The following is a 46971-nucleotide window of genomic DNA, read 5'->3' as shown; positions in this document are numbered from 1 at the left end:
TGAATCGCCGCTCTTCTCAGATAAGATGGCATCTTAGGGAAATGACGGTCAAACAGAAATCTGGCATGATTCTTTTTTGTCTCATGTACCAGATGTTCCGCTTCATTAAAGCGTTTTTGTGGATTTCTGATTTCTGAAAGTTCTTCCCAGGTCTCTGCATACACCGGAATCAGATAGGAAACTGCCTTCCGAAAAATATCCAGCGTAGAGCGGAGCGGTATATTCTTTTTTTTAATTTCTACTCCATAGCTGGATACAATCTGCATAAAATTTCCTACTTTCTTTTTTCCTTCTCTTTTTGTCCCTCAATGTATGCCACTACCTGATCCCTGCTTCGGTCACTTACGGTGACTGCACAATACGATGGATTCCACAAATGTCCTCCCCACAGCTCCTGTTTTAATTCCGGATGCGAAAGAAACAACTGACGTGCCAGATTCCCCTTCATAATCTTTATCATGTCTGATATAAAAAATTGTGGTTTGCAATCCAGAAGTAAATGAATATAATCTGGCATAACCTCCATCGCCAGAATCTTAAATTTGTATTCCTCCGCAAGCCCATACAACATTTTTTTACATTCTGCGTCTATCCCATTTTTCAGGACCTGTTTTCGATATTTCGTGCACCAGACAAGATGATATTGCAAAGAATACACATATCCTCTACCATATGAAAGTGTATTTCTCTTAATAGTAAATATATCTTTTTCTATGTTTATATTATACCATATGCCTCCGCATTTAGCAAACACTAGTTCTGTATCTTGATAAAAAATTTGGCACACCTAACTCATCACTACTACAATATACTTATGGGTAATCCCCTTACATCCAGTAAGGATTTATCCTCACTCGGTGCTGGTTTGAAAACCTCCGTAAAGAATGAATTTGACATTGTTTACGGAGGTTTTTGTTTTATCCCTTCGCTTTCACTTTATCAAACTCTGGGTTAAACGTATAGAAATTACGACTGCTCAGGTGATCCTGTACATTTCTTAAAGCTTCACCAAACCGCTGAAAATGTACAATCTCCCGCTCGCGCAGAAAACGGATCGGATCGCATACTTCTGGATCTTTGACCACGCGGAGAATATTGTCGTAGGTTGTGCGGGCTTTCTGCTCTGCTGCCATATCCTCATATAAATCCGTGATCGCATCGCCCTTCGACTGGAACTCGCACGCATTGAACGGGATTCCGCCTGCTGCCTGCGGCCAGATTGCCGTGGTGTGGTCGATATAGTATGGTCCGAACCCGGATGACTCGATCTGTGCCGGAGTAAGGTTGCGCGTGAGCTGCTGGACAATGGCGGCAATCATCTCCATATGGGCTAGTTCCTCGGTTCCGATGTCGGTCAGAAGTCCTTTCTGCATCTTATAAGGCATCGTATACCGCTGGGACAGGTAGCGCATAGAGGCTCCGATTTCGCCGTCAGGACCGCCGTACTGGCTCATTATATATTGCGCGATCTTCGGATTCGGCGTCTTGATATTGACTGGATATTGTAATCTTTTTTCATATCTCCACATACGCTACACCTCCCCTTCCCACGGCCAGCGCTCTGTAAGCCAGGACCATGTGCATGCATCGTCCGCATCCTCGATCGTGAGCGGTCCAAACGATGCCTCATACGCTTTAACAGCTTCTTTCCGAAGTGCCACCACATACCGGTAATAATTCAGCGCATTCCTGTCATCCGGGTGGGTGTCCAGATAGAGAATCACATCATCCATTGCAAAGCTGGCATCATCAATCCGTTTCATCAATTTTCTGGCAGTCTCATTCATCAGCAGGCACCTCCCATCATAAACGGCAGATCCAGATCCGGAAAAATAGTTCCCCGCCTGAATGCGGTTTCCAGCGCATACGGCTGCTGCCAGGACTGAATCGGTACATATCCCATGCCGACCGGATAATTTCCGCCTCCCAGAAATGTCTGCGGCGGCCTGTTTCCTCCTGTCTGCGGATACGGGCGGGCAGGTCGGATTTCTGGCCCCTGCGGGCAAAATGCCCCATTTTCCGAAACAGGATGCACCGAACCAGCACAAGGTATTTCCGGCGGGCAGGTTGGCGGTGCGGTATTTATGCAGCGATTGCCAGAAATGCCTGCCACCGGGCATGACATAAGAGGCATTCCCGAACGGCAGGCATTTTTCCGGCTGGAGTTATCCTGATAACCATTCATATTTCATTCTCCTACAAAAGCAGTTATACTTTATCTTATGCAGGAAATATATAAATGCGATCGCCGCTGAAAAACAGAGCGATCATTATGTACTATTTTTTACAAAGGTAACTGATAACATCTTTTCTGGTAATAATACCGATAAAATTTTTCTGATCATCCAGCACCGGCACGAAATTCTGGTTCATGATCTTTCCCAGAAGATCTTCCATATCCGCATTGACAAGTACCGGCTGATTATCCGAACGGCGTGGAATCTCAGTGATCCGCACTTTTTCTAGTCCTTTCTGCACCAGATCTGTCTTATTTTTGAGTCCCCACAGCAGGTCGCCCTCGGTTAATGTTCCTGCGTAACGCCCTGCCTTCGTGATGATCGGCACCGCAGAATACTTGTACTTTTCCATCGTATCCATTGCCTGCCCAACCGTGTCCTCCTCATTCACATAAATGACTTCACTTTTCGGTGTCAGAAAAAATAATATATTCATGGTTTACCTGTTCTCCTTTCATCTTTCCCCATACGTCCCCCATACGTATCTGTAGATTTTGTATATTTTCGTTCAAATCTGCCTTCGTTCTTCTTGATTATACCAAATCCGTCCAAAAAAGATATAAAGAAATCCTTATTTTTCCATCAAATTTTTCTGTAATCGGTACTGTTCATACCCGTGACCAGTAACTATATTCCGCTCCTAATAACCCATCTCCTCATCCACAAACACAACCTCTACTTCCATCCCATTGCTCGGACGCTCCAGGATCACGATCGAATGGCAAATCCGTGCCGGGCTGTTGCAGTCTACGCAGACGCCCGTTTTCGCACACGGGGTCTGGACCTGCAGACGGGCTGCGTTCTTCGGTGCTGCGATCTGTTTTGCACGTTCCATCGCAGATGTCAAATCCGGACAGACCTTATTGGTTCCAATGACAAAATATACTTTTTCCGGTCCGAATAAGGTCTGCGACACGCGGTTTCCGGTTCCATCGATATTGACCAGTTCTCCGGTTTTGGAAACACCATTGGCGCTGGTTATGTACACCTCGGCACTTCTCGCTTCCATAAGCGTCTCGCGCCCTGCCTTTTTCCAGTGCCAGATCACCTCATTTTTCTCGGAAAGTGCTTCATAAAGTCCCATCTCCTGTGCCGTCACGCTTCCGCCTATCGCAACTTTTTTCCCGGAAATCTGATCTTTCAGATAGTCCAACGCAGCCTCCTTTGTATCAAAGAAACTTGTTTTAAATCCGTGACGTTCAAAATTATTCTTCAACAATTCCTGTTCCATCTTTGTCCTCCTTATTAAATCGTTCAATTTATAGTAACTTTTATTTATAACCTACATTGACAGCCTTTGATCTTTGAAAATATTCGTACTTTACCTATAGTATATCAAATATTGGCAGAAAAACAAGGCAGAGCAAATTAGCTGCCCGCCTTGCTTCAAGTCAAGTTACTGTTCACGCACGCGTGCCCAGTAACGGAATTTGCCGTGGCTTCGCATTCAAATACGGCAAATTCCTGCTACCACCACGTTTTCTTACGGCACTTTCGGTTCCAAAAGTGCCTACCCGTAAACAGTATCAAGTCAACAAAATTCCCTGTCTTCATGTTTTCATACAGCAGCTTTCTGTTTCAAAACCACCTGTCACAAAACACAAACTTATCCCTTCATTTCCAATTTCTGCCACAGCCAGAACCAGACTGCAAGGCGCATCATAAACAGCATTTCAGCCTGTCATTCCAGATAATCCAGCGCATCCACCGGTTCTCCGTCGTGCATCAGCTCGAAATATACGTTATTTCCCTCAATCGAATAGTATTTGGTCGGCTCTGCCACATATCCGAGTATCGTATCTTTTGCCACATACTGCTTCTGCGCCACCTGAACGTCTTTGAGCTGTCCACAGACCGCCGTGTAGCCGCTTCCCAGATCCAGCACAACATAATTGCCGATCTCCTCATTAGAACCGACTTCGGTTACCTGCGCCTCGGCGGGTGCGGCGACCGGCTCACTCACATCGCCCTGGATAATGAGCGCCGGATTGCATTTGTATTGATCGAGCGTCGGAAAATAGATGGTCGAATCCATGCTGTAATCGAGAATTACATTGCCCTGGACCGGCCAGCTTAAGCGATCGGTTCCATTGTAGGAAAGTGCGCGTGCGGCAGCTGCTCCGGCTCCCAGACTGCTCTCTTTTTCCTCCTCCATCGGCTTCTGATCGGCTTCATCCCGGTTATTGACCGAATACGAGGCATCCGAACTTCCTGCCACCTGTGCGCGTGTTTCCGCCTGTCCGTCGTTTTCTTCTAAACGGTTCTGCGGCATCTCTTCCGCCAGGATTCCCTCCGTCTGCGGCACATCCAGATACGGATTTCTTCCATCCTGCGCATTATCTTTTCGAATTTTTACGGTTCCTGCTGCGGCTACGATTGTCAGCAGACCAAGCACTGTCATTACCAGAACAAGTTTGTCCCTGAATAACTGTCTTACTTTATTTTTCACGTTTATCACCTCGGTATTAGTCTTGCCGAAGTGAATCGTTTTATTCAGAAACGATTTGAATATTTTTAAAATAATGCTTTAAAATTTCTTCCGCGCTGCTCCCATTCTCCGCCATGAGTCCCGCCCCGTACTGCGACAACCCGTAACCATGCCCGCGCCCATAAGTAACACAGCGGATTTCGTCCCCGTCTTCCTCGAGGGAAAAAGCTGGCGACGGCACGCCTAACGCATAGCGCACCGCGTCCCCGCTGTATGTCTCCGCCCCAATCTGCACGGTTTCCACATAACCGGCGCTGTCCCGTTTCACGATCTGAATCTCCTCCAGAATCCGATCTTCTTCCAGATTTTCCAGATCCGGGTGTTCTCCCAATGCATTCAGTCCTTCTTCCAGACGTTTTTTCAGTTCTTCCCGTGTCATGCCCTGCCGCGTCAGGTAGCCACCAGCGCCCTCATCCTCCTTTGCCGCAACCGATGCCAGATACGGATGCGCTTCATCCCCTTCGCGCGTCCGCCCCGCGCTCACTGCATGAAACAGCGGCTCAATATAATCCCCATCCCAGATCGCCGTCTGTCCTGCGCTCTCCCGCACTGCCCCACAGATCGTCTGGTAATATTCCGGCATTCCAGCCGCCTCAAACTTGCTCTCGATCTGCTCCGGCTCCAGATAATCCATATCTAGCGCCGATTCCTCGATCGAATCTGCCCCGTCCATCTCCCGGTACAGCGCTGTCCGCGCCAGAATTGCCTGTGCCTTGACTGCCTCCTTCGGATAGCCGTCCGGAATCTGCACTGCAGTCAGACCGATCAGATATTCTTCCAGCGGGACAGCATATCCGGTTCCGTTGTTGCGGCCGCCATCCTCCCGATCCAGAAGGATGTGCCGATCATCCGTCTGACTTCCCCCTCCAGATGTTCTATCTGAATTTCCTCCGATTTTTCCTCCATCCGCCCCCTGCACACGCCCGGAAACTGCCAGTGTTGTGATATATGGGATCAAAAAAGCCGCCAGTACGGCGGCAGTTCTCTTCTTCATTTCGGTTCTCCTGTTTTGACTGTTCCAGTACGGTTTCACACATTTTCTGTTTTGCCATACCAGTAAACTTATAGTTTCAATGCCTTACAAACCTGCTTCTTTTCTCTGCCTTCCTTATCTTATGACAGGCACTCAAAAAATATCACTAGTCTACGCTCCGGCTTCTCCTCCGCCGCCCTTTGCAGTCTCTTCCAGTTTCCCCTCTATCATTCTTTTACTCCCCCAGCGTCACACCATCCAGCAGCCAGCGGAACCATCCCTTTTTCTTCATCACCACAGTTCCATGAAAGTCCATCGTCTTCTCCGGTGCCAGCACCTCATCGCCTTTTTCCAGGCAGAAACGCACCGAAACCGTGTAGTCATACGTCCGCGCCTTCTTCTCCCGCCCCGTCTCGCTCAGCTGACAGTTCGTCACATACACGCGTTCCACCGGTGCGGAAAACTGCGATAATAAAAGGACATACGGAAGCCCCGTCTGCTCCAGCGCCTCGCATCCAGCCTCGGTTGCCGTCTTTCCATACTCTTTCGCGTAGATCGCCGTAAGACCGTCCTGATACACCTCATCCAGATCAAACGCCCGGTTCGCCGTATAAAGCGAATAGATTTCCTTTTTCGCCTGCTGATAGGCGCTGTTTTTATAAGAAGCAAACAAAAACAGCGAAATGATAAAAAAGAGGGAAGCACCCACAAGAGGAACCGAAAATCCTTGTGTCCCCGGTCTTTTTCTGTATCCTCTCATAGTGTGTCCTCCCTCTTTTTACTCCTTTTACAGTGCCTTTACATCATCGTCGTCCACATGGATCTTCTCCAGATGCCAGATGTCGCGCACATACTCCTCGATGGTACGGTCAGAGGAGAATTTACCAGCGCTTGCTGTGTTGAGCATGGCTGCTCTCGCCCACCAGTTCTCGTCACGGTAAGCTGCCTCGACGCGTTTCTGTGCTTCCGCATAGGAACGGAAATCTTTCAGGATGAAGTAGGTATCTGCCTTGGCACTGTTCTTTGTATTTAACAGAGAATTGTAAATATCGCGGAACAGCTCCGGATCCTGCGGTGAATAGTAGCCGTTGATGAGCTGCATCAGCACGCGGCGGATATCCTGGTCGGTGTTGAAGATCTCCTCCGGGTTGTAACCGCCGTTGTTCTCATAATTGATAACCTCGTCAGCGCTCAGACCGAAGATAAATGCGTTCTCCTTGCCTACCTCCTCGACGATCTCCACGTTCGCACCATCCATCGTGCCCAGCGTCAGCGCACCGTTCAGCATGAACTTCATGTTGCCGGTACCGGACGCCTCCTTGCTGGCGGTGGAAATCTGCTCGCTGACATCCGCTGCCGCAAAAATCAATTCTGCGTTGGAAACGCGGTAATCTTCGATAAACACAACTTTCAGCTTACCATTGATGGATTTATCATTGTTGATAACATCTGCTACGGAGTTAATCAGTTTGATCGTCTTCTTGGCAATCTGGTAACCTGCCGCTGCTTTCGCACCAAAGATAAAGGTTCTCGGAACCATATCCATGTTTGGATTGTCTTTGAGCTGGTTATACAGGTACATTACATGAAGGATATTTAAAAGCTGTCTCTTGTACTCATGGAGACGTTTTACCTGTACATCGAAAATGGAACGCGGATCAATGTCGATGCCGTTGTGCTCCTTGATGTATTTTGCCAGGCGCAGTTTATTCTGGTACTTGATGTTCATAAATTCCTGCTGGAATTTCGGATCATCGACGTATACTTTTAATTTTGCCAGGTGCGGAAGATCGGTAATCCACTCGTCGCCAATCTGCTCCGTGATCCAGTCTGCCAGAAGCGGGTTGCCATGCAGCAGGAAACGACGCTGGGTGATACCGTTTGTCTTATTGTTAAATTTCTCCGGCATCATCTCGTAGAAATCTTTCAGCTCCTGATTTTTCAGAATCTCGGTGTGAAGTTTTGCCACACCGTTGACGGAATATCCGGCTACGATCGCCAGATGCGCCATTTTGACCTGACCGTCAAAGATGATCGCCATCTTTTTAACTTTCTCATAGTTATCCGGGTACTTATTCTGTACCTCGATCAGGAAACGGCGGTTGATCTCTTCCACAATCTGGTATACACGCGGAAGCAGGCGGGAGAACAGCTCGATCGGCCATTTTTCCAGCGCCTCTGCCATGATAGTGTGGTTGGTGTATGCACAACATTTTGTTGTGATACCCCACGCCTCATCCCAGTTTAAGCCTTCCTGATCCAAGAGCAGGCGCATCAGCTCAGCAACTGCCACGGTCGGATGCGTATCGTTCATCTGGAATACGATCTTCTCCGGCAGTTTGTGAATATCATCGTTTGTCTCTTTGAATTTCTTCAGAGCAACCTGTAAGCTGGCAGAAATGAAGAAATACTGCTGTTTAAGACGCAGCTCTTTACCCGCATAGTGGTTGTCGTTCGGATAAAGGACCTCAACCAGGTTCTTCGCCAGATTCTCCTGCTCGACCGCCTTCTGGTAATCACCCTTGTCAAATGCAGAAAGGCTGAACGTGTCGATCGGCTGTGCATCCCAAATACGCAGGGTGTTGACTACGTTGTTGCCGTAGCCGACAATCGGCATATCATACGGAACTGCCAGAACAGACTGATAACCTTCCTGTACAAAATGGTTGCGCTCACCGTCCCACTCGGTCTTGACATAACCGCCAAATTTAACCTCGGTCGCATACTCCGGGCGGCGAAGCTCGAACGGATAACCGTTTTTCAGCCACTCATCCGGCACCTCCATCTGGTAGCCGTCTTTAATTTTCTGCTTGAACATACCGTAATGGTAACGGATGCCGCAGCCGTAAGCCGGATAACCAAGAGTTGCCAGGGAATCCAGAAAACATGCTGCCAGACGCCCCAAACCGCCGTTTCCAAGTGCCGGATCCGGCTCCTGATCCTCAATCGCATTGAGGTCAAAACCCAGCTCTTCCAGTGCTTCCTTCACTGCTTTTTTCGCACCCAGGTTGATGATATTGTTACCAAGCGCACGTCCCATCAGAAACTCCATAGAAAGGTAATATACCTTCTTTGCGCCTGTCTCGTCAAACTGCTTCTGAGTTGCAATCCAGTCGTCGATAATCACATCCTTGATCGCATAGGACACAGCCTGGAATATCTGCTGCGGTGTCGCCTCGTCGATCGTTCTGCGGTACTGGTTCTTTACATTTTCGATAATACTCTTTTTAAACTCTTCTTTGCTGATCTCGCGCATCCTGTCCTCCTAATATTCGTAGTATCACGGTTTCCCGCCAGGCACATCAGTCAGTCGTTTTCTCAACACCAAACATACCTTTTTCGCCATTGATATCCCACTCTTTTGTGTGTCCGCCCATGGTGCCAATCAGGATATTATCAGCCAGAACCTCTTTCTTGATTTCCTCTGTATGGTTCTTTAAAATTTCTGCAAGTTTATCATTTCCGTCCTGGAAGACGTTGATATGGTTCATTACCTCAAAACCGGCTTCCTTACGCATCGTCTGAATCTTACTGATGATCTCACGGACAAAGCCCTCTTCGATGAGTTCCGGTGTCAGATTAGTATCCAGAACAACGGTAACGAAATTGTCACCCTCAGATACAAAGCCCGGTACCTGTGCCATGTCAATCAGAAGATCTTCTTTTGCCAGCTCTACCTTTGTACCGTCCTGCGTCTCAAAGCTTAAAAGGTCGGTTTCATTTAAGGTATCCATCGCCTGATTTCCGTCCAGACCTGCAAGAATCTCTTTGATCTCGTTTACATACTTGCCATACTTGCGTCCAACGGTACGAAGCTGCGGCTTGAAGCTGTAGGAGGTAAATGCGCGGACATCATCCGTGAACTCTACCTTCTTCACATTCAGCTCATCCTGGATGATTTCCTGATAGAACTCCGGCAGAGCGGTCTCTGCCTTCACGAACATACGTCCGATCGGCTGACGGTTCTTGATGTTAGCAGTATTTCTTGCTGCACGACCCAGAACGACAACCTTCAGGACTTCTTCCATTTTCGCTTCCAGATCCTTGTCGATGTGCGCCTCATTTGCAACCGGGAAGTCGCACAGATGGATGCTCTCCGGTGCCTCTTTATCCAGACTGCGAACCAGATTCTGGTAAATGTCTTCGGTCATGAACGGAATCATCGGAGCCGCTACCTTCGCTACAGTTACCAGTGCGGTGTAGAGTGTCATGTACGCATTGATCTTATCCTGCTCCATGCCCTTCGCCCAGAAACGCTCACGGCTTCTTCTGACATACCAGTTACTCATATCATCGACGAAATCCTGGAGCGCTCTTGCAGCCTCCGGAATGCGGTAGTTGCCCAGATCGTCGTCCACCTCTTTGATGAGGCTGTTTAACTTAGACAGCAGCCATTTGTCCATAACCGGAAGTTTATCGTATTCCAGCGTATATTTGGTTGCGTCAAAATTATCAATATTCGCATAGAGTACAAAGAATGCATAGGTATTCCAGAGAGTACCCATGAAACGTCTCTGTCCCTCGATAACGGCTTTTCCGTGGAAACGGTTCGGCAGCCACGGTGCACTGTTAATGTAGAAATACCAGCGGATCGCATCAGCGCCGTAAGTCTGCAGTGCATCGAACGGGTCAACCGCGTTGCCCTTGGACTTACTCATCTTCTGTCCGTTCTCATCCTGGACATGCCCCAGAACGATAACATTCTTGTACGGCGCCTTGTTAAAGATCAGGGTCGAGATAGCTAACAGGGAGTAGAACCATCCACGCGTCTGATCAACCGCCTCGGAGATGAAATCTGCCGGGAACTGCTGCTCAAACAGTTCTTTATTTTCAAATGGATAATGATGCTGTGCAAATGGCATGGAACCGGAATCAAACCAGCAGTCGATAACCTCCGGTACACGGTGCATCTGTTTGCCGCACTTCGGGCAGGTGATCGTCACATCATCGATGAATGGGCGGTGAAGCTCAACCTCTCCATTTGCCTCCTGATCCATCTCTTTTGCATATTTTTTCACAACCTCCGTGTAGTTCGGGCTCATAGATTTTAATTCTGCCTGGCTTCCGATCGCGTGCTGGCAGCCGCACTCGCACTCCCAGATATTTAATGGAGTTCCCCAGTAACGGTTACGGCTCACGCCCCAGTCCTGGACATTCTCCAGCCAGTCGCCGAAACGCCCTTTACCGATGCTCTCCGGAATCCAGTTGATCGTGTTGTTGTTGCGGATCAGGTCATCCTTGACTGCGGTCATCTTGATGAACCAGGATTCACGTGCATAGTAGATAAGTGGTGTATCGCAGCGCCAGCAGTGCGGGTAGCTATGCTCAAATACCGGTGCAGAGAACAGAAGTCCGCTTTCTCTTAATGCTTTCAGAACCTCCGGATCGGCTTTCTTGCAGAACATACCAGCCCACGGAGTCTCCTTCGTCATCTCGCCCTTGCCGTCTACCAACTGTACGAACGGAAGGTCATATTTTCTGCCGACCTTAGAGTCATCCTCACCAAATGCCGGCGCAATGTGTACGACACCGGTACCATCGGTCAGTGTTACATAATTATCGCAGACAATGTAGAATGCTTTCTTATGCTGTTTTTCACAGGTTGCTACGGCATAGTCAAATAATGGCTCATACTCTTTATATTCCAGATCTTTTCCGACAAAGGTTTCCAGGACATCGTAAGTGCCCTCGCCCAGAACGGTATCACACAGCGCCTGCGCCATATAATAAACCGTGCCATCCTCTTTCATTTTTACCTTTACATATGTCTCGTCCGGATTTACACAGAGCGCCACGTTGGACGGAAGTGTCCACGGGGTGGTCGTCCATGCAAGAATGTATGCATCTTCGCCCTTTACCGGGAATTTAGCAATCGCAGAACGCTCTTTGACGTCCTTATATCCCTGTGCCACCTCATGGCTGGACAGCGGGGTGCCGCAGCGCGGGCAGTACGGTACGATCTTGAAGCCCTTATAAAGAAGTCCCTTGTTCCAGATTTCTTTTAATGCCCACCACTCAGACTCAATGAAGCTGTTGTGATAGGTAACATACGGATGCTCCATGTCTGCCCAGAAACCAACGGTGTTGGAGAATTTCTCCCACATTCCTTTGTATTTCCAGACACTCTCTTTACAGTGCTCGATGAACGGCTCCAGACCATACTGCTCAATCTGCTCCTTGCCGTCCAGTCCCAGCATCTTCTCTACTTCCAGCTCAACCGGAAGACCGTGGGTATCCCATCCAGCCTTTCTCGGAACCATGTAGCCTTTCATCGCGCGGTATCTCGGAATCATATCCTTGATAACACGGGTCAGCACGTGTCCGATGTGCGGCTTGCCGTTTGCGGTAGGCGGTCCGTCATAGAATGTATAGGTCGGTCCCTGCTTACGGCTGTCGATACTCTTCTTAAAAATCTGCTCATCTTCCCAGAACTTCTCAATGTTCTTTTCACGTTCCACGAAATTCATGTTTGCCGGAACTTTGTTGTACATGATAAATTCCTCCTAAAAATATGAAATAAAAATGGACCCATCCTGTAACAGGACAAGGGCCCACTTGCTTTTAACCACCTATTACTGCATACCTTTATATGCGCTCCCTATAACGGAGGAAACCGTCGGTACTTACTGAATTTTCCTTCCGGGCGCTGTCAGAAACGGCGCTCAGACTTCCAAAAATGGTTCAGTCCGAAGCTCCGGAGTGATCTTCGCATCCGCTTTACTCACAGCAGGCTCTCACCGTCCCTGCCTCGCTCCCGCTTTCCGTGCGGCGCTACTGTCTCCATCATTGCTTTTCCTATCATAATTAGTAATCAAATCACTAACATGGACATTGTATCTTTTTTCCAGATGGTTGTCAAGGAATGTTTCGGATATGATTCACATGTTATAAAATTATCATTATTTTGCCATTCCCCTGATTTTATGGTATAGTATATAAAATATGTCTGTATTTACTTTAAAAAACAGACACAGACATTCATTGCAAATATAAACAATGAAGTATACTATATATAAAAAGAAGGGCGTGCCCGCAGCCGTCTTTCGCAACAAAGGAGAATATTATGGAGCCAAGAAACCTTACCCTATTGACCGACCTGTATGAACTGACGATGATGCAGGGCTATTTCCGGGAGAAAGATGCCAACGAAACCGTCATTTTTGATGCGTTCTACCGCACAAACCCGGATGGAAATGCGTTTTCCATCTGCGCCGGCTTAGAGCAGGTCATTGACTATGTGAAAAATCTTCACTTCGATGATGCCGACATCGAATACTTACGCGGACTCGGCATTTTTGATGAAGATTTCCTCGAATATCTTCACAATTTCAAATTTTCGGGTGACATTTACGCAATCCCAGAAGGCACCGTTGTCTTCCCGCGCGAGCCTCTCGTCAAGGTCATCGCGCCAATCATGGAAGCACAGCTGGTTGAGACTGCCATCTTAAATATCATCAACCACCAGAGCCTGATCGCGACCAAAACATCCCGTATCGTCTTCGCCGCACGCGGGGACGGAATTATGGAGTTTGGGCTTCGCCGCGCGCAGGGTGCTGACGCCGGTACCTATGGCGCCCGCGCTGCCATGATCGCCGGCTGTATCGGCACTTCCAATGTACTGGCCGGAAAACTATTTGACGTTCCGGTCAAGGGAACCCACGCACACAGCTGGATCATGAGTTTCCCGGATGAGCTGACTGCGTTCCGCGCTTATGCAAAGCTCTATCCGAGTGCCTGCATCCTGTTAGCCGATACCTATGATACCCTGGGTTCCGGTGTTCCGAACGCGATCCGCGTCTTCCAGGAGATGCGCGACGCTGGTATCCCGCTGACTTTCTACGGCATCCGCCTCGACAGCGGCGACCTTGCATATATTTCCAAGAAAGCCCGCAAGATGCTGGATGACGCCGGATTCCCGGATGCAGTCATCTCCGCCTCCAACGATCTGGATGAATATCTGATCGACAGCCTGAAGATTCAGGGCGCTGCCATCACGTCCTGGGGTGTCGGCACAAACCTCATCACCTCCAAGGACTGCCCTTCCTTCGGCGGCGTTTATAAGCTGGCTGCCATCATGGACCGTCACACAGGCAAATTTATCCCGAAGATCAAGCTTTCGGAAAATACAGAAAAGGTTACCAATCCGGGCAACAAGACCATCCAGCGAATCTATGACAAGGAGACTGGCAAGATTATCGCAGATCTGATCTGTCTCGTGGATGAAGAGTTCGATGAGAAGAATTCCCTTCTGCTCTTCGATCCGATCGAGACATGGAAAAAGACACACCTCGCGCCGGGCACCTACACCATGCGCGAACTTCTCGTTCCAATCTTCAAAAACGGCGAATGCGTTTACGAGTCTCCAAAGGTTATGGACATCCGCGAATACTGCAAGAAAGAACAGGAGACGCTGTGGGATGAGTCCCGCCGTCTGGTAAACCCGCATGAGATTCATGTGGATCTCTCCAACGAGCTGTGGCATATGAAGGCACAGCTGTTAGACAGCTATCATTATACAAGCAACTAGTAGATAAAATACGAGTAAATACCATGTTCAGGCAAGTTTATTTCTGCCGGACATGGTATTTTTTTCTTTAACGCTTCCATAAAATTTGCAAAATAAAAACGAATGTGTCTCCAAGGAAATTCCTATTACACAAAAACTGCCGCCAAATACATCCGGCTGCCAGCCCTCTTCTTTGAAAAGTCCAGCCCGCCATTGTATTCCAGCGACAGTTTTTATATGAATCGTATCTTTATTTTTTTAAAATCTATATCAAATATGATATCAATTACTCATCCCAGTTATGGTAAGTAGCCTGTACGTCATCATCCTCATCCAGAAGATCCAGGATTCTCTGCATCTTTTTGATGGATTCCTCATCGGTAAGCTCTACCCAGTTCTGCGGAATCATGGTAACGTCTGCTTCCATCATCGGAACGCCAGCCTTCTCCAGCGCCTCGCGGACTGCAGAGAAATCTTCCGGTGCGGTGATCACTTCGTAGCTGTCCTCCTCCTCGGAGAAATCCTCAGCTCCTGCATCCAGTGCAAGCATCATCAGCTCATCCGGATCCATCTCGCACTCTTCTTTGTCGATGATGATCTGACCTTTTTTATCAAACATGAAGGACACGCTGCCCGGAGTACCTACGTTTCCGCCGCCCTTGGTAAATGCGCTGCGGACATTCGCTGCGGTACGGTTCTTGTTGTCGGTCAGGGTATCTACGATGATAGCGACGCCATTCGGACCATATCCCTCGTATGTAAGATTCTCGTAATTGACAGAGTTTGCATCTCCGGCTGCTTTCTTGATACCACGATCGATGGTATCGTTCGGCATATTGTTCGCTTTTGCTTTTGCAATCACATCGCGCAGACGGCTGTTGTTTGCCGGATCCGAACCACCTTCCTTAACAGCTACGGCAATCTCTCGACCGATAACGGTAAAGATTTTTCCCTTTGCTGCGTCGTTTCTCTCTTTTTTGTGCTTAATATTGGCGAACTTTGAATGTCCTGACATAAAATAACACTCCTCTTTCTATCTTCTTTGTTGTATCTTTTCGCTCATCAGCTTTTATATCACGCCGATTTCGGCACTAAAAAGCTGCATCTTAACTATTTTAACACCATTCTGTATGCTTGACAAGGGGTTCGCGGCTGATTTTATGTATCCAGTTCCAGACTGACCTTCAGCGCACGGTCCACCTCCTGTAAAAGCGCCCCGTCGATATGACAGATTTTCTCTTTCAGCCGCTGCTTATCGATCGTGCGGAGTTGTTCCAGTAAAATGACCGAATCCCTCACCATCGCACAGCGGCGCGTGTTTAATTCCACATGCGTCGGCAGCTTGGCTTTGTTCATCTTTGATGTGATCGCCGCGCAGATCACGGTCGGGCTGTGCTTGTTGCCGATATCATTCTGGATGACCAGCACCGGGCGGACGCCGCCCTGCTCTGAGCCGATGACCGGTCTTAAATCTGCGTAATAAATATCTCCTCGTCTGATAATCACTCGATTCACACTCCGTCCAAACTATTTTAAGATATAAATAACTGCTTTGTACTTTCACAGCTCCACAGTCCGTTTATACCGTTAGTATGGACAGATTTACACCGCCTATACGCGGGTCGTCCCATAAATGCATCCGGCAGTCCAGGTTCCCGGCTTTGCCGAAGCTATCTACTTTATCTTATGAATCCTTTTTCTAAATGGTTCAAACACCGGCTTTACTCCATAAAATCCTCATACCGATCATCATTATAATCCTTTTTCCCGACGATCTTTCCACCTCTCACGTACACGCGCGGCACACGTTTTCCAAGCACGCATGGGATCTCATAGTGGAAACCGCCACTCCATTCCGCCAGCTCTTCCATCGTGATCTCGTCGTCTCCGTCGCGTCCGACCAGCGTTACCCGCGTGTCCTCAGCAGCCTCCGGGATATCGGTCACATCGATCATGCACTGATCCATGCAGACGCGTCCCAGAATCGGTGCGCGGTGTCCATGAATCAGGACATAACCCTTTCCAGAGAGATTTCTCGGATAGCCATCGCCGTATCCGGCGCCAATCGTCGCAATCCGCATCGGACGGTCCGTCACAAAGGTTCCGCCGTAGCTGATCGGCGTGCCCGGCTCCACTTCCTTAACATAGGTAATAAAGCTGCGGATCTCCATCGCCGGGTAAATCTTCATGTTCCGCTCTACCTCATCCGACGGATACAGACCATATACCGTGATACCGGCTCTCGCCGCATCCAGTCCCATCCGCGGCAGTTCCATGATCGCCGCGCTGTTCGCACAGTGGCACATCGGAATATGAACGCCTGCAGCTTCCAGACCTTCATGGAATTTCTGGTACCGCTCATACTGTAAATGGGTAAATGCCTTATCCGCCTCGTCAGCACGCGCAAAATGTGTAAACATTCCCTCGATCTCAATGCCCGGAAGCTTTGCAATCCGCTCTATCTCTTTCAGGCTATTTTCATCCGGGTGAAATCCGATTCGTCCCATGCCGGTATCGAGCGCAATATGCATTTTCGCCGTCTTTCCCATCGAAACCGCAAGTTTTGAGAGCAGCTCTGCCTTATCTTCCTCAAAGATCGCTGGACGGATATCGTCCTCAATCAATTCCGCAAAATGCCGCGGGTGCGTGCTGCCAAGCACCAGAATCGGTTTGTCAATGCCGTGGCGGCGCAGGTTCTGTCCTTCCTCCAAGGTTGCCACCGCATAGCCCCAGACAAACGGCGCGATCGTCTTCGCCACCGGGACAGCCCCGTGACCGTAACCATCCGTCTTAACCACGCCGATCATCTTCGTTTTTGCCGGAAGATTTTCGCGCATCGCCTCCATATTTTTCACAATCGCATCCAGGTCAATCCGCGCATAAATCCGGGTATATGGTTCTTCTGCCATTGTATATGCTTTTTCCATCTTTTTGTCTTCCTTTTTATTTTCAATCTATCTTTTCAAGCAGACAGTCCGCGATATCTCTTGCCAGCACGGAATGCTCTCCCTTTTTACAGGCAGCTGCCGCCCCGGCTCTTCCGTGCAGGAACACACCGAGCGCCGCCGCTTCATCCTCTGAAAATCCCAGCGCCAGAAGCCCGGCAATCACACCGGTCAGCACATCGCCGGAACCGCCCTTTGCCATCGCGGCGCAGCCGCTGTCGCCGATATACACATTGCCATCGCGCCCCGCCGTCACCGTCACGGCATCCTTGAGCACGCAGGTCACGCCTTTTTCTTCGCCATACCGCACCGCTGACTCGACCAGATCCCGTTTCAGTTCCTCAATCGAACGTCCCGTCAGACGCGCCATCTCTCCCAGATGCGGAGTAACGATCACATTTTCCGTAAAATACCCGGACAAATGCGGATGCTGTGCGACAGCATTTAATCCATCCGCATCCACAATGATCGGCACATAGGCGGAAAGCAGCACGTTCTGCACCAGACTTGCGACATGGGCTTCCTTTCCCAGTCCCGGTCCCAGCACGATCGCGCTCGCCCAGCCGCACTCCTGTTCCACCAGGCTCTTAAAACCTGCCGGATCTGTCTGTGCCTGTTCCGGATCATACGGCGTCAGGATCGCCTCCGGAAGGAGATTTTGCAGAATCGGCACATTTGCCCGAACGGTCAGGATCTTCACAAGTCCCGCGCCCATCCGGTACGCGGCCAGGGCGCTCAAATACGCTGCGCCGCACATCCCCTCCGAACCGGCTGCGATCAGGATTTTTCCATACGTTCCCTTGTTGGCGTCTGCCCGCCGTTTCGGGATCTGGTTCTGATCCTCCGGATCATAGGCAAAATAGGTATGCCCTTCATATTTTGTATACGCCGGAAACCCGATGTCGGCAATCACAATCTCGCCGCACAGCTTCCGTCCCGGATAGAACACCATTCCCAGCTTCTCATAGCCGAAAGTAACGGTCAGATCCGCCTCAGCTGCCTCGCCAAGCGCCGCCCCTGTCTCTGAGCTGACGCCGGACGGAATATCAACCGCAACTACCGCCTTTGGCTCCTGCTCACGCATAAAACGGATCGCCTCGGCAAATTCACCGCCGACCTCTCTGGAAAGACCCACACCAAAGATCGCATCCACCATGATCTCCACATGCCCCGGCACATAATTTTCAAACGCCTCCACCGGGATCCCCAGATTCCGGTCAATCGCCACCTGACAGGTCATCTCCCCCGTCCAGTGCGCCTTGTCACCGACCGTGAGCACCGTCGGAAGCGCGCCGCGCAGAAAGAGAATCCTAGCCAGCGCCGCGCCGTCCGCACCGTTATTGCCCGTTCCGCAAAATACCAGAAGCCTCTGCCCTGAAAGCTTTCCATACCGTTTTTCCATCTCGTCTGCAACCGCCAGCGCCGCTCGCTCCATCAGTACCAGAGAGGGTATCCCCACTTTCCGGATTGCATATCCATCTATCTCTTTCATCTGTTTTCCTGTCACCAGACGTCTCATTTCCATTCCCCCTCTCCGACTGCGTAAGCGGATGCAAGACTGCCTGTATTCGTGATCGACACGTGAATCCGGGTGATTTTCAGGCTGTCCGCAAGTTTCTTTGCTCCCCCGTGAAGCCGCACCCACGGTTTTCCAAGCTCGTCCCGGAGCACTTCTATATCCAGCAGTCCAAAGCCCCGAAAGCCTGTTCCAAACACCTTCGAGACTGCCTCTTTTACCGCAAAATCGCCGGCGAGCCGGGACACCTTCCCCCCAGCCTGCCGACGCTCTTCTTCTGTATATACACGCACCAAAAAAGCCTCTTTTTCACAGGCTTTTTTGATTCGCTCTATCTCTATCAGATCCGTACCAATTCCGACGATCATTTTGTTTCTCCGGCACCAGCTGCCTCTTCCTGCTTTCTCTGCGCTTCTTCTCTCGCTTTCTGATCCTGCATGCTGCATACGCGGTAAGAAAGGCGCATCAGGCTCTCCGACAGATGGACATTTTCCACCACAACGTCATCTGGAACCTGTAAATCTGTATGGGCAAAATTCCAGATCGCCTTGATTCCGGCTTTGACAAGCCGATCCGCAATCTCCGGCGCTTTCGACTTCGGAATCGTCAGTGCTGCGATCTGCACTTCATTGTCCTTGATAAACTGCTCCAGATCCTCAATACCGCGGATCTCCACTCCACGGACTACCAGACCGACCAGACGCGGATTCACATCAAACATGCCTTTGATTAAAAAACCACGCCGCTCAAAATTCGTATAATTCGCGATCGCCTGACCCAGATTTCCCGCACCGATAATAATTAGGTTATGCTGACGGTCAATTCCCAGAATCCGGGCAATCTCCGAATATAAATACTTTACATTATAACCATATCCCTGCTGACCAAATCCGCCGAAATTATTCAGATCCTGACGAATCTGGGACGCTGTCACCTTCATGCGGATACTCAAATCATTCGATGAGATTCTCTCTACTCCCTCCTCGAGCAATTCGCCCAAGTAACGATAGTATCTGGGTAGCCTAGAAATGACCGCTTTAGATATCTCTTTCTGTTCCACGGCTTTCTTCCACCTTTCTTTCCTCTAACGTTGTCCATATGGTTTACGCAAACCTTCGGACAATCTGATAAATTTATTATAGTCATATGATAAATAATTGTCAATTTTTTTATTTCATATGAGGGATTTTACATTGTATTTCGTAAAATTTTCTGACCAGAAACAGCCATTAACCGTTCTCATTCTTGCATTGCTTCTTTATTTATATTATAATTTGAGATTGACGGTATATTTTTAACCGAAATACATGGATACAACCACAGGAGGAATCTATGATTTTATCTTGCAGCAATATTTCAAAAGCATTCGGTACAGAGGAAATCCTCAAACACGTATCGTTTCATGTAGAAGATCACGAAAAAGCCGCCATCGTCGGCATCAACGGAGCCGGTAAATCGACTCTTTTAAAAATAATTGTCGGAGAACTCGCAGCAGACGAGGGCTCCGTGACCATCGCCAAGGGCAAAACCCTCGGTTACCTGGCACAGCACCAGGATCTGCATAGCCAGACCACCATTTATGACTCTCTTCTGGAGGTCAAACGTCCGATTCTGGAAATGGAACAGCAGATCCGCACGCTGGAACTCCAGATGAAGCACGCCGAGGGCGAAAAGCTCGAAACGATGCTCAACACTTACAGCCGCTTAAACCATGAATTTGAACTTTTAAACGGCTACGCATGGCAGAGTGAAATTACCGGTGTCTTAAAGGGACTCGGCTTTGTCGAGGAAGAATTTTCCAAACCGGTTTCCGAACTTTCAGGCGGTCAGAAAACGCGCGTCTCCCTCGGTAAGCTCCTGCTCTCCAAACCGGACATCATCCTTTTGGACGAGCCGACCAACCACCTCGACATGGAATCCATCGCGTGGCTGGAAACCTATCTGATGAACTACGCCGGGACGGTCATCATCGTCGCCCACGACCGCTATTTTCTGGACCGCGTCGTGACCAAGATCGTCGAGCTGGACGGCGGCATCGCCACCTCTTTCCAGGGCAATTACACCGCCTACAGCGAGAAAAAAGCGATCATCCGCGCCGGTGTGCTCAAGGCTTACTTAAACCAGCAGCAGGAGATCCGCCATCAGGAGGAGGTTATCACCAAACTCAAATCCTTTAACCGTGAGAAATCCATCAAGCGCGCCGAGAGCCGTGAAAAAATGCTTTCCAAGATGGATCTTCTGGAAAAACCAACCGAAATCAACGACGCGATGCACATTACGCTGGAACCGTGCGTCACCAGCGGAAATGACGTTCTCTCCGTCCGTGAGCTTGCCAAGAGTTTCGACGGCATGACACTCTTCACGGATCTGAACTTTGAGATAAAACGCGGCGAGCGCATCGCCATCATCGGCAACAACGGAACCGGCAAGACCACAATTCTCAAGATGATCAACGGTCTTCTGACCCCGGACAACGGCGAGATCCGGTTAGGTTCCAAGGTGCATATCGGTTACTACGATCAGGAACACCAGGTTCTGCACATGGACAAGACGCTCTTTGACGAGCTGCAGGACACCTACCCGGATATGAACAACACGCAGATCCGAAATGTGCTGGCGGCATTTCTCTTCACCGGCGACGATGTCTTTAAGCGCATCCGCGATCTGAGCGGCGGCGAACGCGGACGTGTTTCCCTGGCGAAGCTGATGCTCTCGGAGGCGAACTTCCTGATCCTCGATGAGCCGACCAACCATCTGGATATCGCCTCGAAGGAGATTCTGGAAAACGCGCTGGTTCATTATACCGGAACCGTTCTCTACGTCTCCCATGACCGATATTTCATCAACAAAACTGCGACCCGGATTCTCGATCTGACGATGGGAACACTGATTAATTATATTGGAAACTACGATTATTATCTGGAAAAGAAGGAGACGCAGGAGAAAGCCTATCTGGCCTCCGCCGCACAGGCAGCCAACCGCTCTGCAAAATCTCCCGGAGCCGGAAACACAGGGACTTCCAGCCATCCGACCGCTGCGGCAGGCGCAAATCCGACTGCTCTTTCTGGAAATGGCACTGGCACCTCTGCTGCTTCGTCCGCTTCTGCCGTGACCGCTGCAGTTCAGGCGGCAGCCAGCGCTTCCTCCGGCAAATTGGACTGGAAACAGCAGAAGGAAGAACAGACGCGGCTTCGTAAGAAACAGAATGAATTGAAACGCGTCGAGGAAGAAATCCACACCCTTGAAACCCGCGATCAGGAGATCGATGCGCTTCTCTGCGATGAGACTGTCTTTTCCGATGTTCCGCGTTTGATGGAACTGCATAAAGAGAAGGAAGAACTGAATGCAAAGTTAGAAGGATTGTATGAGAAGTGGGAGGAATTGGCGGAGTAGAGGTTACTGTTCACGCTTACGTGCCCAGTAACGGAATTTGCCGCGGCTTTGCATTTACATACGGCAAATTCCTGCTGCCACCACGTTTTCTTACGGCACTTCCGATGCCGGACCACTCTTAGCCTTTAAAGATTCATCCCCGGCCGGTCCGGCTCCATTTCCGGCAAATTCCGGATCAGAGTTCATCTCGACCCCTTCGGCTTCGTCTGGTTTTTGTCCTTCCTGCCAGAATCCTAACTTTACGACATATTTGTATAATTCCGGACTGTTTTTTCGAATGTCAGCTCGGACATCTTCGTCACAGCAGGCGGCGAAAAAGCTGCCGAACTGCATCTCCGGCTTATCGTCAAAGTAGGATGGAAGCGGCTGCACCAGTCCACTGCCAGCCAGATATCGCTCGAAATCCGTCAGGGCACGTGAGGTTTCTTCGTCGCTTAGTTCCGACGCAGCGAACTCGCCGAATGCCATCGCAAGTCCCTGCGGTTTAGAAAATTTGATTTTCTTGTAATGCACATCTGTATCATAATTGATAAAATAGATACCCTGCTCTGTTTTCGGCGCTGAGAAGTATGCCTTGTCTGTGTAGTACATCAGCTCCCAGCCTGATTCTGCAAATCGTTTGATCCACTCTCTTGGCACGCCTGCCAGTTCTTTCGTAATCTGTTCTTTTTCACTGTCCGACGGACGCCGTTTTCCCATCAAACGCACATCATGCGTCCGGTCGCGCAGTCCATTTGCATCGTAGTAGTTGAGTTCCACGTACTGATCCGCCGCCATCTGACCATTGTCAAAGAAATAATATTTATGCCCGTTTACCATCCGGTTTCCGCCGCTGAACATAACACATTTGGAATCAAACCAATACCAGGCATTTCCTGCCTGATACCAGCCGGTCGTCAGTGCTCCATCCTCGTTTGCATGATACCACTGATCCGTCTCTTCCTCATAAATCCAGCCAGTCATCATCGCGCCGCTCTCGGCGAAATAATAACGGTTTGTGCCGATTTTCCGGAGTCCCCGCTGCATATAACTGCTTTTTCCCAGATAATACCAGTGACCATTCGATTTCAGCCAGGACGCTTTCAAAAAACTGCCATCCGTCAGGCGGTACTGCCAGTCCTCGCCGTCTCCGACCCACTCGCCCTCATACAGATACATTTCTTTATTTTCCAAACCAGCCGCGCCACTTTCTGCCGCCGATGCCTCTGTCTCCGTTATATCATTGGCATTATTTTCGGTGCCGAACCTGTAAACTTGATTTTCTTCCTTGCCCTGCACCGGGGTGTCCGCAGATGCATCGTTACCTGCCGCCAGCGCTGTCCCACAAACAAACAGGGATACTAAAAAGGATGCTGCCCACATAAATTTTTTCTTCCAATTCATCGTGTGCCTCCCCTTTCTTGTTCATAATTAAGCAAAAAACTGTGAACAGTTGCCACATCTCTTCTTATTTTACCGCACCGCAAATGAAAAGTATAGAAAAAAATTCTTACATCCTTTATAATAATAAAATAAAAGACAGTTCATCAAAGACAGCAATATCCAATCTGCCTTTGAAACAATATAAAAATGATTACAAATTCCAATCACTCTTTTTTATAGAGTTATAAAATTAGAAAGGATACCATATATGAAATCAAAACGCATTTTGGCGCTGACGGGTGCTGTTATCCTAATCACCCTCTACGTCTCTTCCATCATCTTCGCCCTGATGGACAGTCCACTGGCAGAAAATCTGCTGCTGGCATCGCTGTTCTGCACGATCGTTATACCGGCGGTGCTCTATGGGTATGCGGTGGCACTGCGGTATTTTAAAAAGAAAAAATAACGTTCAAAAAGCAAACGACTGTCTATTTCTAACACAATACGCAGTCGTTCGCTTCTTTCATTCTTCTATACTGACTGCCTCCGCAGTCTCCTGTCATTTTTTCATCATCCCGCCACTGTAACCGCATTCTCCCGGACATTATTAATCGCTTTCATAAGCGCTGTTCTCGTTCTCACATCAAACAGCTTTAAAAAACTAATTGGCTTATCAAACGGAGGCTTCTGCAAAACAGCCACATTCTCCATATACCCATTCTGCTCCATATGATTAATAATCTTATGAACAAAATTGATCTGCCGTTGGTTCAATGACTGATCGTTAATAAACTCTGAAAATGCCACTGACCGGACGCTGTGGAGAAGTCTTGTCATCCCAGAAATACGTTTCAAATCCATTCGTCGTAAACATCATCGGTCTGCGGCCAAACTTCCGCTCTAAACAGTCCGCATACAGCATAACCTGTTTCCGACCAACATTCCTTGCTGGTGCGCTTCGCTTCCATCACCGCTGGCGCAAATAATGCACATTCTTTTGTATTCTTTAAAAATTCAAAGTTTGACATAAGATCCCCCCTATTTGGAAGTATTCTTCTTTTTCTTTGGCGCTGTCAGCTCATAGCTTAACGCAAGTAAATTTTTAATCGGCTCATCCAGCCCCGCATCCCCCAGCAAAACACTGATCCACTTCTCCTTGTTCATATGGTATGCCGGAAAATATCCTTTCTGCCCCCGCAAAGAACCTATCAGCATCGGATCACTCTTTAGATTTATAACATCTATGATATTATCATCCTCCAACCCCAGCTTACTCCCTGCAACACTCAAAATCACGCCATACCATTTATCATTATCCGCCCGACGCAGCACTGCGTTCGAATCCTTCCACGGATATTCCGCTTCCGTGCCATATTCCTGTTTTACCCATTGAAATAATTCTTCTCTTGTCATTTTGGTGAAACGCCTCGCTTTCGGTTTCAAGGTAGAATATATTTGTTATTTGTAATGTTTGTGTTTGTGTAAATGTGTTTTTATATTGCAGTATGATGTTCTGTTTCAGCGACAATTTATCCTTTTACAAAAGCCACCCCAAAAGCTCTCTCTCGAACACCGCCAACGCCCGCTTCACATACTCCCTCCGCGCCGTTTCATCCACAAGTGAAACCGCACACGGATTCATCTGCTTAAAATCCGGCACTTCTGCCTCTTCGCAGTGGCGTTTTCCGTTCGGATAACACCAGGCAAACCACCAGTCCTCCGGCAGAATTATTTCCTTTTTGAGATATCTGGATGCCTCCTGCTTAAGCTCGTCGGTTATATCATCTACCTGATAGCCTTTCGAAAAGCCATCCTTGGAGCTGGCTTCTTTATCAAACAGGCAGAATCCCGCAAACAAATTATGTTCTACCTCAATCCGAAACCAGAGTTCCAGACCCGCTTTTTGAAATTTTGCTTTTTTTACCACATAATTCAATCCAGGATAGGTGCTGTAACAATCATAAAATTTATCATGCTGTGAATCCTGATAGGAATAATATCCACTATCCTTTTCTAATTTCAAACCATATTTTTCTAGAATTGGCTGCATCTGCTGCTGAAATTCTTCAAACACCTGGCGAATCAGCCGCACCTTTGCCTTTTTCATTGATTTTTCAATCTCAATTCCGGCAAGAAATTTTTCCGGCGATTCATACAATGCCTCAATCACTTTATCTGCCACTTTCTTCTCTCTTTCATCCGCTATGCTATGTACCGCATCCAAATATTGCTCCATCACTGCCCGAAATGGCTCTTTTAAATTTTGCAATTCACCTTCCAGCCACCGATAGATATCTTCTGCCCATGAAATACACTGGATTTGCCCTAATGGTAATAAATTTCCTCCGCCTTTCTTCTTCCGGCTGTACTCAGATGGCGGAGTTCCAAAACGGGTTAGATATATCAATCGGGAATTTTGTGCCATCTCAAAGTAATCCGAACACTGTCCTTCCTGTTCCCCCGCATAGATTTTTACCTCGATCGGAATCTGATACTCCGCATTCCGTATGAAAATATCAATTCTTCTCTCTTTATCAATCGGGTACTCTTTGACTACCTCCGTATGCAATAGCAATGTATCGCTTACCGGATCCATTTTCAACACATCTCGGATAAACGATTTCAGAAACCGGATTCCGCAGCCATGCATTCCCTCCGGGTTCAGCAGATTGGTCAAAAAACGGCACATGATCACTTCACGGCTCTGTATCTCTAATACATCAAAAATGTTGTAAGCTGATAATTTCTTATGAAATGGTATGTTTTTACAGTTTGTATGAATTTTCGATAGTAAATCTCTATATGCTTCCATTTTTCATTCTCTGGCGATTCCCGTTTGTCTCACTTTTCATTTATAAAACGATTTCTTTTTATCTATCATACCATAAAAAACACGGTTCTCACAGACTCTATCCAAGGCATCCCTCCAACTTTCTTCACACCAAATCATACCTTATCCTGAATTATTCCCTCTTCAAAAAATCAATGACAATTACGAAAAAATCGTCCTTTCCTTGAATCCCAGAATGGACTCTTCCTATGATGGCATAAAATCTAAGAATTTAATTGACTGGCTGATTTCAGAATAAACTTGAAAAAGAATGTGCCTTTTTGTGTAATAGAGAATTCCAAGGAATTTCCTATTACACAAAAATAGCGGCGGTCTGCACTCATCATGCAGGACCGCCGCTGAAATTGATTCTATAAAGTTACTTTCTCATAATGATCTCATCACGTCCCGGACCATTGGATACCATGGTTACCGGTACGCCAAGCTCTGCCTCGATCGTCTCGATGTAGTTGCGGCACTCTGCCGGGAGATCTTCGTATTTCTTGATTCCGCGGATATCACATTTCCAGCCCGGAAGTGTCTTCAGAACCGGTTTTGCTTTCTCCAGCTTGTAGGTTACCGGGAAGTCTTTGACAACTTCGCCGTCGATCTCGTAGCCAACGCAGATCGGGATCTCGTCCAGATATCCCAGAACATCCAGAACGGTCAGAGCCACTTCGGTTGCACCCTGAATACGGCAGCCGTAACGGCTTGCTACTGCGTCGAACCAGCCCACACGTCTCGGACGTCCGGTGGTTGCGCCGAACTCGCCCTTATCACCACCGCGGCGGCGAAGTTCGTCTGCCTCATCACCAAAGATCTCGCTGACAAATGCGCCTGCGCCGACTGCACTGGAGTATGCCTTTACAACGGTTGTGATCTCTTTGATCTCGTACGGCGGAATGCCTGCGCCGATAGCGCCGTAAGCTGCCAGAGTCGAAGAAGAAGTAACCATCGGGTAAATACCGTGATCCGGGTCTTTCAGGGAACCTAACTGACCCTCAAGAAGGATGTTTTTGCCCTCTTTGATCACGTCATGCAGATATGCAGATACATCGCATACATACGGCTCTACCATCTTCTTGTATTCCATCAGCTCTGCCAGAACCTCATCCGGGTTCAGCAGCGGTTTGTGGTACAGATGCTCTAACAGGACATTCTTTGTCTCGCAGACACGCTGTACTTTATCTTTCAGAGCTGCCTCGTCCTCGAACAGTTCGCTGACCTGGAAACCAATCTTCGCGTATTTGTCAGAGTAGAACGGCGCGATACCGGACTTGGTGGAACCGAAGGACTTGCCGCCCAGACGCTCTTCCTCATACGTATCAAACAGAACATGATACGGCATCAGAATCTGTGCGCGATCCGATACCAGAATATGCGGCATCGGAACACCCTGAGATACCAGACTTTCCAGCTCTTTTACCAGGAATGGAATGTTTAATGCCACACCATTGCCAATGATGCTGGTTGTGTGTCCGTAAAATACACCGGACGGCAGAAGGTGAAGTGCGAAACGGCCATAATTGTTGATAATCGTATGACCTGCGTTGCTTCCTCCCTGAAAACGGATAATGATGTCGGATTCCTTAGCAAGCATATCGGTAATCTTACCCTTGCCTTCGTCTCCCCAGTTAGCTCCTACTATTGCTCGTACCATGAATTTTCCTCCCTCAGAAGAATATAAATACTTTTTGGCATGTTCGAAAAACGATCATGCCTTCTTACTGTATAATCATACACAACTTTTCTATATAAGTAAAATCAATATTATTTATAAACTACATAATTAACACTTATATCATTGATGCTCACACATATGCCAGGCAATGTGATTTGAAAAACCACTACTGTGCAGCTCCTATTTTTCTCATGTGGTTACCTTCGCCAGCTGATTAAAAAGCTTCGCAGCCGCTGGGGACATCCAGGCTTTCTCAGCTGCCACCAGACAAAACTCACGGGATGGCATCTCTTCGTCAAATTCCAACGCAAAAACATCCCCATTTCCAAGAGCCTCCGATGCAAAATCCGACATCAGACAGCCGATTCCCAGATTCCGCTTAACAAACTGGACAATCATCTCACTGGTGGCCAGTTCAAACTCCGGTTCCAGCCGAACCCCGCGCTTTGTCAGAAACTCATCCATAAAGCGGCGCGTACTGGTATTGCGCTCCAGGAAGATGCAGGGGCAGTTCAACAGCTCTTTATATGAAAGTTTTCTGCCCTTTAACTGGGCTGCGTATTTGGGTCCGGCTATAAACACATTGCGGATCTCCTGAACCGGAAGACTCTTTACCGCCTGCTTGGTTTCAAAAGGTGTGCTGACAATACCGAAATCAATGTGTCCCTGATAGAGTGCTTCAAGGGTCTCGGGCGTCGGACCGTTTGAAACCGTCACCTTGATATTCGGATACTGCTCATGAAATTGTTCCAGATATGGAAGCAGATAAAACTGGAGTGTCATATCGCTCGCGCCAATGCGGATCTCGCCCGTTTCCAGGTCCTTCATGCGCCGCAGCATCGTCTCCCCGTCCTGTATCGCATCAATTCCCCGTCTGACATACGACAGAAGCAATTCTCCCTCGCTCGTCAGCTTCACGCCGCGGGATGTCCGCAAAAAAAGGCGGCAGCCAAGCGCGGTCTCCAGTTGTCGGACCGCCTGGCTGACCGCCGGCTGGGAAATGCAGAGTGCCTCTGCGGCCGCCGTGATGCCGCCGCATTCGCACACGCTGCAGAATACCCGGTAATACTCCAGATTCACACTTCCATGTAAATCCTGTTTAGACATTAATCTCTGCTTTTACGCCCAGATCTTCTTTATTTGCATCCAGAATCGGCTGGATTACCTCTGCCAAGAACTCATCTACCTGCTCTTTTGCACGGCCGGTGTAGCGCTCCGGTTTCATCGCTGCTTTCAGATCATCTAAGGACAGATTGAACGCCGGATCCGCTGCAATCAGCTCGAGAAGGTTGTTATCCAGACCTTTCTCTTTCACATTCTTTCCAGCTTCCATCGACAGAGTACGGATCTTCTCATGCAGTTCCTGACGGTCACCGCCTGCCTTTACTGCATCCATCATGATATTCTCGGTTGCCATGAACGGAAGTTCTGCCATCATGTGTTTCTCGATAACCTTCGGATATACAACCAGACCGTCAACGACATTCAGGTACAGATCCAGAATACCATCAATTGCAAGGAAGCCTTCCGGAACACTCAGACGCTTGTTCGCAGAATCATCCAATGTACGCTCAAACCACTGGGTAGATGCAACCAGCATCGGGTTCATCACGTCTGCCATCACGTAGTTAGCCAGGGAAGCCATACGCTCGCTTCTCATAGGATTTCTCTTATATGCCATAGCAGAGGAACCGATCTGATTCTTCTCGAAAGGCTCTTCTACTTCTTTCAGATGCTGAAGAAGACGGATATCGTTGGAGAATTTATGGGCACTCTGTGCAATACCTGCAAGAACATTTAATACACGTGTATCCTGCTTACGGGAATAGGTCTGTCCGGATACCGGATAGCAGCCATCAAAGCCCATCTTCTCCGCGATCATCTGATCTACCTTGCGGCACTTTGCATGATCCCCATCAAAGAGCTCCAGGAAGCTTGCCTGTGTACCGGTTGTTCCCTTGGAGCCAAGGAGACGTAAGGATCCAAGCACATAATCCAGATCATCCAGATCCTGCTTGAGCTCCATCATCCACAGAGTTGCACGCTTGCCGACGGTGGTCGGCTGTGCCGGCTGGAAATGGGTAAATGCCAGGGTCGGCTGTGCTTTATATTTATCAGCAAATTTAGCCAGCTCATCCAGAACACTGATCAGTTTCTTACGTACCAGCTTCAGGGCTTCTGTCATAATGATGATATCGGTGTTGTCTCCTACGTAGCAGGAAGTTGCACCCAGATGGATGATTCCTTTTGCTGTCGGGCACTGTACGCCGTACGCATACACATGGGACATAACATCGTGGCGCACCAGTTTCTCACGCTCTTTAGCAACATCAAAATTGATTTCATCCTTATGTGCTTTCAATTCATCGATCTGCTCCTGCGTGATCGGAAGGCCAAGCTCCTTCTCCGTCTCTGCCAGCGCAATCCAGAGTCTTCTCCAGGTGCGGAATTTCTTGTCCGGGGAGAAAATATACTGCATCTCCTTGCTTGCATAGCGCTCGGAAAGAGGGCTTACATATCTGTCGTACATGGCTAATTTACCTCGCTTTCTTTTTTCAGGGTATGGAAAATAGTCTCTTTCGCAGCCATTTGAAGGCGTCACCGACACATTTTCTCAATATCCTACCTGCAAATTATAATACAGGCACTTTTCAAAATCAATCACTTTTCGCTGTTCCGGCTGCAGCTCTTTCATTCTTGGTTACTGTTCACGCACACATGCCCAGTAACGGCATTTGCCACAGTAACCGTTCTTGCTCTTCCATTCATCCTTCATGCCCGGCCAAACGTTTTTCCTGCCGCAAACAGTCACTCTCCTTCTGATTCCACCCGTTCGTGCACGATTTCCAGCTCTCCGGTCTTCAGATGCAGACGGATTTTCGTGGAAGTTCCCGTTTTTTCTGTTGCTCCGTATGTTTCCCCGGCATTTTCCCGTTCAACTGTTCTCTTCTCCTGCCGGTCTGCTGACGCTTCCTCCTCCCCATTCTCTGCTCTTTCCCCCTCCGGCAGCTCATACTCGATCACATCCATCTCTCGGATCGACCAGATCCGTTCCCGCATCTTCCATATACTCGCCAAGTACATGGATACAGCCAGTGCAAGTCCATACAGAAAATACCTCTGCCTCCGCTTCCTCCGCCAGCGGACGCGTTTCAGATAGCGGCGAATCTTCCGTTTTTGATATTTAAACAGCTTTCTGCTTTGCGGCATTGATTTTTGTGCATTTCTATGTTTCTCTGACATCTGCATTCCTCCCGCAGGTGCCTCTCCATTTTTACTATAACAAATAGAAAAAAATCTGTAAAGATGATGCGGCTCACAGGCAGGGCTTTTCCGAACTGAAAGTTGTGGTTTTTAGGCAGTTTATTTTTTCTCATGATACGCTTTTTCTGTATTCACACTCCAGATATGCTCCTTATCCGCACTTCCCTCCAGAAGGAGATCCACTGCACAAAATGCTGTCATCATCGAATGATCCATGTTATTGTAGCGATGCTGTCCATTCCGTCCGATACAGAACAGATTTTCGATTTTATTCAACCATGCAGTCAATTCACCCATCCGGTCATAGGTGCCAAAATAAGCTGGGTATGCTTTCTTTACTTTCTCGATATGAAAATCAAGAATTTCCAGAAAACCAAATCTATAATTTATCACATAAGCCGTCAAAAGCACCCCCAGAAAGCCAGCGCTGATCGCCCAGTCTCTCTTTTTTTCTTTCATGACAACACCCAACCTTCCAGCCATTCCAGCCACTGCTCGGCAAATTCCTGTTTTACCGGATATCCAGACAGCACCGGATAGAAAAGAAGGAACGCGCCGATCACTGCTGCAAGATACAGCAACGCTGCTTTCCTGGTTCGTTTCGGATCTCTTTCCCAGAAAAAATGCAGACAATTTCCCAGCATTAAAATCTGTATCATACTGCACGCAAAATACTGATAGATAAACACGGTTCTGTGGATAAATAACCACGGAAACAGCATAGAAGCATAGGAAATGCACAGATATCCCGCTATTTTATCCTGTCGAATCTGCCACAGGTATATAGTATAAAATAGCGCCGGAATTGCCGACCACCAGATTACCGGGTTTCCAAAAGTTGAAACCACACTGATTTTACCAGACTTAAGCGACGTGTATGCATCCAGAAGCGGTCGTTTAATCCAGGCCCACTCATACCATTCAGAGGCATATGGATGTTCAAACACCGTTTTCTCATGGTAATGAAGCATAAGCTGCTGATTTTCCCACATAGTCTGGAAAACATTTCCATTTCCTATACCATTTCCATAAGAAAGATAGGATGCAACGTAAATCACTGCCGGAATCAAAATGTATGCAGCGATACAGATGACAGACAGCCCCGCCAGGTAACTTATCGCCGCCTGTCCAGACATTCCCTTTCTGGTCCGTGCCGCAGCTGTCCCATATTCCTGGAACAAAAATGTAAAAAAGAGGACTGCAATCCCCGCGCAGACATATACCCCTGTCCACTTCGATGCCATCGCCGCTCCAGCTGCCATGCCATTTAAAATCATCAGACACACCGTTTTCCAGCTGCATCCCATTTTCAGGTCATCCAGCACCAGATACATCAGATAAAAGGTAAGCAGGATAAAAAATCCCACTATCACATCAATGGTTCCGATTCTTGACAATGTAAAGTGCATGAAATCAAAGACTATCAACAGTGCTGCAAATGAGGCAATCCATGTACTCCGGCTGATTTTCCGCATAAACGCATAGCTGACCGGCACCATCAGGATGCCAAACAGAGCGCATACACACCGCCATCCAAACGGCGTCATTCCAAATACGCGGATTCCCAGACTCATCCACCATTTTCCAAGCGGTGGGTGCGTTGTCTCATAAATTGTACGCCCTTCTGCTATCTCATTTGCCGTTCTGGCATGGTAAACCTCATCAAACATACTTTGGTATTCATAGGTCGTATCCGCCGGAAACAATTCTTGCTCATCAAATGCCTCTGGATAATCATCTGCATTGGATGGAAGGATCGGATTTCCATCCGGATCCAGAAGAACGATTTCCAGAACCTCTGCACTCTCATCCATCGACACGATCCCTAGTTCGTAAGTGCGGTAATGAATTTCCACTGGATTCCAGCAGTATACAGATAACAATTCTGTCTCTTCCCCGATGGCATCCCAACCATCTCCCTCGGCATTCGGAACCGAGCATACAAAATGTCTCTTCTCCTTTCCACCCAGATAAACCTGCGCTTCTGAGATAGTCACACTTCCATCAAACCGAAGCACCATCTCATTTCCGTGGCTATCATTTTTTTCAAATTCATACGCAGTCTGCGGCGCCTTCATGCTTCCAAGATTCACAAATGCCATCACAGCAAAGAGAACTGTCAATCCTGCTGCCATACACCAGTCACGGCCGGACCAGGGTGCGCCGGTCTTTTCCGACTCTGTGTTCTTTTCACAGGATTTTATTCCCAAGCTCTTCCCGGCATCTATTTTTTCACTCCCCGTCATTCGTTTTGATGCGCAGCGTGCCGCTTTTGCTTCATCCAGCTCGACTCTCGATTCAGGAATCTGACATTTTTCATGTAATATTCCAACATAAGAAGCAATTCCATATACACAGGTTCCCACACCCAGTACTGCAAAAAACATCAGCATCAGCGGATAAAATTCATCTCCCGGACTGCACTGTCCGAAGCGCTCTCCGGTGATATCCCGCGCCCAGAGTATGCCAGTTCCCGCAACCGTGAGAAGAATTCCAATTTTTTTGAATCTTTCTATTCCAAGACGCGCTCTGAAGTGCTCTATCCACGAAAAGAATCAATACCGCCAGCCAGATAAAAAGCATCCGCTTTTTTCCCTGTGAAAGAACAGATAATACCGGGATCGGATTCCAAATATAAAGATACAGGCATTCCCACACTGATTCCCGGCTTCCGTTTTTCCCGGACAAAATATATAAAAGCCCGGCTGTCACCAGATCCATTGCCATGACTTCCAGGAAGCCATGAACCTCCTGATTAGAAATGGCAAAGAATACAAAGCGCGTAATCAGATACCCGGCCGCTGCTTTCCAGCAAAGCTTTCCCGCCATCCCCCGCTTTTTCTTTTCCTCATACAGCCAGATGACAGTCAGGCACGCCGTAATGGCGATACAGTAAGCTGATTTCATTCTGGCACCTCCTTTAACGACTTTTTTAAGTGCTCCATTTCGGTGGCACTCCCCTCAGACACGCCGTTTCTTTCTCATCGCTATAATTTATATACTCCCGGGATCCTCCCTGCACATACGCAGGAAAGAGCTCGGGAGTATATGAATCTGTTTCCATCATCCTATATGCAGGAGAGCAAAAACAAGGTTAAATTATAGATGATTGTAATCGTCCCAAATCTGAACTTGGCCGATTATTTTCACTTCGTACTCTTAGTTTCAGATTGATCACGGATCTGTTGGCTGCGTTGTTGGCTGCGACGGCTCCGTTGTTGGCTGCGGCGGCTCCGTTGTTGTATCCCCTTCCGTCTCTTCCGGCTGGGTCGGTTTCACGGTCGACGTCGGGTTTTCGGTCGGTTCTTTCGTCGCCGGTGCATCACTCGGTACCACACTTGGCGTTTCACTTCCACCGCCTCCAGAATGTCTGCGTTCTTTGGATGTTCTGGAATTCAGCTTCGGTGTATCGGCATTGGTCGTCTCTAAGATGGTCATCGTTCCGTCTTCTGCCACTTTTACCTCAAAGCTTCTCGCTGGTCTCGGCTTGCGGCCGCCGAACGATGTGCCATCGTTTTCAAACGTATAAGGAATTCCGTTGATACTGACAACGCCCGTTGCCATCTCTCCACTGTCCGGTGTGCCAAAATAATAGGTTTTTCCATTGATCCATACGACACCGCTGACCATTTCTCCCGACGCCGTACAGAAATACTGTTTGTCCCCGTCTTTTACCCAGCCGATCTGCGGTGCTCCCTGTTCATTCAGGTAATACCATTTTCCATCGATCTGCTGCCAGCCTGTCTGCACCTGTCCGTTTAGGATGTAGGCTCTTGCACTTCCTGTACCTATCCATTCGGCAAAAGCCGGTCCGGCATACAAGCCCATGATCAAAACGGCACTGAGTGCGCAGGCACCCACCTTCATCCATTTGCGTTTTCTCATCCTCATACCTCCTCGTATTTTTATTAATCGAAAAGCTGTCTTTCATGTATTTTTTATTTTTAATTCTGGAGTTTTTCTTCTTTTTCACGGTTTCAAGCTTTTCTTGTTGTATTCATCTTATCATTTGTTTTATTTTTCTACAATTTGCACTGCACAAGATGTCATTTTTTTACACAAGATGTAAAAAAATGATACACTAACCTTGACAAATTGATTTTCAGAAGCCTTCATCCACAAACACAAGGGCGGGAAAGGTTCCAGAAATGAAAACCCCGGCTGTGAGTGGATAAACTTACTCACAGCCGGGGTTTCATTTTCACATCTGTATAAAATCTCTTAGCCGATCACATCCGCCATATCATACCGTCCTTCCGGCTTTCCTGCCAGGAATTTGGCTGCCTGTACCGCACCCTTTGCGAAAATCGCCTTGGAATAAGCTGTATGATTAAAGGTAATCACCTCATCCTGACCAGCGAAAATGACATCGTGTTCGCCTACGATTGTGCCGCCGCGGATCGCCTGAATACCAATCTCCTTCGCATCACGTTTCTCACGTGTAGCGGAACGATCGTATTTGTAATGGTATGTATTGCCCATCGCCTCGTTGATCGAATCTGCCAGCGCAATCGCCGTACCGCTCGGAGCATCCACCTTCTGATTGTGGTGTTTCTCCAGAATCTCAATATCAAATCCAGCCGGAGCCAGAATCTGCGCTGCTTCTTTCAGAAGCTTTAAGAGCATATTGATACCAAGAGACATATTTGCAGAGCGAAGAACAGCTGTCTTCTCTGCCGTCTCTTCTACCTTTGCCAGCTGTACCTCGGAAAGTCCTGTCGTACACAGAACAACCGGCATTTTCTTCTCTGCACACCAGTCGAGAAGTTCATCGACAGCTGCTGCATTGGAAAAATCAATCACAACATCCGCTTCTACCTTGCATTCGTTCAGAGACGCAAAAACCGGATAATCATTTTTCTGCTCGGTTCTCATATCAATACCCGCAACGATAGAGATCTCCTCGTCCTTCGCTGCAATTCCGGAAATAACCTGTCCCATGGCGCCGTTGCAGCCATGCATAATTGCTCGTACCATCTGTTAAAACCTCATTTCCCTATCTCATCCTAATTTTAACGGTTCTTATCACTCTTTCAGGCTGATTCCGTAATTTACCAGTTCTCTTCTCAGACGATCGCGGTTTGCCGGTTCCATATCCACTAACGGTTTACGGAACGGACCCACTTCCTCGCCCATCATGTTCATCGCTTCCTTAACCGGAATCGGGTTTACCTCGCAGAACAGCGCCTCAATCAGTGGAATTGCATCTATCTGCATCTGTCTTGCCTTCGCTACATCGCCAGCCTTGAATGCCGCGCACATATCATGTACCTGACGCGGTGCCACGTTGGATAATACGGAGATAACGCCCTTTGCGCCCAGTGCCATCATCGGAACCGTCTGGTCGTCGTTGCCGGAGTAAATATCAACTGATCCGCCTGACAGGCTTGCAATCTGTGCGATCGCGGAGAAATTGCCGCTTGCTTCTTTGACACCGACGATGTTCTCATATTCCTTGCACAGTGCCACGATCGTCTCCGGGGTGATATTGACGCCGGTACGGCTCGGTACATTGTACAGAAGGATCGGAAGATCAACTGCCTTTGCGACCTCTGAGAAATGAACCTTTAAACCCTTCTGGGTTGATTTATTGTAATACGGGGATACGAGCAGAAGTCCGTCTGCGCCTGCCTTTTTCGCTTCGGTAGACAGATATACCGCTGTCTCTGTGCAGTTGGAACCGGTTCCTGCTACAACCGGGATTCTCTTATTTACGACCTGGCATACGAAACGGATCACCTCGATGTGCTCCTCATGGCTTAATGTAGCCGCCTCGCCGGTCGTACCGCAGGCGATAATACAGTCTGTACCGCCAGCGATCTGTTCTTCTACGATCTGCTCCAGTTTCTCATAATTTACGCTTCCATCCTCATGAAATGGCGTTACCAGCGCTACGCCTGCTCCTTCAAAAATAGACATTTTGTTTCCTCCTTATTCTTTTGCACGATGGCTGAGTTTCTATTCCAGAGTCCGTTTCTGTCCCTGCTTCAAACGAATGTTTGCAGCCTGTCGGTCCTGAGCGTACAAAAAGCTGGCACGACGGCCAGCTCTATGAATTCAAATCCAAACTCCCAGTAGCTCCCCATCTGTCGATGACAGTTACAGAATTCTTCATCCTGCACCCAGGAACTGCAGATACAGGCGCCGCAGCCCTTCGGCGTATCATCCTTTCAGCTGTCTTCTCCTGCACCTGCCGCATCCGACCGCTTACTGATAATCAACGCAACCTCTACTTGTTTTTTCTATCTTAGCATTACTTTGAATACTTGTCAACCGTTCATGCACGCATGATCGTTTGACGGCTTCAGGCATTCCAGGCGCGTCACCTCGTCTGCATGCTCCTCTGCCCCAGCCGGGCATACTTTTCCGGTCAGAATCAGATCGACATTCTCCTCGTGCGCTGCCAGCAGTGTTTCCAGGGCATCGTCTCCGACCAGTTTCTGATCTAACACCCCAAGAAATTCATCCAGAATCAGCATATCGCATTCGCCGGTACAGAGTACTTTTTTTGCAAAATTATACCCGTTCTGAATATTGCAGAGCTCTTCCTTTTTGCCTTCTTCAGAGAGATTTTCATAATACTCATTCTGTTTTTCAAATCGGAATACTTTAAATGCCGGCTCCAGCTGTTTTAACCCATCTGCTGTCTCATGGCTCAGCACTCCCTTTAAGAATTGTATCATAATTACCTTCCGGCCGTGCATGGCTGCACTGACACCACGTCCCAGTGCCATCGCTGTTTTTCCCATCCCGGTGCCGAAGATGATATGAACTTTCCCCTTTTTCATTTCCCTCTCCTCTTTCTGTGCCTCCCGCTGCGCTGGCGCACAGACTGTCTTTCCTGATGTCTTTTTACACACAGGCCTGTGTGTTTTATTTCTATCCATCCAATAATCGTTTTACGAATTCTGTAAACTGCCTTATTCTAGCATATTTTATCTGTTTTGGCAAGCTATGGCAAAACCAGCCATTTATCATGTCCTATAGATTGCATAACCGGCTTCAAACTTTGCTGTAACATCCTAAACCTATCCTATTCTTCCACGCACTCCAGCTTGCTGACCGACACCTCGTATGCCACACGTTTCTCGCACTCTGTCTCGCTCAGTTTCTTCGTATATTCACGGCTCTGCACGCGCCCCCACACGCACACGTGGCTTCCCACGCCAAATCCGGACGCATAGCGGGCATTTCTGCCCCACGCAATACACGGTATGTAATCGGATTTTCCATACGGACGGTTGACCGCCAGCAGCATATCGGCAATCTCGCGTCCCAGCGGTGTTTTCCGGTAGATTGGCTCCTTGCAGATATAGCCTTCCAGAAAAATCTGGTTGGTTTTGGTGTAATCCGTAAATTCTTCCAGGAAATGAATCTCACGGACAAACACAGACAGCACCAGACGGTTTTTCGCGCCCTCATGACGGTTGTAGGAACGGAACTGGCCGATCGCCTCCATCGTCATTCCGCGGTAGTCTTTCGATACATCCAGAAGCCGTTCTGAAATCATGAGTGGAATCACGTCCACCTGATCGCTCAGACGGCTGACTGCCAGGTCTGCGATATAAAATCCTTCCCCGAATACTTCGTGGCTGAATGTAAATTCCGATACGACCTCACCAATCACGCTAACCTTGTTGTTTTCAATCATTTTTTCCGACATAGTATCTCTCTCCTCTTCTTTTTTGCAGTTTTTCACGGCAGGTTCTTGGAGTCCTGCTTCTTACTGTATATATGTATGAGGGGAATGACCGTTTTAGAAGAAGAAGTGAGGGGGAAATTTCGACAGGGTGGGGGACATGAATCGACAGAGGGAATGGGATCGGCAGAGGGACGGAAACGGCGGGGCACGTCGTTTCCTAGATATCTCTCGCTTGAATATACGAAAAGGAGCAGCTGGCTTGCGCGGCTGCTCCCACTTTACGATTATTTAGCTATTTTTACGGCTGATCATCGCTCTCTTTCTCAGAGTCGGATCAAGAATCTTTTTACGGATTCGTAAGCTGGTCGGGGTGATCTCGAGAAGTTCATCGGTATCGATGTAGTCGAGGCACTGCTCCAGGCTCATGATTTTCGGCGGAACAAGGCGGAGGGCTTCATCGGCGCTGGAAGAACGGGTGTTTGTCAGCTTTTTGGTTTTGCAGACGTTTAACTCGATGTCTTCCGGTTTTGCGCTCTGTCCGACAATCATGCCGGAGTAAACTTTAACGCCCGGTCCGATGAACAGGGTTCCGCGCTCCTGGGCATTGAACAGACCGTAGGTGATGGACTCGCCTGCCTCAAATGCAATCAGGGATCCCTGTTTGCGGTAACTTAATTCGCCCTTGAACGGTGCATAGCCGTCAAAGCTGGTGTTTAAGATACCATTTCCCTTTGTATCGGTCATGAACTCGCCGCGGTAGCCGATGAGACCTCTGGACGGAATCGAGAACTCCAGTCTTGTGTATCCGCCGCCGATCGGGCTCATGCCCTGCAGCTCGCCTTTACGGCTGGTCAGCTTCTGGATAACAGCACCGGTAAAGTCATCCGGTACATCGACGTAAGCGATCTCCATCGGCTCTAATTTGCGGTTTCTTTCGTCATATTTGTAGAGTACCTCCGCCTTGCTGACTGCGAACTCAAAGCCCTCGCGGCGCATGTTCTCAATCAGAACGGACAGATGCAGCTCGCCACGGCCGGACACCTTGAAGCAGTCAGCGGAGTCTGTCTCCTCTACACGCAGGCTGACGTCGGTATTCAGCTCCCGCATCAGGCGCTCGCGGATATGGCGGGAAGTGATGAATTTACCTTCCTGACCTGCCAGCGGGCTGTCGTTTACCATGAAATCCATGGAAATGGTCGGCTCAGAAATCTTCTGGAACGGAATTGCCTCCGGTTTCTCCGGGGAGCACAGGGTATCACCGATGTGGATATCTGCGATACCGGAAATCGCTACGATCGAACCGATCTTTGCTTCCTGTACTTCTACTTTATTCAGACCTTCAAACTCATAGAGCTTACCGATCTTAACTTTGCGGAACTTGTCCGGCTCATGATGGTTGACGATGACGCAGTCCTGATTTACTTTCAGGTAGCCGTTGTCGATCTTACCAACGCCGATACGTCCTACATACTCGTTGTAATCAATCGTGCTGATCAGAACCTGTGTTTCTGCATCCGGATCTCCCTCCGGCGCCGGGATGTAATCCAGAATGGTCTGGAACAGTGGCTTCATATCCACATTCGGATCGTCCAGGTTCTTCTTTGCATATCCAGAACGTGCAGATGCATATAAGAATGGACAGTCAAGCTGCTCGTCGGATGCATCCAGATCCATCAGAAGTTCGAGAACCTCGTCCACAACCTCCTCCGGACGTGCTTCCGGACGGTCAATCTTATTGATACATACGATAACCGGCAGATCCAGTTCCAGTGCTTTACGCAGAACGAATTTGGTCTGCGGCATCGCGCCCTCATATGCGTCTACCAGAAGGATAACGCCGTTTACCATCTTAAGAACACGCTCTACCTCGCCGCCGAAGTCCGCATGTCCTGGTGTATCGATAATGTTGATCTTGGTGCCGTTGTAATTAACAGCCGTATTCTTGGACAGAATCGTGATACCTCTCTCACGCTCAATATCGTTAGAGTCCATGACACGATCGACTACTTCCTGATTGGCACGGAATACACCGCTCTGGCGAAGCAGCTGGTCTACCAGCGTCGTTTTACCGTGGTCAACGTGAGCGATAATTGCAACGTTTCTGACATCTTCCCGTTTCATTTTCATATCTGCTTACTCTCTTTTCTTATGATGATTCATTACATGTACTAATTAATAATTATTTTCTGTCACAGACAAGCATCCTGCCGTTTCGTCTTTGGCAAAGGATCCGCCCACAAAATAATACAGCTTGTTATTTTAGCATTTTTTTATCCATTATTCAATCTTTTTTTACAATAAAATGATTTTTCCGTCATCCATGCCAAAATAAACCTCATCCAGTTTTTCGATCCGGCATCTTCCATTTGTGCCCTCTATGAGCTTCTTCTCCGCTGCTCCCGCCTGGTCAAACGGCACCAGGATCGTCAGATCCACACCCTCGCCGTACTCGCTGTCCAGAATCGGCAGCTCTGCTTCTGCCAAAATGTACTGCACCTTTCCAAGCCCGCTGTAGTCTGTCCCAACCTTCCATTTACGAGCCAGGCATTTTTCCAGAACCACACAGTTTTTAAGACCTTCCTGGAGCGCGCCGCCGTATGCCCGCACCAGTCCGCCAGTTCCTAAAAGTGTCCCGCCAAAGTACCGGGTCACAACCGCACAGACGTTGTGAAGCTCGCGTCCCAGCAGCACATCCAGCATCGGGCGTCCCGCCGTCTGCGCCGGTTCGCCGTCGTCGCTGCAGCGCGCCACCTCGTTATTTTCTCCGATCGTAAATGCCGAACAATGATGTCTCGCATCCCAATATTTCTTCTTGACTTCCGCAATAAATGCCGTCGCCTCTTCTTCCGATTCCACCGGGCGGATCTCCGCGATAAAGCGGGACTTCTTCTCCACAATCTCGCCCTCGCCGCCCTGATAGACGATTTTATAGCGCTCTTTCATCTTTTCCTCCATCTATGAACTACGCATCCTTAAAACGGATGTTTTTTCACTTCTTTAACCGCTTGTAAACCTTAGTTACTGTTCACGCATACGTGCCCACTAACAAACCTTATCTTTTATGATACCGTAAAAAAAACTTCATGACAATAGTATTTATTTATCCTATGAATTTTGATATAATTGGAAATACTGTATTTATTAATAGAATGAACCACTACGAACCCAAAGGAGGTTCTCATGAATTACGGTGTAAAAGCAACCAAGAAACGGATCCGGGCAGCCAATTCCCGGAAGAAGAAATACGCCAACCGGCTGTTTCTGACCTTCTTCAAGACTGCCTTTGTTCTTGTTCTGTTTCTCTGCGTGACGGGTGCCAGCACCTTTATCGGCATGTTTAAAGGCATTCTGGACAGTTCGCCAGACTTCAACCCGGACAGCTTCACCCCAAGCGGATATTTTTCTACTATATATAATAGCGCCGGGGAAGTGACTGACACGCTGGTCGGTTCCAACTCGAACCGAATCGAAGCATCCTACGAGGATTTTCCTCAGGATCTAATTGACGCGTTCGTCTCCATCGAGGACTCGCGTTTCTGGCAGCACAGCGGTATCGATCTGCGCTCCATTTCACGCGCCGTGGTCGGCGTCCTGACAAATAATTATAAGGGCGGCGCCAGCACCCTGACCCAGCAGCTCATCAAAAATACCGTTTTCAACGGCGGTATGGAGACAAGCAAGGGTTCCAAAATCGAGCGAAAAATCCAGGAACAATATCTGGCGCTGCAGCTGACAAAAAACGTTGATCGGAAGGTCATTTTAACGAACTATTTAAATACAATCAACCTTGGCAGCAATACACTTGGTGTCAAAGCAGCGGCGCTGCGCTATTTTAATAAGGACGTCTCCGATCTGACCCTTTCTGAGTGTGCGGTCATCGCCGGTATCACTCAGAATCCGGCAAAGCTGAATCCGATCAGCGGCGCGGAGGCAAATGCCGCCCGGCGCAAGGTCATTTTGCAGGCAATGTATGAGCAGGGCTATATCTCAAAAGAAGAACAGGAGGAAGCGCTGGCGGACGACGTCTATGCCCGTATCCAGAATGTCGATACGGCGCTCAAGGAAAACGAGACACCGTACTCCTATTACACGGACGAGCTGATCAGCCAGGTCACTGAAGCACTCAAAGAGCAGCTCGGATACACTGACACGCAGGCATCCAACCTCCTGTTCAGCGGCGGACTGCAGATTTACACCCCGCAGGATCCGCAGATACAGGCGATCGTCGATGAGGAAGTCAACAATCCTGCGAACTACGACGCGGCGCGTTATTCGGTTGAGTACCGCCTTTCCCTGACCCATCCAGACGGGAAAACACAGCATTATTCACAGGAGACTCTGAAAACATGGATTCAGCAGGTCAAGGGACAAAGCGGTTTTGACGGGCTGTTTAATTCCGAGGAAGAGGCCCAGGCGGCGATCGATGAGTACCGCACCGTCCTCACGCAGGACGGAAGCACCGTTCTAGGGGAATCAGTTACCATGATTTTAGAGCCGCAGACCTCGTTCGTCCTGATCGAACAGTCCACCGGCTATGTCAAGGCAATCAACGGCGGGCGCGGACAAAAGACGGCGAACCGCACCTTAAACCGTGCGACCGACTCCCTGCGGCAGCCAGGATCGACCTTCAAGGTCATTTCCTCCTTTGCCCCGGCATTGGATGCCTGCGGCGCGACCCTATCAACTGTTTACTATGACGGACCATACTCTTCCGGTGAAAAAGAGTTCCGAAACTGGTGGGGCAGCGATTACAAGGGCTATCACACGATCCGCGACGGCATTACCTATTCCATGAACATCGTCGCCCTGCGCTGCATGGCGGACACGGTAACGCCGCAGCTCGGTGTCGAATATGCCGAACGGCTGGGAATCACTTCCCTCGTAAGCCAGGATCAGACACTCTCGACAGCACTCGGCGGTCTGACAAAGGGCGTCAGCAACCTGGAATTGACAAATGCATTTGCGGCGATCGCCAACGGCGGCACCTACACGAAGCCTATCTTCTTTACTAAGATTCTGGATCGCAATGGAAAGATACTGATCGACAATGAACCGGAGACGCGGCAGGCGCTCAAAGACTCTACCGCCTATCTTTTAACCAGCGCGATGCAGGATGTTATGCAGAGCAATACAATGTATACGCGTTCCGGTTCTGGGGTTAAATCGACCGGTACGACAGCGGCGATTCCCAATATGAGCTGCGCCGGAAAGAGCGGTACGACCACCAGCAACGTCGATGTCTGGTTTGTAGGCTTTACGCCGTACTACACTGCCGGTATCTGGGGCGGGTGCGACAATAACCAGCCATTAAAAGGCGGCACCGTTTCAAACGGCGGTACCAGTTATCACAAGCGCATCTGGCGAAATATCATGACACGTGTCCATGAGAACTTAAGCGACCCTGGATTTACGGTTCCGGACAGCATTGAAACTGCTGAAGTATGCCGCAAATCCGGCAAGCTTCCGGTTTCCGGCGTCTGCAGCAGTGACCCGCGCGGAACGGCCGTCTACACCGAATATTTCGCAAAGGGCACGGTTCCGACCGAGACCTGCGATCACCACACCCGCGTGACGATCTGCTCCGCCTCCGGCGGCATCTCGACTGCCTTCTGCCCGACGAACCAGCAAACTTCCAAGACAGTTATGGTCGTTCCGGAAGACGGCGGCGAAACGGACGATTCCCGCTTCTCCATGCCGGGTGAGTGCAAGATTCACAATGGTTCGTCCACGATCATCCATCCTTCTGAGAGCGCCGATTTCTCAGCTCCGGGCTACAGCCCCGATTCAGATAATCTATCGGCTCCGATCCACTCTGCGCTTCCACGCCCGATGGCGGGAAGTGGACGGAATGGAAATAGTATTCCGATTGTTCCGGCGAATCCGGAGCAGTAACAACAAAAGTGACTGTGAAGGTACTGAACAGTTACCAACAAAATAATATATCTGCAAAAAGCTGCTGTAAAAAATGACATTCATATGCCTCTTTTACAGCAGCTTTTTATTTCCTCAACTTGATTTTCTTTTGCTTTCTTTTGCTTTCTTTTACTTTTCCTTCTTTCGTCTTCTCTCTAATCCTTCATCTTGGGTTTGCAAATCAGCGACGACAGATAGCCGAAGATCAACGCCCCGGAAATCCCCGCCGCACCCGCCGTGAATCCGCCGGTGAACAGCCCCAGAACCCCATCCTTGTCAATTCCATCCCGCACGCCCTTCCAGAGCGTGTTTCCAAACCCCAGCAACGGCACCGTTGCCCCGGAACCCGCCCATTTGGCATACGGTTCGTACAAACCGATCGCACCAAGAATCGAGCCACATACCACCAAAAGCACCATAATCCGCCCCGGCATGAGTTTCGTTTTATCCATCAGAATCTGCACGGCGGCACAGAGGAGTCCGCCGGTCACAAATGCTTTGATATAGTCCATTTTTCTGCTCCCTCTCTAAAGCTCCTTGCAAATACTTATCATTCACCGAACGATTCTTTTCCCTCAAGCACCACTCCATGGGCAATCCCCGGCACATTCTGCCCCTCATTAAAGCTGATCTGGGACAGCAGCGCCCCGGTCGGCACAAACAGGACGCGTTTCCACTCACCCGCCTGTATTTTCGGAAGAATATAGCCGCACAGCACCGCCGCGGAGCAACCGCAGCCGCTCCCGCCCGAATGGGTATCCTGCGTCTTCGGGTCAAACATTTCGATCCCGCAGTCCATATGGATGCTGGAAATATCCTGTCCTGCCTCGCGCATAAAATCAAGCAGGATTTCCTTCCCCACCATTCCCAGATCGCCAGTGATGATCCGGTCATAGTCAGATGGTTTCCGGTTAAAATCACGGAAATTCTGCAAGATTGTGTCTACCGCCGCCACCGCCATTGCCGCCCCCATGTTCATGGAATCGCGCACCTGCATATCAACGATCTTTCCGGGAGTAACCGCCGGGATACAAGGTTGAAATCCGGGATGCAGGTTCTCCTGTCCAGAATTTTTCAGCGATTCCGACACATTTTCTTTTGCTCTGCGCCCATCTTTCCCTTTATTCTTCTCGATCATCACACACCCGCACCCGGTCACCGTCCAGGTTGTAGACTGCGGTCTCTGATTCCCATACGCCAGCGGAAACCGGAACTGCCGTTCTGCCGAGGCAAAATGGCTCGATGCCAGCGCCAGAACCCGGTCCGCATAGCCAGCCCCTGCTGCCATCGCCCCCAGAATCATCGCCTCCCCCATCGTCGAGCACGCGCCGTAAAGCCCGAAAAACGGGATATCAAACGATTCCACACCAAACGAGGTCGCCACAATCTGCCCCAACAGGTCTCCCGCAAACAGGCAATTCACATCCGCCGCCTGTCTGCCCGCCTTATCCAGACATTTCTGCACTGTCTGGCGCTGCAATTCACTCTCCGCCTCCTCCCACGATTTTTTCCCAAACATCGGATCCGGCTCCACCCGGTCAAAAAAACTTGCCAGCGGTCCCTCTCCTTCCGTCTGTCCCACGATCGATGCCGCCGATGTGATGATGGGCGGATGTTCAAACTGGATGCTTGATCTGCCTGCCTGCATAAAATTCCTCCTGAAATACAAAAAGTGTCATCAAAAATATAATGTTCAAACTTTCGCTACAACCTCAGTATTTACACAAACATACATTTTTATGTTTCAAGAAATCTGCATTTGCTCAAGTGAGATAAAGAAGTAAAAGAAGTGTAAAAAATTTTGCCGTTCCTATCCGGCACTTAGCTCTTGTGTCGGATAGGTCGGGCGGTTATTCGGGCAAGTCCACCTTGCCAACAAAAGAATAATAAATCTCAATGTCCTGTCTGCGGGTCTTGTTCTCGTCATAGCTGCACTCATGCACAACGATTTTCTCTACAAACTCCCGCAGCAGAGTAGGGGTAAGTTCTTCAAAGCTGGTATGCCGCCGGACAACATTCATAAACTTTTCTGCGTTCACGGTGGCTTCCTGTGCTTTGGAAAGCTCCGCTTGGATAGCGGCGGCTCTTTCTTTCAGCTCCCGTTGTTCTGCTTCATAGTCTGCCGACAGCTCTGTGAAACGCTCGTCTGATATGCGCCCGGTCACACTGTCCTCATACAGCCGCTTGAAGATAGCAGATAACTCGGCTATGCGTTTCTCGG

Annotated in this window: 43 protein-coding genes, 1 pseudogene and 1 riboswitch; of the genes and pseudogenes, 4 read left to right on the top strand and 40 right to left on the bottom strand. The window is 48.8% G+C overall.

The window, feature by feature from the left end; all coding sequences use genetic code 11:
• The 12 genes and pseudogenes from DXD12_RS15440 to ileS all read right to left on the bottom strand — a co-directional run.
• Positions 1-266 (bottom strand): annotated as a pseudogene (locus tag DXD12_RS15440) (IS200/IS605 family accessory protein TnpB-related protein); the annotation flags it as partial.
• Between the two features lie 8 nt (positions 267-274).
• On the bottom strand, positions 275-703 hold the full coding sequence (gene tnpA / locus DXD12_RS14410) for an IS200/IS605 family transposase (protein ID WP_182457099.1): 429 nt from the start codon (positions 701-703) through the stop codon (positions 275-277).
• Between the two features lie 214 nt (positions 704-917).
• Positions 918-1529: a manganese catalase family protein gene (locus DXD12_RS14405; RefSeq protein WP_117795208.1), complete on the bottom strand. Its 612-nt coding sequence runs from the start codon at positions 1527-1529 to the stop codon at positions 918-920.
• Between the two features lie 3 nt (positions 1530-1532).
• Positions 1533-1787: a spore coat protein CotJB gene (locus tag DXD12_RS14400; protein WP_022360123.1), complete on the bottom strand. Its 255-nt coding sequence runs from the start codon at positions 1785-1787 to the stop codon at positions 1533-1535.
• Positions 1787-2185 (bottom strand): spore coat associated protein CotJA, encoded by a 399-nt coding sequence (locus DXD12_RS14395; RefSeq protein WP_243099926.1) that lies wholly within the window; start codon positions 2183-2185, stop codon positions 1787-1789. The genes DXD12_RS14400 and DXD12_RS14395 overlap by 1 nt, the downstream gene beginning before the upstream one ends.
• A 92-nt stretch (positions 2186-2277) precedes the next feature.
• Positions 2278-2673, bottom strand: coding sequence for a CBS domain-containing protein (locus DXD12_RS14390; RefSeq protein ID WP_022360124.1), 396 nt, complete (start codon positions 2671-2673; stop codon positions 2278-2280).
• A gap of 204 nt (positions 2674-2877) precedes the next feature.
• Positions 2878-3468: a lactate utilization protein gene (locus DXD12_RS14385; protein WP_118638578.1), complete on the bottom strand. Its 591-nt coding sequence runs from the start codon at positions 3466-3468 to the stop codon at positions 2878-2880.
• A gap of 450 nt (positions 3469-3918) precedes the next feature.
• Complete coding sequence (locus tag DXD12_RS14380) at positions 3919-4686, bottom strand: M23 family metallopeptidase (RefSeq protein WP_106999706.1); 768 nt, start codon at positions 4684-4686, stop codon at positions 3919-3921.
• A 40-nt stretch (positions 4687-4726) separates the two neighbouring features.
• Positions 4727-5719: a SpoIID/LytB domain-containing protein gene (locus tag DXD12_RS14375; protein WP_117795201.1), complete on the bottom strand. Its 993-nt coding sequence runs from the start codon at positions 5717-5719 to the stop codon at positions 4727-4729.
• A 214-nt stretch (positions 5720-5933) separates the two neighbouring features.
• Positions 5934-6458, bottom strand: coding sequence for a hypothetical protein (locus tag DXD12_RS14370; RefSeq protein WP_118472915.1), 525 nt, complete (start codon positions 6456-6458; stop codon positions 5934-5936).
• 27 nt (positions 6459-6485) lie between these two features.
• Positions 6486-8954, bottom strand: a complete 2469-nt coding sequence (locus DXD12_RS14365) for a glycogen/starch/alpha-glucan phosphorylase (RefSeq protein WP_118638577.1) — start codon at positions 8952-8954, stop codon at positions 6486-6488.
• Between the two features lie 46 nt (positions 8955-9000).
• Positions 9001-12189 carry an isoleucine--tRNA ligase gene (ileS, locus tag DXD12_RS14360; protein ID WP_118638576.1) on the bottom strand — a complete coding sequence of 1063 codons (3189 nt, stop codon included), beginning with the start codon at positions 12187-12189 and terminating at the stop codon, positions 9001-9003.
• A 572-nt stretch (positions 12190-12761) separates the two neighbouring features.
• On the opposite strand from ileS, the gene DXD12_RS14355 reads away from it, so the two are divergent.
• Positions 12762-14225, top strand: coding sequence for a nicotinate phosphoribosyltransferase (locus tag DXD12_RS14355; RefSeq protein WP_106999701.1), 1464 nt, complete (start codon positions 12762-12764; stop codon positions 14223-14225).
• 265 nt (positions 14226-14490) lie between these two features.
• Here the strand turns inward: DXD12_RS14355 and DXD12_RS14350 are convergent, their stop codons facing one another.
• The 6 genes from DXD12_RS14350 to DXD12_RS14325 all read right to left on the bottom strand — a co-directional run bounded on the left by DXD12_RS14350 (position 14491) and on the right by DXD12_RS14325 (position 19725).
• On the bottom strand, positions 14491-15219 hold the full coding sequence (locus DXD12_RS14350; protein WP_022360132.1) for a YebC/PmpR family DNA-binding transcriptional regulator: 729 nt from the start codon (positions 15217-15219) through the stop codon (positions 14491-14493).
• A gap of 143 nt (positions 15220-15362) precedes the next feature.
• Positions 15363-15710 (bottom strand): type II toxin-antitoxin system PemK/MazF family toxin, encoded by a 348-nt coding sequence (locus DXD12_RS14345; RefSeq protein WP_106999700.1) that lies wholly within the window; start codon positions 15708-15710, stop codon positions 15363-15365.
• A gap of 215 nt (positions 15711-15925) precedes the next feature.
• Positions 15926-17131, bottom strand: a complete 1206-nt coding sequence (alr, locus tag DXD12_RS14340; protein WP_243017102.1) for an alanine racemase — start codon at positions 17129-17131, stop codon at positions 15926-15928.
• Between the two features lie 22 nt (positions 17132-17153).
• On the bottom strand, positions 17154-18674 hold the full coding sequence (locus tag DXD12_RS14335; protein WP_347560973.1) for an NAD(P)H-hydrate dehydratase: 1521 nt from the start codon (positions 18672-18674) through the stop codon (positions 17154-17156).
• Positions 18665-19033, bottom strand: coding sequence for a holo-ACP synthase (gene acpS / locus DXD12_RS14330; protein WP_117795193.1), 369 nt, complete (start codon positions 19031-19033; stop codon positions 18665-18667). The genes DXD12_RS14335 and acpS overlap by 10 nt, the downstream gene beginning before the upstream one ends.
• Positions 19030-19725 (bottom strand): redox-sensing transcriptional repressor Rex, encoded by a 696-nt coding sequence (locus tag DXD12_RS14325; RefSeq protein WP_117795191.1) that lies wholly within the window; start codon positions 19723-19725, stop codon positions 19030-19032. The genes acpS and DXD12_RS14325 overlap by 4 nt, the downstream gene beginning before the upstream one ends.
• 272 nt (positions 19726-19997) lie before the next feature.
• On the opposite strand from DXD12_RS14325, the gene DXD12_RS14320 reads away from it, so the two are divergent.
• Positions 19998-22058, top strand: coding sequence for an ABC-F family ATP-binding cassette domain-containing protein (locus DXD12_RS14320; protein ID WP_118638574.1), 2061 nt, complete (start codon positions 19998-20000; stop codon positions 22056-22058).
• A 90-nt stretch (positions 22059-22148) separates the two neighbouring features.
• Here the strand turns inward: DXD12_RS14320 and DXD12_RS14315 are convergent, their stop codons facing one another.
• Complete coding sequence (locus tag DXD12_RS14315; protein WP_118638573.1) at positions 22149-23441, bottom strand: N-acetylmuramoyl-L-alanine amidase family protein; 1293 nt, start codon at positions 23439-23441, stop codon at positions 22149-22151.
• A 247-nt stretch (positions 23442-23688) separates the two neighbouring features.
• On the opposite strand from DXD12_RS14315, the gene DXD12_RS14310 reads away from it, so the two are divergent.
• Positions 23689-23886: a hypothetical protein gene (locus DXD12_RS14310; RefSeq protein WP_106999694.1), complete on the top strand. Its 198-nt coding sequence runs from the start codon at positions 23689-23691 to the stop codon at positions 23884-23886.
• A gap of 104 nt (positions 23887-23990) precedes the next feature.
• Here the strand turns inward: DXD12_RS14310 and DXD12_RS14305 are convergent, their stop codons facing one another.
• From DXD12_RS14305 to DXD12_RS14220, 18 genes are all read right to left on the bottom strand, one after another.
• Positions 23991-24281 (bottom strand): type I restriction-modification enzyme R subunit C-terminal domain-containing protein, encoded by a 291-nt coding sequence (locus DXD12_RS14305; protein ID WP_118638572.1) that lies wholly within the window; start codon positions 24279-24281, stop codon positions 23991-23993.
• Positions 24272-24448, bottom strand: coding sequence for a hypothetical protein (locus DXD12_RS15395; protein ID WP_182457098.1), 177 nt, complete (start codon positions 24446-24448; stop codon positions 24272-24274). Before DXD12_RS15395 ends, DXD12_RS14305 begins: the two co-directional genes overlap by 10 nt.
• Positions 24449-24458: 10 nt before the next feature.
• Positions 24459-24833, bottom strand: a complete 375-nt coding sequence (locus tag DXD12_RS14300) for an MmcQ/YjbR family DNA-binding protein (RefSeq protein ID WP_107001522.1) — start codon at positions 24831-24833, stop codon at positions 24459-24461.
• Between the two features lie 124 nt (positions 24834-24957).
• A complete protein-coding gene (locus tag DXD12_RS14295) occupies positions 24958-26232 on the bottom strand; it encodes a PD-(D/E)XK nuclease family protein (RefSeq protein WP_118638571.1) in 1275 nt (424 codons plus the stop codon).
• A gap of 397 nt (positions 26233-26629) precedes the next feature.
• Positions 26630-27910 (bottom strand): adenylosuccinate synthase, encoded by a 1281-nt coding sequence (locus DXD12_RS14285; protein ID WP_118638570.1) that lies wholly within the window; start codon positions 27908-27910, stop codon positions 26630-26632.
• Positions 27911-28120: 210 nt separating this feature from the next.
• Positions 28121-29038, bottom strand: a complete 918-nt coding sequence (locus DXD12_RS14280) for a LysR family transcriptional regulator (protein ID WP_118467492.1) — start codon at positions 29036-29038, stop codon at positions 28121-28123.
• Positions 29031-30461, bottom strand: a complete 1431-nt coding sequence (purB, locus tag DXD12_RS14275) for an adenylosuccinate lyase (protein ID WP_107001528.1) — start codon at positions 30459-30461, stop codon at positions 29031-29033. The genes DXD12_RS14280 and purB overlap by 8 nt, the downstream gene beginning before the upstream one ends.
• 278 nt (positions 30462-30739) lie before the next feature.
• Positions 30740-31174: a hypothetical protein gene (locus DXD12_RS14270; RefSeq protein ID WP_107001529.1), complete on the bottom strand. Its 435-nt coding sequence runs from the start codon at positions 31172-31174 to the stop codon at positions 30740-30742.
• A 120-nt stretch (positions 31175-31294) separates the two neighbouring features.
• Positions 31295-31678: a hypothetical protein gene (locus DXD12_RS14265; RefSeq protein WP_147354026.1), complete on the bottom strand. Its 384-nt coding sequence runs from the start codon at positions 31676-31678 to the stop codon at positions 31295-31297.
• Positions 31651-33582, bottom strand: a complete 1932-nt coding sequence (locus DXD12_RS14260) for a phospholipid carrier-dependent glycosyltransferase (RefSeq protein ID WP_182457097.1) — start codon at positions 33580-33582, stop codon at positions 31651-31653. The genes DXD12_RS14265 and DXD12_RS14260 overlap by 28 nt, the downstream gene beginning before the upstream one ends.
• Positions 33583-33601: 19 nt before the next feature.
• On the bottom strand, positions 33602-34102 hold the full coding sequence (locus DXD12_RS14255) for a hypothetical protein (RefSeq protein WP_118638567.1): 501 nt from the start codon (positions 34100-34102) through the stop codon (positions 33602-33604).
• Between the two features lie 267 nt (positions 34103-34369).
• The gene (locus DXD12_RS14250) at positions 34370-35080 is read right to left on the bottom strand and encodes a hypothetical protein (RefSeq protein WP_182430837.1); all 711 of its coding nucleotides are present in this window, start codon (positions 35078-35080) and stop codon (positions 34370-34372) included.
• Between the two features lie 336 nt (positions 35081-35416).
• Positions 35417-36172 (bottom strand): 4-hydroxy-tetrahydrodipicolinate reductase, encoded by a 756-nt coding sequence (dapB, locus tag DXD12_RS14245; RefSeq protein WP_107001533.1) that lies wholly within the window; start codon positions 36170-36172, stop codon positions 35417-35419.
• A 48-nt stretch (positions 36173-36220) separates the two neighbouring features.
• Positions 36221-37114, bottom strand: a complete 894-nt coding sequence (gene dapA / locus DXD12_RS14240) for a 4-hydroxy-tetrahydrodipicolinate synthase (protein ID WP_118467484.1) — start codon at positions 37112-37114, stop codon at positions 36221-36223.
• A gap of 148 nt (positions 37115-37262) precedes the next feature.
• A riboswitch (Lysine riboswitch) is annotated at positions 37263-37435 on the bottom strand.
• 29 nt (positions 37436-37464) lie between these two features.
• Positions 37465-37983: a cob(I)yrinic acid a,c-diamide adenosyltransferase gene (locus DXD12_RS14235; RefSeq protein ID WP_118638566.1), complete on the bottom strand. Its 519-nt coding sequence runs from the start codon at positions 37981-37983 to the stop codon at positions 37465-37467.
• 245 nt (positions 37984-38228) lie between these two features.
• The gene (locus DXD12_RS14230; RefSeq protein WP_022359532.1) at positions 38229-38858 is read right to left on the bottom strand and encodes a single-stranded DNA-binding protein; all 630 of its coding nucleotides are present in this window, start codon (positions 38856-38858) and stop codon (positions 38229-38231) included.
• A gap of 267 nt (positions 38859-39125) precedes the next feature.
• Positions 39126-40964 carry a translational GTPase TypA gene (gene typA / locus DXD12_RS14225; protein ID WP_117795171.1) on the bottom strand — a complete coding sequence of 613 codons (1839 nt, stop codon included), beginning with the start codon at positions 40962-40964 and terminating at the stop codon, positions 39126-39128.
• Positions 40965-41129: 165 nt separating this feature from the next.
• Complete coding sequence (locus DXD12_RS14220; protein ID WP_347475160.1) at positions 41130-41792, bottom strand: YigZ family protein; 663 nt, start codon at positions 41790-41792, stop codon at positions 41130-41132.
• A 225-nt stretch (positions 41793-42017) separates the two neighbouring features.
• On the opposite strand from DXD12_RS14220, the gene DXD12_RS14215 reads away from it, so the two are divergent.
• Entirely contained in the window at positions 42018-44729 is a 2712-nt protein-coding gene (locus tag DXD12_RS14215) for a transglycosylase domain-containing protein (RefSeq protein WP_118638565.1), read from the top strand.
• 176 nt (positions 44730-44905) lie between these two features.
• Here the strand turns inward: DXD12_RS14215 and DXD12_RS14210 are convergent, their stop codons facing one another.
• The 3 genes from DXD12_RS14210 to DXD12_RS14200 all read right to left on the bottom strand — a co-directional run.
• A complete protein-coding gene (locus DXD12_RS14210; protein WP_022359528.1) occupies positions 44906-45262 on the bottom strand; it encodes a SpoVA/SpoVAEb family sporulation membrane protein in 357 nt (118 codons plus the stop codon).
• A 38-nt stretch (positions 45263-45300) separates the two neighbouring features.
• A complete protein-coding gene (locus DXD12_RS14205) occupies positions 45301-46398 on the bottom strand; it encodes a stage V sporulation protein AD (protein ID WP_118638564.1) in 1098 nt (365 codons plus the stop codon).
• Between the two features lie 202 nt (positions 46399-46600).
• On the bottom strand, positions 46601-46971 hold a 371-nt coding region (locus DXD12_RS14200; protein ID WP_118638563.1), incomplete at its 5' end, for a DUF4368 domain-containing protein.

Source organism: Clostridium sp. TF11-13AC (genome assembly GCF_003481065.1).
GTDB lineage: Bacteria > Bacillota > Clostridia > Lachnospirales > Lachnospiraceae > Otoolea > Otoolea fessa.
This window is presented reverse-complemented; position numbering and strand designations above follow the sequence as displayed.

What these genes read in the sequence shown, in the direction of transcription:
- DXD12_RS14405 (WP_117795208.1), bottom strand. Translation starts at nt 1,529, where the DNA reads ATGTGGAGATATGAAAAAAGATTACAATATCCAGTCAATATCAAGACG.
- DXD12_RS14400 (WP_022360123.1), bottom strand. Translation starts at nt 1,787, where the DNA reads ATGAATGAGACTGCCAGAAAATTGATGAAACGGATTGATGATGCCAGC.
- DXD12_RS14395 (WP_243099926.1), bottom strand. Translation starts at nt 2,185, where the DNA reads ATGAATGGTTATCAGGATAACTCCAGCCGGAAAAATGCCTGCCGTTCG.
- DXD12_RS14390 (WP_022360124.1), bottom strand. Translation starts at nt 2,673, where the DNA reads ATGAATATATTATTTTTTCTGACACCGAAAAGTGAAGTCATTTATGTG.
- DXD12_RS14385 (WP_118638578.1), bottom strand. Translation starts at nt 3,468, where the DNA reads ATGGAACAGGAATTGTTGAAGAATAATTTTGAACGTCACGGATTTAAA.
- DXD12_RS14375 (WP_117795201.1), bottom strand. Translation starts at nt 5,719, where the DNA reads ATGAAGAAGAGAACTGCCGCCGTACTGGCGGCTTTTTTGATCCCATAT.
- DXD12_RS14370 (WP_118472915.1), bottom strand. Translation starts at nt 6,458, where the DNA reads ATGAGAGGATACAGAAAAAGACCGGGGACACAAGGATTTTCGGTTCCT.
- DXD12_RS14365 (WP_118638577.1), bottom strand. Translation starts at nt 8,954, where the DNA reads ATGCGCGAGATCAGCAAAGAAGAGTTTAAAAAGAGTATTATCGAAAAT.
- ileS (WP_118638576.1), bottom strand. Translation starts at nt 12,189, where the DNA reads ATGTACAACAAAGTTCCGGCAAACATGAATTTCGTGGAACGTGAAAAG.
- DXD12_RS14355 (WP_106999701.1), top strand. Translation starts at nt 12,762, where the DNA reads ATGGAGCCAAGAAACCTTACCCTATTGACCGACCTGTATGAACTGACG.
- DXD12_RS14350 (WP_022360132.1), bottom strand. Translation starts at nt 15,219, where the DNA reads ATGTCAGGACATTCAAAGTTCGCCAATATTAAGCACAAAAAAGAGAGA.
- alr (WP_243017102.1), bottom strand. Translation starts at nt 17,131, where the DNA reads ATGGAAAAAGCATATACAATGGCAGAAGAACCATATACCCGGATTTAT.
- DXD12_RS14335 (WP_347560973.1), bottom strand. Translation starts at nt 18,674, where the DNA reads ATGGAAATGAGACGTCTGGTGACAGGAAAACAGATGAAAGAGATAGAT.
- acpS (WP_117795193.1), bottom strand. Translation starts at nt 19,033, where the DNA reads ATGATCGTCGGAATTGGTACGGATCTGATAGAGATAGAGCGAATCAAA.
- DXD12_RS14320 (WP_118638574.1), top strand. Translation starts at nt 19,998, where the DNA reads ATGATTTTATCTTGCAGCAATATTTCAAAAGCATTCGGTACAGAGGAA.
- DXD12_RS14315 (WP_118638573.1), bottom strand. Translation starts at nt 23,441, where the DNA reads ATGAATTGGAAGAAAAAATTTATGTGGGCAGCATCCTTTTTAGTATCC.
- DXD12_RS14310 (WP_106999694.1), top strand. Translation starts at nt 23,689, where the DNA reads ATGAAATCAAAACGCATTTTGGCGCTGACGGGTGCTGTTATCCTAATC.
- DXD12_RS14305 (WP_118638572.1), bottom strand. Translation starts at nt 24,281, where the DNA reads ATGGATTTGAAACGTATTTCTGGGATGACAAGACTTCTCCACAGCGTC.
- DXD12_RS15395 (WP_182457098.1), bottom strand. Translation starts at nt 24,448, where the DNA reads ATGTCAAACTTTGAATTTTTAAAGAATACAAAAGAATGTGCATTATTT.
- DXD12_RS14300 (WP_107001522.1), bottom strand. Translation starts at nt 24,833, where the DNA reads ATGACAAGAGAAGAATTATTTCAATGGGTAAAACAGGAATATGGCACG.
- DXD12_RS14295 (WP_118638571.1), bottom strand. Translation starts at nt 26,232, where the DNA reads ATGGAAGCATATAGAGATTTACTATCGAAAATTCATACAAACTGTAAA.
- DXD12_RS14285 (WP_118638570.1), bottom strand. Translation starts at nt 27,910, where the DNA reads ATGGTACGAGCAATAGTAGGAGCTAACTGGGGAGACGAAGGCAAGGGT.
- DXD12_RS14280 (WP_118467492.1), bottom strand. Translation starts at nt 29,038, where the DNA reads ATGTCTAAACAGGATTTACATGGAAGTGTGAATCTGGAGTATTACCGG.
- purB (WP_107001528.1), bottom strand. Translation starts at nt 30,461, where the DNA reads ATGTACGACAGATATGTAAGCCCTCTTTCCGAGCGCTATGCAAGCAAG.
- DXD12_RS14270 (WP_107001529.1), bottom strand. Translation starts at nt 31,174, where the DNA reads ATGTCAGAGAAACATAGAAATGCACAAAAATCAATGCCGCAAAGCAGA.
- DXD12_RS14265 (WP_147354026.1), bottom strand. Translation starts at nt 31,678, where the DNA reads ATGGCTGGAAGGTTGGGTGTTGTCATGAAAGAAAAAAAGAGAGACTGG.
- DXD12_RS14260 (WP_182457097.1), bottom strand. Translation starts at nt 33,582, where the DNA reads ATGTTTTTTGCAGTACTGGGTGTGGGAACCTGTGTATATGGAATTGCT.
- DXD12_RS14255 (WP_118638567.1), bottom strand. Translation starts at nt 34,102, where the DNA reads ATGAAATCAGCTTACTGTATCGCCATTACGGCGTGCCTGACTGTCATC.
- DXD12_RS14250 (WP_182430837.1), bottom strand. Translation starts at nt 35,080, where the DNA reads ATGAGAAAACGCAAATGGATGAAGGTGGGTGCCTGCGCACTCAGTGCC.
- dapB (WP_107001533.1), bottom strand. Translation starts at nt 36,172, where the DNA reads ATGGTACGAGCAATTATGCATGGCTGCAACGGCGCCATGGGACAGGTT.
- dapA (WP_118467484.1), bottom strand. Translation starts at nt 37,114, where the DNA reads ATGTCTATTTTTGAAGGAGCAGGCGTAGCGCTGGTAACGCCATTTCAT.
- DXD12_RS14235 (WP_118638566.1), bottom strand. Translation starts at nt 37,983, where the DNA reads ATGAAAAAGGGGAAAGTTCATATCATCTTCGGCACCGGGATGGGAAAA.
- DXD12_RS14230 (WP_022359532.1), bottom strand. Translation starts at nt 38,858, where the DNA reads ATGTCGGAAAAAATGATTGAAAACAACAAGGTTAGCGTGATTGGTGAG.
- typA (WP_117795171.1), bottom strand. Translation starts at nt 40,964, where the DNA reads ATGAAAATGAAACGGGAAGATGTCAGAAACGTTGCAATTATCGCTCAC.
- DXD12_RS14220 (WP_347475160.1), bottom strand. Translation starts at nt 41,792, where the DNA reads ATGGAGGAAAAGATGAAAGAGCGCTATAAAATCGTCTATCAGGGCGGC.
- DXD12_RS14215 (WP_118638565.1), top strand. Translation starts at nt 42,018, where the DNA reads ATGAATTACGGTGTAAAAGCAACCAAGAAACGGATCCGGGCAGCCAAT.
- DXD12_RS14210 (WP_022359528.1), bottom strand. Translation starts at nt 45,262, where the DNA reads ATGGACTATATCAAAGCATTTGTGACCGGCGGACTCCTCTGTGCCGCC.
- DXD12_RS14205 (WP_118638564.1), bottom strand. Translation starts at nt 46,398, where the DNA reads ATGCAGGCAGGCAGATCAAGCATCCAGTTTGAACATCCGCCCATCATC.